The organism is Virgibacillus dokdonensis (assembly GCF_900166595.1).
GTDB classification, from domain to species: domain Bacteria; phylum Bacillota; class Bacilli; order Bacillales; family Amphibacillaceae; genus Virgibacillus; species Virgibacillus dokdonensis.
On the sequence record NZ_LT745751.1, the window covers coordinates 1 to 57671 of the forward strand.

The 57671-nt window shown below is 37.9% G+C and carries 55 protein-coding genes and 1 tRNA gene (1 of these 56 running past the window's edge); 53 read left to right on the forward strand and 3 right to left on the reverse strand.

Annotation, left to right across the window (positions count from 1 at the left end):
• Positions 1-899: ISL3 family transposase (locus B2C77_RS00070; protein ID WP_077701766.1), on the forward strand; the 899-nt coding region annotated here is incomplete at its 5' end.
• A gap of 317 nt (positions 900-1216) precedes the next feature.
• On the opposite strand, the gene B2C77_RS00075 is transcribed toward B2C77_RS00070, so the two are convergent.
• Positions 1217-1798, reverse strand: coding sequence for a beta-class carbonic anhydrase (locus tag B2C77_RS00075; RefSeq protein ID WP_077701767.1), 582 nt, complete (start codon positions 1796-1798; stop codon positions 1217-1219).
• Positions 1799-2367: 569 nt separating this feature from the next.
• Here B2C77_RS00075 and dnaX point away from each other — a divergent pair.
• The 16 genes from dnaX to rsmI all read left to right on the forward strand — a co-directional run bounded on the left by dnaX (position 2368) and on the right by rsmI (position 13972).
• Positions 2368-4056 (forward strand): DNA polymerase III subunit gamma/tau, encoded by a 1689-nt coding sequence (dnaX, locus tag B2C77_RS00080; RefSeq protein ID WP_077701768.1) that lies wholly within the window; start codon positions 2368-2370, stop codon positions 4054-4056.
• Positions 4057-4088: 32 nt separating this feature from the next.
• The gene (locus tag B2C77_RS00085; protein ID WP_050350515.1) at positions 4089-4403 is read left to right on the forward strand and encodes a YbaB/EbfC family nucleoid-associated protein; all 315 of its coding nucleotides are present in this window, start codon (positions 4089-4091) and stop codon (positions 4401-4403) included.
• A gap of 17 nt (positions 4404-4420) precedes the next feature.
• On the forward strand, positions 4421-5017 hold the full coding sequence (recR, locus tag B2C77_RS00090) for a recombination mediator RecR (protein ID WP_073011599.1): 597 nt from the start codon (positions 4421-4423) through the stop codon (positions 5015-5017).
• Between the two features lie 15 nt (positions 5018-5032).
• Complete coding sequence (locus B2C77_RS00095) at positions 5033-5245, forward strand: DUF2508 family protein (RefSeq protein WP_077701769.1); 213 nt, start codon at positions 5033-5035, stop codon at positions 5243-5245.
• Between the two features lie 414 nt (positions 5246-5659).
• A complete protein-coding gene (locus B2C77_RS00100; protein WP_077701770.1) occupies positions 5660-5926 on the forward strand; it encodes a pro-sigmaK processing inhibitor BofA family protein in 267 nt (88 codons plus the stop codon).
• 92 nt (positions 5927-6018) lie between these two features.
• The gene (locus B2C77_RS00105; RefSeq protein WP_073011588.1) at positions 6019-6210 is read left to right on the forward strand and encodes a sigma factor G inhibitor Gin; all 192 of its coding nucleotides are present in this window, start codon (positions 6019-6021) and stop codon (positions 6208-6210) included.
• Positions 6211-6742: 532 nt separating this feature from the next.
• Positions 6743-8173: an aminotransferase class I/II-fold pyridoxal phosphate-dependent enzyme gene (locus tag B2C77_RS00110; RefSeq protein WP_077701771.1), complete on the forward strand. Its 1431-nt coding sequence runs from the start codon at positions 6743-6745 to the stop codon at positions 8171-8173.
• A 2-nt stretch (positions 8174-8175) separates the two neighbouring features.
• Positions 8176-8805, forward strand: coding sequence for a dTMP kinase (gene tmk / locus B2C77_RS00115; protein ID WP_077701772.1), 630 nt, complete (start codon positions 8176-8178; stop codon positions 8803-8805).
• A gap of 16 nt (positions 8806-8821) precedes the next feature.
• Positions 8822-9151, forward strand: a complete 330-nt coding sequence (darA, locus tag B2C77_RS00120; protein WP_073011581.1) for a cyclic di-AMP receptor DarA — start codon at positions 8822-8824, stop codon at positions 9149-9151.
• A gap of 21 nt (positions 9152-9172) precedes the next feature.
• A complete protein-coding gene (locus B2C77_RS00125; protein WP_077701773.1) occupies positions 9173-9607 on the forward strand; it encodes a YaaR family protein in 435 nt (144 codons plus the stop codon).
• Positions 9608-9629: 22 nt separating this feature from the next.
• Positions 9630-10619, forward strand: a complete 990-nt coding sequence (holB, locus tag B2C77_RS00130; protein WP_077701774.1) for a DNA polymerase III subunit delta' — start codon at positions 9630-9632, stop codon at positions 10617-10619.
• A gap of 6 nt (positions 10620-10625) precedes the next feature.
• On the forward strand, positions 10626-11450 hold the full coding sequence (locus B2C77_RS00135; protein WP_077701775.1) for a PSP1 domain-containing protein: 825 nt from the start codon (positions 10626-10628) through the stop codon (positions 11448-11450).
• A 13-nt stretch (positions 11451-11463) separates the two neighbouring features.
• Entirely contained in the window at positions 11464-11811 is a 348-nt protein-coding gene (gene yabA, locus B2C77_RS00140) for a DNA replication initiation control protein YabA (protein WP_073011568.1), read from the forward strand.
• A 287-nt stretch (positions 11812-12098) separates the two neighbouring features.
• Complete coding sequence (locus B2C77_RS00145; protein ID WP_077701776.1) at positions 12099-12842, forward strand: tRNA1(Val) (adenine(37)-N6)-methyltransferase; 744 nt, start codon at positions 12099-12101, stop codon at positions 12840-12842.
• Positions 12832-13128, forward strand: a complete 297-nt coding sequence (locus B2C77_RS00150; RefSeq protein ID WP_077701777.1) for a GIY-YIG nuclease family protein — start codon at positions 12832-12834, stop codon at positions 13126-13128. Before B2C77_RS00145 ends, B2C77_RS00150 begins: the two co-directional genes overlap by 11 nt.
• Positions 13106-13972 (forward strand): 16S rRNA (cytidine(1402)-2'-O)-methyltransferase, encoded by an 867-nt coding sequence (rsmI, locus tag B2C77_RS00155; RefSeq protein ID WP_077701778.1) that lies wholly within the window; start codon positions 13106-13108, stop codon positions 13970-13972. The genes B2C77_RS00150 and rsmI overlap by 23 nt, the downstream gene beginning before the upstream one ends.
• 222 nt (positions 13973-14194) lie before the next feature.
• Here the strand turns inward: rsmI and abrB are convergent, their stop codons facing one another.
• Positions 14195-14473, reverse strand: a complete 279-nt coding sequence (abrB, locus tag B2C77_RS00160; RefSeq protein WP_073011557.1) for a transition state genes transcriptional regulator AbrB — start codon at positions 14471-14473, stop codon at positions 14195-14197.
• A 790-nt stretch (positions 14474-15263) separates the two neighbouring features.
• Between abrB and metG the strand changes: the two genes are divergently transcribed.
• The 25 genes from metG (at position 15264) to B2C77_RS00285 (ending at position 42690) form a co-directional block, all read left to right on the forward strand.
• Entirely contained in the window at positions 15264-17219 is a 1956-nt protein-coding gene (metG, locus tag B2C77_RS00165; RefSeq protein WP_077701779.1) for a methionine--tRNA ligase, read from the forward strand.
• Positions 17220-17375: 156 nt separating this feature from the next.
• On the forward strand, positions 17376-18143 hold the full coding sequence (locus B2C77_RS00170) for a TatD family hydrolase (protein WP_077701780.1): 768 nt from the start codon (positions 17376-17378) through the stop codon (positions 18141-18143).
• A 387-nt stretch (positions 18144-18530) separates the two neighbouring features.
• The gene (locus B2C77_RS00175; protein WP_077701781.1) at positions 18531-19787 is read left to right on the forward strand and encodes a resuscitation-promoting factor; all 1257 of its coding nucleotides are present in this window, start codon (positions 18531-18533) and stop codon (positions 19785-19787) included.
• A gap of 377 nt (positions 19788-20164) precedes the next feature.
• Positions 20165-20743, forward strand: coding sequence for a ribonuclease M5 (rnmV, locus tag B2C77_RS00180; protein ID WP_077701782.1), 579 nt, complete (start codon positions 20165-20167; stop codon positions 20741-20743).
• Positions 20730-21614, forward strand: coding sequence for a 16S rRNA (adenine(1518)-N(6)/adenine(1519)-N(6))-dimethyltransferase RsmA (gene rsmA, locus B2C77_RS00185; RefSeq protein ID WP_077701783.1), 885 nt, complete (start codon positions 20730-20732; stop codon positions 21612-21614). Before rnmV ends, rsmA begins: the two co-directional genes overlap by 14 nt.
• A gap of 368 nt (positions 21615-21982) precedes the next feature.
• The gene (gene yabG, locus B2C77_RS00190; RefSeq protein ID WP_077701784.1) at positions 21983-22843 is read left to right on the forward strand and encodes a sporulation peptidase YabG; all 861 of its coding nucleotides are present in this window, start codon (positions 21983-21985) and stop codon (positions 22841-22843) included.
• Positions 22844-23166: 323 nt separating this feature from the next.
• Entirely contained in the window at positions 23167-23433 is a 267-nt protein-coding gene (gene veg, locus B2C77_RS00195) for a biofilm formation stimulator Veg (protein ID WP_073011537.1), read from the forward strand.
• Positions 23434-23600: 167 nt separating this feature from the next.
• Entirely contained in the window at positions 23601-23780 is a 180-nt protein-coding gene (locus tag B2C77_RS00200; RefSeq protein ID WP_077701785.1) for a small, acid-soluble spore protein, alpha/beta type, read from the forward strand.
• 394 nt (positions 23781-24174) lie between these two features.
• Complete coding sequence (gene ispE / locus B2C77_RS00205; RefSeq protein ID WP_077701786.1) at positions 24175-25026, forward strand: 4-(cytidine 5'-diphospho)-2-C-methyl-D-erythritol kinase; 852 nt, start codon at positions 24175-24177, stop codon at positions 25024-25026.
• A gap of 67 nt (positions 25027-25093) precedes the next feature.
• Entirely contained in the window at positions 25094-25906 is an 813-nt protein-coding gene (gene purR, locus B2C77_RS00210; RefSeq protein ID WP_077701787.1) for a pur operon repressor, read from the forward strand.
• 512 nt (positions 25907-26418) lie between these two features.
• Positions 26419-26709, forward strand: coding sequence for a septation regulator SpoVG (gene spoVG / locus B2C77_RS00215; RefSeq protein WP_077701788.1), 291 nt, complete (start codon positions 26419-26421; stop codon positions 26707-26709).
• A 452-nt stretch (positions 26710-27161) separates the two neighbouring features.
• On the forward strand, positions 27162-28541 hold the full coding sequence (gene glmU, locus B2C77_RS00220; RefSeq protein ID WP_077701789.1) for a bifunctional UDP-N-acetylglucosamine diphosphorylase/glucosamine-1-phosphate N-acetyltransferase GlmU: 1380 nt from the start codon (positions 27162-27164) through the stop codon (positions 28539-28541).
• Positions 28542-28557: 16 nt separating this feature from the next.
• Positions 28558-29511: a ribose-phosphate diphosphokinase gene (locus B2C77_RS00225; protein ID WP_077701790.1), complete on the forward strand. Its 954-nt coding sequence runs from the start codon at positions 28558-28560 to the stop codon at positions 29509-29511.
• A gap of 166 nt (positions 29512-29677) precedes the next feature.
• Complete coding sequence (locus B2C77_RS00230) at positions 29678-30301, forward strand: 50S ribosomal protein L25/general stress protein Ctc (RefSeq protein WP_077701791.1); 624 nt, start codon at positions 29678-29680, stop codon at positions 30299-30301.
• A 360-nt stretch (positions 30302-30661) separates the two neighbouring features.
• The gene (gene pth, locus B2C77_RS00235; protein ID WP_077701792.1) at positions 30662-31222 is read left to right on the forward strand and encodes an aminoacyl-tRNA hydrolase; all 561 of its coding nucleotides are present in this window, start codon (positions 30662-30664) and stop codon (positions 31220-31222) included.
• Positions 31223-31533: 311 nt separating this feature from the next.
• Positions 31534-31758 (forward strand): anti-sigma-F factor Fin, encoded by a 225-nt coding sequence (gene fin, locus B2C77_RS00240; protein ID WP_309545276.1) that lies wholly within the window; start codon positions 31534-31536, stop codon positions 31756-31758.
• A 611-nt stretch (positions 31759-32369) separates the two neighbouring features.
• Entirely contained in the window at positions 32370-35894 is a 3525-nt protein-coding gene (mfd, locus tag B2C77_RS00245; protein WP_077701794.1) for a transcription-repair coupling factor, read from the forward strand.
• 127 nt (positions 35895-36021) lie between these two features.
• On the forward strand, positions 36022-36558 hold the full coding sequence (gene spoVT / locus B2C77_RS00250) for a stage V sporulation protein T (protein ID WP_077701795.1): 537 nt from the start codon (positions 36022-36024) through the stop codon (positions 36556-36558).
• Between the two features lie 465 nt (positions 36559-37023).
• The gene (locus B2C77_RS00255) at positions 37024-38610 is read left to right on the forward strand and encodes a putative polysaccharide biosynthesis protein (protein ID WP_077701796.1); all 1587 of its coding nucleotides are present in this window, start codon (positions 37024-37026) and stop codon (positions 38608-38610) included.
• A 533-nt stretch (positions 38611-39143) separates the two neighbouring features.
• Positions 39144-40586 carry a bifunctional methyltransferase/pyrophosphohydrolase YabN gene (yabN, locus tag B2C77_RS00260; protein WP_077701797.1) on the forward strand — a complete coding sequence of 481 codons (1443 nt, stop codon included), beginning with the start codon at positions 39144-39146 and terminating at the stop codon, positions 40584-40586.
• 4 nt (positions 40587-40590) lie between these two features.
• On the forward strand, positions 40591-40851 hold the full coding sequence (locus B2C77_RS00265; RefSeq protein WP_073011480.1) for an RNA-binding S4 domain-containing protein: 261 nt from the start codon (positions 40591-40593) through the stop codon (positions 40849-40851).
• 61 nt (positions 40852-40912) lie between these two features.
• The gene (yabP, locus tag B2C77_RS00270; RefSeq protein ID WP_073011477.1) at positions 40913-41212 is read left to right on the forward strand and encodes a sporulation protein YabP; all 300 of its coding nucleotides are present in this window, start codon (positions 40913-40915) and stop codon (positions 41210-41212) included.
• Positions 41209-41808, forward strand: coding sequence for a spore cortex biosynthesis protein YabQ (yabQ, locus tag B2C77_RS00275; RefSeq protein ID WP_077701798.1), 600 nt, complete (start codon positions 41209-41211; stop codon positions 41806-41808). Before yabP ends, yabQ begins: the two co-directional genes overlap by 4 nt.
• Positions 41809-41814: 6 nt before the next feature.
• Positions 41815-42195, forward strand: a complete 381-nt coding sequence (locus B2C77_RS00280) for an FtsB family cell division protein (RefSeq protein ID WP_101933058.1) — start codon at positions 41815-41817, stop codon at positions 42193-42195.
• A 105-nt stretch (positions 42196-42300) separates the two neighbouring features.
• On the forward strand, positions 42301-42690 hold the full coding sequence (locus tag B2C77_RS00285; protein WP_077701799.1) for a S1 domain-containing RNA-binding protein: 390 nt from the start codon (positions 42301-42303) through the stop codon (positions 42688-42690).
• A 210-nt stretch (positions 42691-42900) separates the two neighbouring features.
• On the opposite strand, the gene B2C77_RS00290 is transcribed toward B2C77_RS00285, so the two are convergent.
• A tRNA-Met gene (locus tag B2C77_RS00290) sits at positions 42901-42974 on the reverse strand.
• 632 nt (positions 42975-43606) lie between these two features.
• Here B2C77_RS00290 and spoIIE point away from each other — a divergent pair.
• From spoIIE to folP, 11 genes are all read left to right on the forward strand, one after another.
• Positions 43607-46057, forward strand: a complete 2451-nt coding sequence (spoIIE, locus tag B2C77_RS00295; RefSeq protein ID WP_077701800.1) for a stage II sporulation protein E — start codon at positions 43607-43609, stop codon at positions 46055-46057.
• Between the two features lie 161 nt (positions 46058-46218).
• The gene (locus B2C77_RS00300) at positions 46219-46956 is read left to right on the forward strand and encodes a VWA domain-containing protein (protein WP_077701801.1); all 738 of its coding nucleotides are present in this window, start codon (positions 46219-46221) and stop codon (positions 46954-46956) included.
• Positions 46922-47866, forward strand: coding sequence for a serine/threonine protein kinase PrkT (gene prkT / locus B2C77_RS00305; protein WP_077701802.1), 945 nt, complete (start codon positions 46922-46924; stop codon positions 47864-47866). The genes B2C77_RS00300 and prkT overlap by 35 nt, the downstream gene beginning before the upstream one ends.
• Positions 47867-47931: 65 nt before the next feature.
• Positions 47932-49326, forward strand: coding sequence for a tRNA lysidine(34) synthetase TilS (gene tilS / locus B2C77_RS00310; RefSeq protein ID WP_077701803.1), 1395 nt, complete (start codon positions 47932-47934; stop codon positions 49324-49326).
• Positions 49327-49340: 14 nt separating this feature from the next.
• Entirely contained in the window at positions 49341-49883 is a 543-nt protein-coding gene (gene hpt, locus B2C77_RS00315) for a hypoxanthine phosphoribosyltransferase (protein ID WP_073011461.1), read from the forward strand.
• A 409-nt stretch (positions 49884-50292) separates the two neighbouring features.
• Entirely contained in the window at positions 50293-52356 is a 2064-nt protein-coding gene (ftsH, locus tag B2C77_RS00320; protein ID WP_077701804.1) for an ATP-dependent zinc metalloprotease FtsH, read from the forward strand.
• 371 nt (positions 52357-52727) lie between these two features.
• Positions 52728-53513 (forward strand): type III pantothenate kinase, encoded by a 786-nt coding sequence (locus B2C77_RS00325; protein WP_077701805.1) that lies wholly within the window; start codon positions 52728-52730, stop codon positions 53511-53513.
• A gap of 219 nt (positions 53514-53732) precedes the next feature.
• Positions 53733-54617 carry an Hsp33 family molecular chaperone HslO gene (hslO, locus tag B2C77_RS00330; RefSeq protein WP_077701806.1) on the forward strand — a complete coding sequence of 295 codons (885 nt, stop codon included), beginning with the start codon at positions 53733-53735 and terminating at the stop codon, positions 54615-54617.
• Between the two features lie 602 nt (positions 54618-55219).
• Positions 55220-56119 (forward strand): peptidylprolyl isomerase, encoded by a 900-nt coding sequence (locus B2C77_RS00335; RefSeq protein ID WP_077701807.1) that lies wholly within the window; start codon positions 55220-55222, stop codon positions 56117-56119.
• Positions 56120-56253: 134 nt separating this feature from the next.
• Positions 56254-57183: a cysteine synthase A gene (gene cysK, locus B2C77_RS00340; RefSeq protein WP_077701808.1), complete on the forward strand. Its 930-nt coding sequence runs from the start codon at positions 56254-56256 to the stop codon at positions 57181-57183.
• Between the two features lie 270 nt (positions 57184-57453).
• Positions 57454-57671, forward strand: the beginning of a protein-coding gene (folP, locus tag B2C77_RS00345; RefSeq protein WP_077701814.1) for a dihydropteroate synthase. The gene runs 604 nt beyond the window's last position; the window shows 218 of its 822 coding nt (coding positions 1-218); the start codon lies at positions 57454-57456; its stop codon lies off the right edge, out of view.

Here is a 57671-nt window from a genome sequence, read left to right on the forward strand (position 1 = left end):
TTCGGATAGTGCAAGCGAAGACTTTTAAGGAAACAGCCAAGCAGTTTGGCGTCTCCGTATCGACCGTCATGCGCAGATTTGACCGTTTGGCCGTAAAGGAAATGTCAGAGGTTCAAGAATTGCCAAAGGTGATTGCCATCGATGAATACAAGGGAGATACAAAGGCAGGAAAATATCAATTGATTATTGCTGATGGAGAGACCAAGGAACCGATTGATATTTTGCCAAACCGAAAAAAGAAGACCCTCAAGGATTATCTCCAAAAACATGGAACCAATGTGGATGTAGTCATTATGGACATGAGTCCTTCTTTTAAGGCAGCTGTCCAAAAGGCATTGGGGAAACCGGTTATTGTAGCCGATCGTTTTCATTTTTGTCGTTATATCTATTGGGCTCTTGACGGAGTCAGAAGAAGAATCCAATCTGAATGGAATGATTATGACCGTAAAAAATGTAAAAGGATGCGCTATGTGTTTTATAAAGACAGTGCAAAGCTAACCGAAAAGGAACGCTGGTATTTGGACAGGTATCTTGGGATGGATGAAGAACTTCGCAGGGCTTACGAATTGAAAGAGTCCTACTGCTTTTGGTTCAAGCAAGCCAAGGAAAATGGACAGGTTAAGATCAAAGAAACGAAACAAGGATTATTGGATTTTTACAGGAAGGTAGAACAAGAGGGTCTCCCTGAATTTGAGAAGGCTATCCGTACATTCAAGAACTGGCAGACAGAGGTATTAAACAGCTTTTTATTTGATTACTCAAATGGTTTTTTGGAGGGAATTAATAACCTAACGAAAGTCATGAAGAGGAACGCCTTTGGATTCAGGAACTTCCTAAGGGCAAGAGCAAGAATACTTCTTTTACATAAGTATAAAAAAATTGGAAGTCATGTTGGGTAGGGTGAGATTGCATCTCACTCCACCCCAACATTTGACATAGAACCAGAAAGACTTGGCTAGAGCCAAGTTCTTTCTATGCGAGATAAGAAAGTATAAAATGAGTGACTCGTGTATAATAACACAACGGAATAAGTCACGTCTGGCTCCAGCGCCCAGCAACTAGGCAACTTCACGAATCGCCCTACGATAAGTCATCATTGGTTCGTACTAAATAGGAAGGCCGACTAAAGACGGGCTTGCCGGAGGGCGCCGGCATACTCCTGTTGCAGGAGCATGATTCCTAAAACTTCCGTTGATTCGTTCCAGTCGCTAGGTTGCTAAACGGGCGCTTGCGCCTTTGTTCCGTAGCCGTCTACAACAAGATCAAGCTTTCCTGTTTCAGGGTCCATTACTAGGCCGTGAACAGGCACTGAATCAGGCATTAGCGGGTGGTTTCCAATTGTGGATACACTATGTCTTACACTATCTTCCACACTATCAAACCCTCGAAAGAAACGGTTGAAATCAACACCTGAATATTGTAATGTATCCAATGTTTCTTGAGAGATGCCGCGATGCTTTACTTTTTCTAACGTTTGCTCTGCTTTTACACTGGCCATGCCACAATCATGATGCCCAACAACATAAATTTCATCTACTTCAAGCTCATAGACACCGACTAAAATACTGCGCATAATACTTCCGAACGGGTGGGAAACAAGCGCTCCTGCAGTTTTAAGTATTTTTGCATCGCCATTAGAGATGTTCATTGCTTTTGGTAGTAGTTCTACAAGCCTTGTATCCATGCAAGAGAGAATAAGGACATGCTTATTAGGAAACTTACTGCTTTGATAGCTTTCATACTCCTTTTTCTCTACAAAATCTTTATTATGCGTTAAGATTTCTCCTAAAAGATTCATATACAAAACCCCTTTTTAGTAAATATAAAAGCTGTTAGCTTGCTGTTTAATATTTAGCTTTTAAAGAAAACTCTATCAACCTTTAAAAGCTAAATTGTTTCAATATATTTATTATATCGGAAAAATTGGCATTTCGCATATTCATTTGTAAAAAAGTCTGTCTTAAGTTTCTCCCGATATAGATATAGCCTCTATATTCTCAGCACGCTATTTATGTACATTTTTATTGGTTTATAGTGCAATAATTGTTTAAAAAACGTACAGGCGTAAGTGATCGCGGCGGAAAAACACTACGCTTTCCAGAGGATTGCGCCATAGCCTCCTCGTTAGAAAAGCTTGGCTTGTCACGACGAAAGCTTTTGTTTTACATAAACGAAAAAACCTTATACTTTCCTATAGTGGAAAAAGCAGTTCGCTTTTTTTCTGCGGGCCTCCCCACTGCATATTCGCTCTTATTTAGCCATTAGCAAATAATTCAATGTTTGCTTTCACTTTATGTAACGCTATGGTTCACATTTCCCCCTTAAATAGAGTATAATTAGAAAGAGATTTTAAAGGAGAATCATATCATGAGCTATCAAGCTTTATATCGCGTTTGGCGTCCAACGGTTTTTGCAGATGTCGTTGGGCAAGCCCATATTACCCGCACATTGCAAAATGCGATTGTACAGGAGAAATTCTCTCATGCTTATTTATTCTCTGGACCAAGAGGGACAGGAAAAACAAGTGCTGCGAAGATTTTTGCCAAAACAATCAACTGTGAGCATTCTCCTGTAAAGGAGCCATGTAACGAATGTGCAGCTTGTAAAGGAATTCAAAATGGATCGATTTCCGATGTGATTGAAATTGATGCGGCTTCCAATACAAGTGTTGAGGATATAAGAGAGATTAGAGAAAATGTAAAATATGCTTCTAGCCAAGTGCCGTACAAAGTATATATCATTGATGAGGTACACATGATATCGGTAAGTGCTTTTAACGCCTTACTGAAAACGCTGGAAGAACCACCAAGTCATGTCGTCTTTATCTTAGCAACGACCGAGCCACATAAAATCCCCCTTACGATTTTATCCAGATGTCAGCGGTTTGATTTTAAACCGATCTCCAATCCTTCTATCGTAGAGCGATTGCAAACGATTGTGGAAGCTGAGAGAGTGACAGTTTCTAAAGAAGCTTTGGACACGGTGGCACTAGCTGCTGAAGGTGGAATGCGTGATGCGTTAAGTATTCTTGATCAAGCTATTTCTTACAGTGATGATGCGGTAGAATTAGAAGACGTCTTAGCAGTTACAGGTGGTGTCTCGCAACATACTTTAACAAATATTATTAGCCATATGCATGAAAAAAATGTGCAACAAGCGGTAATGGATTTAAATGAATTAATTCAAAAAGGAAAAGATCCTGCTCGCTTCGTTTATGATATGATTTATTTTTTACGTGACCTGCTGTTATACAAAAGTGCTCCGACATTAGAAAAATTATTAGAACGGGCGCGCGTTGATGAAGCTTTTCAATCATTAGCAGATACGATATCCGACCATTGGATTCAAGAGGCAATGGCACAGTTAAATCAATGTCAGCAAGAAATAAAATGGACGAATAGCCCAAAAGTTTATATCGAAATTGCTATATTGACAATAGCAAATGGTATACAGGAACAAGGCGCGACTGATTCGATAGCAAGCTCTGATACGATAATGAAGCTTACATCAAAACTTGGAAAACTGGAGAAGGAAGTAAAGCAATTAAAGGATAATCCTGTCGTACCAATGCAAACAACACCACAACGTGAAAACAGAAGGACTCCAAATCGAACCGCAAAAAATACGTACAAAGTGCCTTTTGAACGGATTCGACATGTACTAGGTGAAGCTGAAAAAACAGCTTTAAAACAAGTTCACGCTCAATGGGGAACATTTTTAGGACAATTGAAAAAAGCAAGTGCTCCTGCACACGCTACTATCCAGGATAGTAAACCTGCAGCGGCGTCTGACCAAGCACTTGTCGTAGCGTTTAAGTATGAAATTCATTGTTCTTTGTTCTTAGATAATCAGGAAATGGTGGAATCTGTTTTAACTTCTGTGTTAGGAAAAAACTTGACCATCATACCGATTCCAGAGAAAGATTGGGTAGAATTGCGCAATGAATATGTTGCCAAACAAGAAAAAACATCATCCAAAGAGGAAGCTGTTGAGGATCCAGTAGTTACGGAAGCGCAGAAGCTATTTGGTGATGATATAATAGAAATTCATGATTAATACGATTACATTTTCTAAAGGAGGTATTTTCCATGAAGGGAAATATGAATAACATGATGAAGCAAATGCAAAAAATGCAAAAGAAAATGATGAAAGCACAGGATGAATTGCATGAAATGACGTTCGAAGCATCTGCTGGCGGTGGCATGGTTACAGTAGTTGCTAATGGAAAAAAAGAAATAACCGATGTACAAATAAAAGAAGAGGTTATTGATCCTGATGACGCTGAAATGCTTCAAGACCTTATTTTAGCAGCAACAAATGATGTATTAAAGCAAATAGATGATAAGACAAATGATACAATGGGACAATTCACGAAAGGTTTAAATATGCCTGGGATGTTCTAATTCTAGGAGGCACATAAATGTATTATCCAGAACCGATTTCTAAACTGATCGATAGTTTTACTAAATTGCCAGGTATCGGCCCGAAAACGGCCGCCCGTCTGGCTTTCTTTGTACTAAATATGCAAGAAGATGACGTCTTGGATTTTGCAAATTCATTGGTAAATGCAAAACGCGAGTTGACACATTGTTCTGTTTGCGGACATATTACCGATCAGGACCCTTGTGCGATCTGTCAAGACACATCGAGAGATCAATCTGTTATTTGTGTCGTTCAAGATCCGAAAGACGTCATCGCTATGGAAAAAATGAAAGAATTTCATGGAAAATACCATGTATTAAATGGTGTTATTTCGCCAATGGACGGTATTGGACCAGAAGATATTAATGTTCCTGGTTTAATTCAACGCTTAAAGGATGAAGAAGTAGAAGAGTTAATTCTTGCTACAAATCCCAATATTGAAGGGGAAGCAACCGCGATGTATATTTCTAGGCTTGTAAAACCGTCAGGCATTCGTACTACACGTATTGCTCATGGCTTACCAGTAGGCGGTGATTTGGAATATGCAGATGAAGTTACACTTTCCAAAGCATTGGAAGGCAGAAGAGATGTGTAGGAATTAGGTGGATACATGGCTAAGAAAATAAAGAAAAGAGATGTAGATAGGGAGTTATTAAATACACTAAAAGAATTGGAACTAGAATGGAAGCAAATAGAATCCATCGTCTCTAGAAGTGTGGAGTTCACGCTAGAAGGAAATTATTGGGAGAGAGTTGCTCGAGCTAAATATATGTATTTGCTCAAAGAAGCACGACACCGTAAATTACGTGCAGACTTCCATTAGCGCTTTTTAGAGAAAACCTTGGTGATAAGTTGCATTTTTCTAAAACAAAACAATAGCAGTTTTTCAAAGACAAGACGAAGAAGAGCTTGTCTTTTTTATACAAAAATTTGTAAAGTTGCTGCAGTTTATTATAATTTCGCTTGAGTTTCATGAAAAGTCGCTGAAGTTTACAAATATCCACGAATTGCTACTGTTTTTTTATTAATTTGGCTTGCACTATATATGAAAGCATAAGATTTTTTTGGTTTATAGTAGAAGTAAAACGAAGACTTTTTGCCATAAATAGTTGGTGATAAGCCTTCGTTTTTCTCATCAAGCTTCCATCGGACAGGTTCTTTTTTCTTTTGTATATACATACATAATAGGGAGGGTGCAGAAAATTTGTGAACGTTTAAGAAAAAAGAGGTGATGAATTTGAGTTCGACAGTAGTCATATCTATTATGGTGGGGCTAATCATCCTGTTGCTACTAGTAGGTACACCTGTAAAATTCATGCGTGTGATTGGACAAACGACTGTGAAATTAGGGATTGGTGTTTTGCTGTTATTCTTTATTAATGTATTCGGTGGCGCAATAGGTTTACACATTCCGATCAATTTATTTACGGCTGTCGTATCCGGTTTTCTCGGTATATTTGGAATAGCATCTTTATCAGCTATTCACTTATTTATTATTTCTTAAAAAACTAGTTACAACCCCATGCAAAAAGTTTCAAAGATTCTCGTATATAATTCATTAGATTAGGAGATGCTAATGAATATGGAGGTGGGGTTATGAAACAGCGAACTATATATGAGCGTTGTGGCATTTGTGAAGAGGAAAAGAAGGATGGCATTCATTTATATACCATGTTTATTTGTTGTGAGTGTGAGCATAATATGATTTACACAGAACCGAGAGAAGAAAAATATAACTATTATGTACGTAAATTAAAAAATATTACGAAACCAAAACTATATTCCTAGTTTAAAAAGTCTTTGCATGCAAAGGCTTTTTTTCACGATAGGAAAGTATAAAATGAGGTGCTAGGGGATAGCGAAATAACGGAATAGCGACGACCGGCTCCATCGCCCAGCAACGAGGCGACTTCACTCCATTGCCCTAAGCTAAGTAATCATCGGTTCGTCCCTAAGAGGAAGGCCGACTAAAAACGGGCTTGCCGCCCGACGTCGGCATACGCCTGTTTAGTGGCATGATTCCTACATCTTTAGTTGATGCGTTCCACTCGCTATGTTGCTAAACAGGCGCCTTGAGCCTTTGTTCCTATAGGAAAGCGTAGGGTGGTTCCGCAGCATTCTATTTATTTGTTTTCGTAAAATTATATTCAAATTCCTGTTGAATATATAGTGATTATAGCAATGTTAAAAAACTTTCCATATACTTTCTAAGAAACTTGCTATGCTCTATGAATATGTTAAGCTATATAAAAGCAATTTAGCTATAGTTAATATGCTTGACGGCCAAAAATGACATACATAAACATTAGGAGTTACTATAATGAAACAGCAACATGTACCTTTATATGATGCATTAGAACAATTCAAAGGAAAGCAACCGACATCGTTTCATGTACCTGGGCATAAAAATGGACATATATTTCCTAATGAAGCAAGAGAAGTTTTTCAATCTATTTTACAAATAGATATGACAGAATTAACGGAATTAGATGATTTACATGCGCCAACAGGGGTCATTGCTGATGCAGAAAAATTGGCAGCCGATTTCTTTCAAACGGAAAAGACTTTTTTTCTAGTTGGCGGTAGTACAGTAGGTAATTTAGCGATGATTTTAGCTGTCTGTAAACAAGGCGATACGGTTATCGTACAACGCAACTGCCATAAATCGATTATGAATGGCTTAGAATTAAGCGGAGCAAAGCCTGTGTTCATCGCACCACAATATGATGAAAACGTCCGTCGATATACACAGCCTTCGTTTTCTGTGCTCCAGGAAGCTTTAAATCAATACCCACATGCGAAGGCGGTTATTCTCACTTACCCAGATTATTTTGGTAAAGCGTACGACCTTCGACAATTCATTGAACAAATTCATGCTTTTGATATCCCTGTATTAGTAGATGAAGCGCATGGGGTGCACTTTTCCCTTGGAGAAAACTTCCCCCCTTCTGCTCTACATCAAGGCGCTGATGTCGTCGTCCAATCTGCGCATAAAATGGCACCGGCAATGACGATGAGTTCCTACTTACATTATAATTCAAGAAGGATTTCAAAAGAACGAATAGCCCACTTTTTACAAATGCTCCAGTCAAGTAGTCCGTCATACCCGTTATTAGCTTCCTTGGATTTGGCCCGTTATTATTTGGCAACGATGCAACGGAAAACGATGGCAGAGGTGCTTGCAAGTGCACAAGAAGTGAAGTGTATTTTTGCGCAGTCCCCTTACTGGGAGCTTATAGCAAGTGATGACCCGTTAAAAATAACGCTTCATGTAAAAGCAGGGATTGTTGCAAAAGAAGTAGCCAACCTGTTAGAGAAACAGCAAATATACCCAGAGCTTGTAACAGAAAATCAAATTTTATTGATACATGGGTTAGCTCCTTTTAAAGGTGTAGCAAATGTAAGAAAAGCACTGAAAACCGTGAATGACCAATTAAAAAATCAAAGAAAGCATGATACAATAGACGTAGAATATGATATCCCTGCTCTTATTCAAGAATTGCAGTTATCTTATGAAGTGATGAATCGCTCGACTGTCACGTGTATACCCCTGTCAGATGCAGCGGATTATATTGCGGCAGAAGCAATTATTCCGTATCCTCCAGGAATTGCTTTTATTCTAAAAGGAGAAAGAATAACCAAAGCACATATTAAAAAGATACAGCAAATGAAAGAGCTGGGGATACGAATACAACAACGACATACGAATAGCATCTATGTTTTTGCAGAAATAGAAGAAGGGGAAGAATAACATTGGGCGGATATTTTATCACATTTGAAGGTGGCGAGGGAGCTGGAAAGACTACCGTTTTGCACACCGTTACAGAAAAGTTAAGGCAAAATGGGTATGATGTACTTGCCACTCGTGAGCCAGGCGGAATTAAAATTTCCGAGAAGATAAGACAAATCATATTAGATCCGCTCCACACAGAGATGGAAGAGCATACGGAAGCTTTACTTTATGCGGCTGCAAGAAGCCAGCATTTTGCAGAAAAAATTGTACCGGCTTTAAAAAAAGGCAAAATCGTGCTATGCGATCGGTTTATAGATTCCAGCCTTGTTTATCAAGGCTATGCTCGAGGACTAGGAATGGATGAAGTATTAAAAATTAACCAGTTTGCGGTTGGCGATTGTATGCCAGATCTAACATTATTTTTTGACATGGAGCCAAAAAAAGGATTAGAACGGATAGCGGCGAATAAAGATAGAGAACAAAACCGGCTAGATTTAGAAAACCTAGCATTTCACGAACAGGTGCATCAAGCTTATCATATACTTACAGAAAGATTTTCAGAAAGAATTCAAACCATTGATGCTGCTCAGAAGCTGGAAACTGTGGAACAGGAATCCTTGGATCGTATTCTATCTTTATTAAAGAAATAAAAAGGAGCTGGTAAGGGTGAAATTACTTATCGCAGTGGTTCAGGATAAAGACGCTAACCGTCTGGTGGATGCATTGGGAGAAGAAAACTTTAAAACGACCAAACTTGCTACTACTGGCGGATTTTTGAAAGAAGGAAATACGACATTAATGATCGGTTGTGAGGATGATTATGTCGATGATGCATTAAAGATCATTAAAGATAATTGCTCTCATCGCGAACAAATGGTTGCTCCTATTTCTCCAATGGGTGGTAATGCCGATTCGTATATTCCAAAACCTGTAAAAGTAGAAGTTGGCGGAGCAACTGTGTTTATTTTACCAATTGAATCATTTTTTCAATTTTAGAAAAGAAAAGGGGCTGAAAGTATGAAAATAAGTCAAGAAGTTAGAACACAACCAGAAATGCATATTCCGCAATCGAATAGTGAGGGGAATCGTGGATTTCAAAAATTGCTTCAGTCCCAATCTACATCTATCAATCAGCAAGAGTTGCAAGTAATTGTAAAAAATATTTCTTTACAAGGAGAAAGGTTGGCTCGCTTCCGTTCGTTTCAGGACCTTGCCAAATTCAAACGGCTTGTAAAGGGATTTTTACGAGAAACGGTAGGTAGTGGTCTCCGTTTACAAAAGTCCCAGAGCTTTAGTATTCATGGCAACAATCGGCAGTTAGCCATTGTAAAGCAAATTGACGATAAGCTCATGCAATTAACGGAAGATATGATGAATCAAGAGAAGAAATCTGTAGACTTACTTGGCTTAATTGGCGAGATAAAAGGTCTATTAGTTAACCTATATACGTAATCGCAAGGCGAAGGGGATACATATGGAAACATGGTCAGAGGTTGCTCATGTACAACCGTTAGCAAGCAAAATTATTATAAACAGTATGAAAAAAGACCGGATTTCTCATGCGTATTTACTTCAAGGAGAACGAGGGACTGGTAAAAGAGCAATTGCTACACTGATAGCAAAAGGGTTATTTTGTGAGAAAAACGAAATAGCTGACCCGTGTTTAGAATGTAATACATGTAAGCGTATTGCATCTGGCAATCATCCAGATGTGCACTGGATTGAACCAGATGATAAATCAATTAAAATAGAGCAAATTCGAAACTTACAAAAGGAATTCACGTATTCGGGCATGGAGTCTGATCAAAAAGTATATATTATAGATGGCGCGGAAACATTGACAGTGAATGCGGCGAATCGAATTTTGAAATTTTTGGAAGAACCAAATAAAAAAACAACCGCTATTATGCTCACAGAGAATAGCCAAGCTATTCTTCCGACCATTCGCTCTAGATGTCAAGTAATTGATTTACGCCCCCTTCATCCAGGTGAATTTCAACAGCAATTAATCGAAAAGGGGTTAGATCAGCGCAGTGCGATATTGATAAGTGCCATGACGAATAATTTACAAGAAGCGATTGATAAAAGTCATGACGAGTCGTTTGCCACAGCACGGCGGATAGTGATACAATTAGTTGAAATACTTTTAACCAATCCTCAAGATGTTTACTTATTTATTCATCAGCATTGGGTGACTCATTTCAAAGAACGAAATGAACAGGAAGAAGGATTGGATCTCTTGCTTTTTGCCATAAAAGATATTCTTTATTACCAAATAGAACACGAAGCTGGGATGGTATTTTTCGCCCCTTCTGATGAATTGCTGAAAAAAGCAGCTATGTATTTTTCGCAAGAGAAGTTATTAGCAAGTTTACAGGCTGTCTTACAAGCAAAGCGAAAATTGAAGCAAAATGTTCATCCTACCTTAGTGATTGAACAGCTTACACTTCAAATGCAGAGGTGATAGGGAATGATAGAAGTCATTGGCGTCCGCTTTAAAAAAGCGGGTAAAATATATTATTTTGATCCAGGAGGAGAGTCGATTTCACTAGATAGTTATGTTATTGTAGAGACGATACGTGGCATAGAGTTTGGTAAAGTGGTAATTACAAATAAACGTGTCGATGAAGAGGATATCGTCCTACCTTTAAAGAAGGTTCTTCGTGTAGCGACGGATAAGGATAAATTAACCGTTTTAGAAAATCAAGAGCAATCGCAAAAAGCTTTAGACGCATGCACGGAAAAAATTCAACAACATGACTTAGATATGAATTTAGTGGAAGTGGAATATACATTTGATCGTAACAAAATCATATTTTATTTTACAGCAGATGGCCGAGTAGATTTTAGAAATTTAGTAAAAGATCTTGCGGCCATGTTTAAAACGCGTATTGAATTGCGCCAAATCGGGGTTCGTGACGAGGCGAAAATGCTAGGTGGAATAGGCCCTTGTGGTAGGATGCTCTGTTGCTCTACTTTTTTAGGTGATTTTGAACCAGTATCTATTAAAATGGCGAAAGATCAAAATCTATCATTGAACCCGGCTAAAATTTCTGGATTATGTGGTAGGTTAATGTGCTGTTTGAAATATGAGAATGACGATTATGAGACAGCCAAACGTGAATTACCAGACATAGGAGAAAGAATGGATACACCCTTTGGAAGCGGTAAAGTAGTTGGCTTAAACATCCTAGAACGACTCATCCAAATTGAGATCCCTGGGAAAGAAAGGGTTATCGAATATACGTTAGACGAACTAATTAATGAAGGAATTTTAGCGCAAGCCACAGAATAACGGGGTGAGTAGCGTGAAGAATAGGCAAATATTTGATCAGGTTTTAGATATGGAAAAACAAATAGGCGAGTTGTACGAGCAGTTAGGTGATTTGAAAGGAAAGTTAAGTGATTTATTAGAAGAAAATCATCGGCTATCTATGGAAAATCATCATTTACGCAGTCATTTAGATCATACGAATCATGATGCTGAAGCGACAAATAGTGCCAAGCAAAAGGAAAAGAGTTTCCCTGGCGAAGGTTATGATAATTTAGCACGCTTATATGAAGAAGGATTTCATATTTGTAATCTGGAGTTTGGCAGTCCACGACGAAATGAAGATTGCATTTTTTGCTTAGACTTTCTTAATAAGACGAAATAACATAAACAAATGATATTCCTCGATAGACAGAGGAAACCTACTTTTGCTGCCTGTATTTTAGGCAGCTTTTCTTCTTTAGTATCAACTATTGCTGCAAGACCCAACGCTGACCTTGGTAGAATAACGTGATTGTCATTTGTTTATGCGCTAAATCTGCCATTATTTTAGAGGTATGAATCATTCAGGTTTAGGTCTATGATGTTTGTAAAGACATCACCTAAGGGGCAATACTGAATCATTCGTGAATGAAAAAAATCCACTTTAGAAGTTGAAGAGAGGATAGATTGATGGTTGAACTATATCATAATGAAAGATTGGATTATTTATTAGCAGAGCAAGGGATGCAAATCATCCAAAGCCCTGAGGTGTTTTCATTTTCTTTAGATGCTGTTTTATTAGCTTATTTTGCATATGTGCCAATCAAACGAGGAAAAATCCTTGACTTATGTACTGGAAATGGCGTTATTCCATTATTATTATCAAGAAAAACGGGAGCAGAAATTACTGGGGTAGAACTTCAAGAAAGAATATTCCAAATGGCTGAAAGAAGTGTGACTTTGAATGGGTTAACGGAACAAATAAACATACTTCATGCGGATTTAAATCATTTGCAGCCATTGCTTCAACAGAGTAGTTTTGATGTAATTACTTGTAATCCACCCTATTTTCCAACACCACTTTCTTCAGAACACAATGAAAATCCGCATTTAACGATCGCAAGGCATGAAGTTTATTGTACGTTGGAAGATGTGGTAAAAGCTTGTAAATTATATGTTCGTCCTGGTGGAAAGGTAGCCATGGTACATCGACCGGGAAGGATAGTGGATATTATTCATTTATTTCGTCAATATAAACTAGAGCCAAAGCGTTTACAATTTGTTTATCCTAAACAAGGTCGTGAAGCAAATATGTTATTAGTGGAAGGAACTAGAGATGGTAAGCCAGATCTGAAAATTTTGCCTCCACTTTATATTTATGATGAAAATGGTGATTATACAAAAGAAGCAAAGGATATTATTTATGGAAAATAAACATACTGTCTATATCTTAAGTTGTAAAGATCGCTCGCTTTATACGGGATATACAAATAATTTAGAACGCAGACTGAAATTGCATTTAGAGGGCAAAGGCGCAAAATATACACGAGGGCGAGGTCCATTTCAAGTCGTCTATGTGGAACATTTTGAGACCAAAGAGGAAGCAATGAAGAAAGAGTATGCCATTAAGCAGTTACCGAGAAAAGAAAAATGGAAATTAATTAGGGGAAATGGCAATCTGAAAGAAGTGATAAAATATGAACCTACAGAACAGTTTTGACAAAGAAGGCGCAGCTGTTTACGTTGTACCTACACCAATTGGTAATTTAGAAGATATTACGTATCGCGCATTAACGACACTTCAGTCTGTATCTGTCATTGCTGCGGAGGATACGAGAAATACAAAAAATTTACTACGTCATTTTGAAATAACGACGCCGTTAATTAGCTATCATGAACATAATAAATTAGCTCGAGAAGAGCAGTTGTTATCTGAGCTAGAGCAAGGGGAATCCATTGCACTAGTAAGTGATGCTGGTATGCCAGCTATTTCTGACCCAGGACAAGAAATCATACAAGCTGCTATTAAGCAAGATATACCTGTTATTGTTTTACCAGGTGCGAATGCAGCACTATGTGCATTAGTTGGCTCTGGATTGCCTACGAGTGAATTTTATTTTTATGGATTTTTACCACGTAAGAAAAAAGAGAAAGTATTGGAGTTAGAGCGACTTGCCCCGCTGCAGGCTACGTTGCTGTTTTATGAATCACCTTATCGCTTGCGGGAATCGTTACAAGCAATGCGAAATGTATTTGGTAATCGACAAGTTGCATTTGCGAGAGAATTGACCAAGCGTTTTGAATCTTACTTACGTGGAACGCTTGATGAAGTGATTGCCCATGTAGATAAAGCTACAGTAAAAGGGGAATGCTGCATTGTATTAGAAGGAGCCACTGAAATAGAACAGCAAGATACTTTATGGTGGAGCAATTTAACGATCATAGAGCATGTGGAACATTATTTACAGGAAGAAGCTTTATCGAGCAAGGATGCCATTAAGCGTGTTGCGCAGGACAGGCAATTACCAAAGCGAGAAGTATATCAAAATTATCATGTAAGATAACAAAAATCTTCAAGCTGTAGGGGGGGAGAAAGTGCCTCTACGGTTTGAAGATTTTCTTGTACGATAGGAAATTGGATCTATTGTATAAGCCTAACGAAGTTTTCATGGTAAGGAGCAGGTAAAAAAGCGAGTTTTGTAATGAAAAGCAATAGCTATTACCTAAAAAATATGTAATAAAAAAAAGACCTGCCGTGCAATGCAAGCGTCAGGCCTTTTTAAGACTTATTTATTCAGTCTAGATTCTATTTCTTGTAAAAGTTGTTGTGCGCCTTCTTGGCTTAGCACAATTTTGCCATTTGCTAGTGAAAGATTATCATCGGATACCTCGCCAGTAAGATGACATGTCATGTTTGGTTTATACTTCTTTAGTATGATTTTGTCGTTTTCCACGTAGATTTCCATTGCATCTTTTTCTTGGATTTCCAGCGTTCGCCGAAGTTCCATCGGGATTACTACACGGCCAAGCTCATCAACTTTGCGTACAATTCCGGTAGATTTCAAATTACTTCCCCCCTATGCTTTCGAAAAACGGGACTGCCTTTGTAACGAACATGTCAACGTTCTTCAAAATTAATAAACTACTAAAAAAATCGCCATAATTCGACATCGTTCTAAGCAATAGAATACCAGTGTTTCTTTTTTCTGTCAATAATTATTTACCAGAAAATTAAATAATTTGGTTGCTTTTAAAAAAACTGTCATGACAGCTTTCTACATGATAGGAAAGTATAACATTTCGAGCTTACGGTATAAGCCCGATTTTACTAGTTAGATAAGAAAGTATAAAGTGAGGTGCTAGTAGATAACGAAAAAACCGAATAGCTACGTCCGTATCCATTGCGCAGCAACGAGGTGACTTTACTCCATTACCCTAAGCTAAGTCACCATCGGTTCGTCCCTAAGAGGAAGGCCGACTGAAAACGGGCTTGCCGTCCGACGTCCGCATACGCCTGTTTTAGTGGCATGATTCCTAAATCTTTCGTTGATTCGTTCCATTCATTATTGTAAACGGCGCCTAGGGTACAATAGATGTTTCTTATATTGTGTTGATACGCTCTTTATACGCTAAGAAGTATATTATTTTACCTTTTGCCCAATAAAGAAGGAGATAAGTCAAGTAATTGAAGATTCCCTTTATCTTAATTTCAAAATATAATTTATATAATTCGACTTTACATTCTCTTTTTAAATATGTAAAGTAATTAACACTCTATTTGGCAAATAAGCTTATAAAAGCTACAATAGTAATAGCTTAGAAAGGGTGTTAGGCAATGCATAAGGAGGAAAGAAGATGTCAAATAATGAAAACACATTTTATATAACTACACCAATTTATTACCCTAGTGGTAATTTGCATATTGGGCATGCATATTCAACAGTTGCCGGAGATGCAATGGCTCGATATAAACGGTTACGTGGTTTTGATGTGATGTATTTAACAGGAACAGATGAGCACGGACAAAAAATACAGAAGAAAGCTACTGAAAATGGCGTCTCACCACAGGAATATGTCGATCACATTGTGGATGGAATTCAAAAGCTATGGAAAAAACTAAAAATATCTAATGATGATTTTATCCGTACGACAGAAGAGCGTCATAAAAAAATTGTCGCTCAAATCTTTGATCAACTTGTTAAACAAGGTGACATTTATTTAGATGAATATGAAGGCTGGTACTGTACGTCTTGTGAATCTTTTTTTACGGAACGTCAACTAGATGATAGTCGTTGCCCAGATTGCGGTGGTCCAGTTGAGAAAGTGAAGGAAGAATCCTACTTCTTTAAAATGAGCAAGTATGTCGACCGTCTTGTTCAGTTTTATGAGGACAATCCAACTTTTATTCAACCTGAAAGTCGTAAAAATGAAATGCTAAATAATTTCATTAAACCAGGACTAGAGGATTTAGCTGTTTCTCGGACGACCTTTGATTGGGGGATTAAAGTTCCTGGTGATCCAAAACATGTTATTTATGTATGGATTGATGCCTTAACGAACTACATAACGGCATTAGGATATGGAACAGAGGATGACACAAAATATCAAAAATATTGGCCGGCAGATGTGCATTTAATGAGTAAAGAAATTGTACGTTTCCATACTATTTATTGGCCAATTATGTTAATGGCGCTAGATCTTCCGTTACCGAAAAAGGTGTTTGCACATGGTTGGATTTTAATGAAGGATGGAAAAATGTCGAAATCAAAAGGCAATGTGATTGACCCAGTTCAATTAATTGATCGTTATGGTTTAGATGCGCTTCGTTATTATTTGTTACGGGAAGTTCCTTTTGGATCAGATGGTGTATTTACGCCAGAAGGATTCGTAGAGCGGACGAATTATGATCTTGCAAATGATTTAGGTAACTTGTTAAATCGTACCGTTGCCATGATTAATAAGTATTTTGCCGGTAAAATGCCAGCATATCGAGCCTCAGAAACAGAATTCGATAGCGCATTAGAAGCGTTTGGCAAACAAACGATAGAAAAAGTGGAAGCAGCAATGGAGGAGATGCAGTTTTCTGTAGCATTAGGAGCTATATGGCAACTAATTAGTCGTACAAATAAATATATTGATGAGACAGAGCCGTGGATGTTGGCAAAGGATGATGCTAACAAAGAACGACTAGGAAATGTCATGGCGCATTTGGCTGAGTATTTACGTAAGGCAGCTGTTATGCTACAGCCATTTCTGACAGAGGCTCCAGCTGAGATTTTCCGTCAGCTTGGTATAACAGAGGACAAGCTAAAAGAATGGAATAGTCTTTATGAAGAAGGGCATATTACAGCAGAACGTATGGTTGTAAGTAAAGGCAAGCCAATTTTCCCACGTTTAGATGCAAAAGATGAAATACAAGCTATTAAAGCAATGATGAATCCACCTAAAACAAAGGAAGAAAAGGTGGAAGATAAGGCAGAAAAAGAACAAATTGTGTTTGATGATTTTATGAAAATTGATATGCGTGTCGCAGAAATATTACAAGCTGAGCCCGTAAAGAAAGCAGATAAGTTATTGAAACTACAGTTAGATTTAGGAACAGAGAAGCGCCAAGTTATCTCAGGCATTGCTGAACATTACAAATCTGAAGAATTAGTTGGCAAAAAGGTCATCTGTGTAACGAATTTGAAGCCTGTTACATTACGTGGAGAAAAATCTGAAGGAATGATTCTCTCTGGAGAGGATGCGACCGGGAAGCTATCTTTAGCTTCTGTGGAGAACTCTCTTCCGAATGGTTCCGTTGTAAAATAGAGGATATAAAAAGACCAATCTCAGGTAGAGTTTGGTCTTTTCCTCACATAAGAAAGTATAACATTTTGGTTTATATTTAAAAAAAACGACGGCGTTTTCCGCATAAGTTTTGATGAAAATCCAAATTTGTCTAAAGTCGTTAAGGAGATGAAAGAATTGTTATTTGATACCCATGTTCATTTAAATGCAAGAAATTTTTTTGAAGATCGTGACGAAATCATTCAACGAGCTTTTGATGCTGAAGTAACACATATGGTGGTCGTCGGTTTTGATCGCGCTACTATTCCACTAGCAATCGAAATTGCAGAACAGTATGAAACCATATATGCAGCTGTAGGTTGGCACCCTGTAGATGCGGTGGATATGACAGAGCAGGAGTTGGAATGGATAGAAGAGTTATCATCTCATCCGAAAGTAGTAGCACTTGGAGAAATGGGATTGGATTATCATTGGGATAAGTCACCGAAAGATGTGCAAAAAGAAGTGTTCCGTAAACAAATTCGGCTAGCAAAGAAACTCCAAATGCCGATTATTATTCATAATCGTGAAGCAACGGAAGATATTATTGCGATTTTACAGGAAGAGCAGGCGGCATCAGTAGGCGGGATCATGCATTGCTATAATGATTCGGTAGATTATATACAGGATTGCCTGGATATGAATTTTTACATTTCTTTAGGAGGACCTGTAACATTTAAAAATGCGACATTACCAAAAGAAGTTGCCGTTAAAGTTCCGTTAGATCGATTATTAATTGAGACCGATGCGCCGTTTTTGGCTCCACATCCATATCGAGGGAAAAGGAATGAACCTGCATATGTAACATTAGTTGCTGAAAAAATTGCAGCGTTACGTGGGATGAGTTTGGAAGAAGTCGGGGAAATAACTACAAAAAATGCACATACGCTCTTCCGTTTATCATAAATATATTATGCTGAACAAGTCTAAACAGAAGGTACCAGCAGCTAGAAAATAATTGGATATAACTGGTAATTAAAGGGCGGCGTGCCACCGATTAAAGCTGCTTTGATTTTAGTGGGGGTTGTCATAAAATTGAATTAATTTGTTAAAAAATAGGAAAAACAAGGCAAAAAGAGAAGCGGCTAAGTAAAGCTCCGTCTCTCTTTTTGCCTTGTTTTATTAGTAGATTAATCCCATATACATCAAGGCTTTTAGGCTTCTGTAGGTTATCTATAAACGCGCACTAATCATTGTGTAATGGAATTGTAATGCAAACGTAATCGGAATGGCTTTGACTTTACATAGTCCTGTTAATATAATCATAGTTGCATGAAAAAGGGAGGCAAAAGCATGCGAAAGGTATCAAAGTTAATGCCTGCATCGACAATGAAACTGGTTTTATCTTTTATTGGGATTTTAGCACTTATTACTTTTTCCGGATTCATTGTATTTGATGCGACAAAGGCAGAAATCGTCATTCATAAAGATGGCGAAGAACAAACGGTAAAGACACATCAAAACACCGTAGAAGAAGCGCTAGCAGAAGCAGGCATTCAGGTTGGCGAGCATGATTACTTGTCCCACAGCATGGACGATTCCATTAAAGACGGAATGGAAATCAGCTATAAGCAAGCGAAGCAAGTGTTCGTGACAGTGAATGGGAAACAGACAGACTATTATACAACAGCAAATACGATAGATAAATTTTTGCAAGAGAATGACCTGTCGTACCATGAGCGTGACAATGTATCTTTTGCTAAAGGTGATAAAATTACAGATGGATTACACTTAGAAATTGACCAAGCATATGAGATTACAATAAACGACGGTACAGATGAAAAGCACGTGTGGACGACTGGTGGAACAGTAGCAGAAGTGCTTAAAGAATCCAATGTAAAAGTGGATAAAGATAGCGATGATAAAGTGAAGCCTAGTTTAAGTAAACAAGTTACAAAAGATACTGTTATTTCAGTTGTTCGTGTTGATAAAGAAAGAGACGAGGTAACGGAAGCGCTCGCATTTGACACAGAGGAAAGAGAAGACAGTGATCTCGCAAAAGGCGAGGAAAAGGTTGTAACTAAAGGTAAAGCTGGTAAAGTAAAGAAGATTTACGAAATAGTAACAGAAAACGGAAAAGAAATAGATAGAAAATTAATTAGTAAAGAGATTATTGAAGAAAGTGAAAATCAAGTTGTTGCAATTGGAACGAAAGAACCGCAACAGAAACAAAATTTAGTTACATTATCCAACAAACAACCAAAATCAAAACATAAAACAAACGGTTCACCTGTTCCTGGTAAAAAGCAAAAAGGTTCAGGAAAAACGTTTACAATGTCAGCAAGCGCGTATACTGCTAGCTGTAACGGATGTTCTGGATTCACTACTACAGGGATTGATTTAAACGCTAATCCCAATCGAAAAGTAATTGCTGTTGATCCAAGCGTTATTCCTTTAGGCTCAAGAGTTTGGGTGCAAGGATACGGAGAAGCAATTGCTGGAGATACGGGTGGTCATATTGTTGGAAATCGAATTGATGTACACGTTCCTTCCAAAAAGGCTGCTTATCGTTGGGGTGTGAAAACCGTAACTGTGAAAGTGCTTAATTAGTAATGTTTATACCTATTTGAAGACACGATGAAAATGGTTTCGATTATCAAGGATGATAATCGAAACCATTTTTTTGTTAGAAGATAAGAAAATAAAATGAGGTGCTTGGCGATAAGCCAAGTTTTCTAAGGTGATTTTATTTTATCTTCTTTTTCCGTTTCCATCACGTCTATAACAGTCTTATAATGACATATGTTAAAATAAATGAAGTGTTCTATGTGTATCTTAAATACAGAGAAGTTCCATCTATGCTATCTTTATTGTCATATTGTTGACGCCTAAGAAATCATCTAAGAAAAATATAGCTTATGCCAGTAATACCAGGTAATAATCCGATTTTTTTCTAAAAATGAAAGATAAAGGAAGAGGGAAGACTTGTGAAGGTGAAGGAAGTAATTGTAGTAGAAGGAAAAGATGATACAGCTAAAATTAACCAGGCTGTTGATGCAGATACAATTGAGACGAATGGATCGGCCATTCATACATCTATTATAAAACAGATTCAGCATGCAAAAGATAAACGAGGAGTTATTATTTTTACAGATCCTGACTATCCTGGTGAGCGCATTCGTCATATTGTTGATCAAGCTGTACCAGGTTGTAAGCATGCTTTTTTAACACGTAATGAAGCTCGTGCTAAAAATTCGACAACAAAGAATTTAGGGGTGGAGCATGCGTCTATCGAGGATATAAAAAAGGCATTAGAATCTGTTTATGAGCTGCAACCGGTACGAGAGAGTGAAATAACGAAAGCGGAGTTAATGCATCATGGATTCATTGGAGGTCAGGAAGCGAACAAAAGACGAGAGCAGCTTGGTGAGTTATTGCAAATTGGGCATACGAATGGCAAGCAGTTATTAAAACGCTTAACGATGTTTGGTATTGGAAAAGCTGAGTTTGAAAGAGCAGTATTGCAAATGGATCAAGAGAGGAAAGAGAAAAATGACCAATCATAAATTTATTGCTACGCCATCACGAACGAAAGAAATTTTAAAGAAATATCATTTTTCTTTTAAAAAAAGCTTAGGGCAGAACTTTTTAATTGACAGTAATATTTTAAGTAATATTATTCGCCAAGCAGGAATTGATAAGGAGTCTGGTGTGATTGAAATAGGTCCTGGTATTGGAGCGTTGACAGAACATTTAGCTATTCATAGTCAAAAGGTATTCGCATTTGAAATTGACCAACGTCTAATACCAGTATTAGAGGATACGCTTGCACCCTATGATAATGTCGAGGTTGTACATGAGGATATTTTAAAAGCAAACGTTCGTGACATGATAGCGACGCATTTTCATCCAGAACAGCCTGTTCATCTTGTAGCTAACTTGCCTTACTATATAACTACTCCGATCTTAATGAAATTATTACGAGATCAATTGCCAATTGATAGCTTCACGGTAATGATTCAAAAGGAAGTTGCTGAACGAATGGCAGCTAAACCGAATACCAAAAGTTATGGTTCGCTAACATTAGCTGTCCAATATTACACAGAAGCAGAAGTTGTTATGCAAGTTCCAAAACGTGTATTTATGCCCCAACCTAATGTCGATTCCAGTATCTTGCGTTTAGTTAGACGGACGAAAGCTCCTGTAAATGTTGTAGATGAAGATTTCTTTTTCACACTGATACAAGCAAGTTTTGCCCAGCGTCGGAAAACATTGCGTAATAATCTATCCAATCATTTTAAAGATAAGTTGACGAAAGAGGAAGTTGGTCTTATTTTACAACAAAGTGGCATTGATGGAGGAAGACGTGGAGAGTCTCTAACGATGGAGGAGTTTGCGTTATTGGCTAACACGTTTATCGCTTCTTCTAAGGCGTGATAGGTGTCATCTGTAGAAAAACTTGGCAAAGAGCCAAGTTTTTTAATGGTGTAGGAAATTATAAAATTTTGCAGCTGTGGATAAACTTACTAATTTATTTAGCCACGTCCGGCTCCAGCGCCCAGCAACTAGGCGACTTCACGAATCGCCCTACGATAAGTCATCATTGGTACGTGTAACACCGTCTCACCATGATTCCTAAAACTTTAGTTGCTTCGTTCCACTCGCTACGTTGCTAACCGGGCGCTTGCGCCTTTGTTCTTAAAAAGCCTGTACAATAGAGAACACAGGGATAAACGCACAGTTTTTTATTTATAATCATACGATATAGCATAAGTTTTAAGCTCAGGAAGGCTGTGAGATATAGTATGAGTTATTCGAAGGGTGATTTAGTCACAAGGTACTCTTATCAGCATGATATATTATTTCGGGTTTCTTCTGTGAAAAAAGAGCTTGTCGATTTAGTAGGAGAGGAAGTGCGTTTGAAAGCGGATTCTCCAATAGATGATTTGAAATTGGTGGAAGAAAGAGAGCTACAAAAACGGAGGCAACAAGGGAAAGAGAGTGAAGAATTTTCCTATCGGCTATTTCGTCAAGATTATCAATTGTTAAAAGAAAAAAGACAATACCAAGCTACGGACGGTTTTATACACGAAGCCTCCTATTTTCAATTGCCTGCAAAAGTGTTGCACATTGATGGGGATGCAATGTATTTAAAAAAATGTATTGAATTATATCAGCGAATCGGATTGCAAGTACATGGAGTACATTTATATGAACGCGATATGCCTGTAAGGATTACAGAACTCATAGAAAAAATTCAGCCAAATATCATTGTTATTACTGGGCATGACGCTTTTTCTAAAAATAAAGGAGAAAAGCAAGATCTACGTGCTTATCGTAATTCAAGGTATTTTATTGAAGCTGTACGAGAGGCGAGGCGGACAAATCCGAATTTGGATCAGCTCGTCATTTTTGCAGGAGCGTGTCAATCGCATTTTGAGCTGTTAGTTCGGGCAGGGGCTAATTTTGCTAGTTCACCATTTCGAGTCAATATTCATGCGTTAGACCCTGTCTATATTGCTGCTAAAGTTGCATATACACCTTTTATGGAAAAAGTGAGCGTATGGGATGCTATTCGAACTACACTGACAGGAGACAAAGGGATGGGCGGTGTTGAAACGAGAGGATTATTACGTACAGGTTTACCATATATGGAAGAGACTTAAAGAAAGGAGGTACGATTGATTAAGTTCATTCAAATACTTTACAAAAAAAGCATAGAGAATAACGTTAAGCGATGTGGCAAATAAGTTTGAAAGTTGTCAACCTTTTTTCTACTCAATCACTGTAAAATAGCATTTAATTACCAATGTAAAAATAAAGTCAAGTTTTTCTAAAAAAATGTGCATAAAAAGTAATTAAAAACAAATAATAAACGAAAATACGAAAAAATATATTGACATCAAAAAAGTAATATTGGTATAATATAAAGTTTTGCTTGACGTTTGTACAAGTTCGTGGTATGATAATTACAGTGAGGTGGAGTATAGTGGCGAAAACATTAATCGAAATTAAGCAAGGTCTTGAAGGTCATGTTGGAAAACGGTTAAAGCTTACAGCAAATGGTGGAAGAAGAAAGACCATTGAGCGTTCCGGCATCTTAGCAGAAACATATCCTTCTGTATTTATTGTTGAGCTTGACCAAGAAGAAAATGCATTCGAACGTGTTTCATACAGCTATGCAGATGTTTTAACAGAAACAGTAGAGCTTCGCTTTGCAGATGATAAAAACATTGCGTCAGTGCTTGAGCAGTAGCCTAAGGTTTACTGCTTTTATTTTTATGCTAAATTAACAAAATAATCAAAAAACATAGTTGTTATTTCCTTTTTTGCTGTTTAATAACAGTTGTATATGGAATGAAAAAGCATATACTAAGTTTGTCGTATCATAACCAATACGCATTTAAAAGGGGGACTGTCTTCGTGGCTAGAAGACGTGGAATGATGTCGGATCATTTAAAAGAAGAAATTGCAAAAGAGTTAGGGTTTTACGACACGGTGCAAAGGGAAGGATGGGGCGGCATTAAAGCGCGCGATGCTGGAAATATGGTGAAACGTGCCATTGAAAGAGCGGAAGCTAGTATGAGACAAGACAAATCCTAATCGGGTTTGTCTTGTTTTTTCACCCTATAGGAAAGCGAAGAAAGAGTTTTCAATAGTCCCCTGCTTTTGCAGGTAAAAAAACCCCTCTTAGGTAGAAGTTAGACTGTGTAAAACAGTTGATAATGTTAAGCTAACGGAGGAAAACCCGGAGACTCCTTGTTGTACAATGTTTCACTGACGTAGCTTTCCTTGTCCCGTGGCAAAGTGTAGTGCAATATCTCGCAGTAAAAAGCGAACTATTTTTACAGTAGGCGGGAAGCAGTTTTTCAGAAACAGTAATCACCTAGATTTCGCTTGCAAGAAAAACTCGACACATACGCATTTATTTGCGTTTCACGCAGTTGAATGGAATGTGTTACAATTTTAATATCTTTAAACAAGAGGGTGACGGGTGATGGTAATTTTTGAAAAAGCACCTGCAAAAATAAATTTATCATTGGACGTACGAAGTAAAAGAAGCGACGGGTACCATAACATTGAAATGATTATGACAACCATTGATTTAGCTGATCGTATTTGTTTATATGAATTACCTGAGGACCGGATCGAAATATCATTGGAAAGTAGATTTGTTCCAAGTGATAAACGCAATTTAGCTTACCAAGCTGCCTTAGCTTTGAAGCAAGCGTATGGTATCCATAGAGGTGTACATATAACAATTGAAAAAAACATCCCCGTCTCTGCAGGACTAGCAGGTGGTAGTGCCGACGCTGCTGCCGTATTAAAAGGTTTAAATTGTTTGTGGTCACTTGGCCTTTCAGAAACTGAATTAGCAAGTGTAGGTGCGTTATTAGGTACAGATGTGCCGTTTTGTATATATGGAAAAACGGCAATAGCTAAAGGTAGGGGAGAAATTGTCCAACGGCTCCTCTCACCGCCGCCATGTTGGGTCGTTTTAGCTAAACCGGATATTGGTATTTCTTCAGGAACTATTTTTCAACGCATAGTGGTGGAAGATATTGTTCATCCTAACACAAAAGCTGTTAGGGAAGCGTTAGCGGAAGGAAATTTTAATAAGCTATGTTTAAGCTTAGGTAATGCATTAGAACCGATAACGATAAAACAACACCCAGAAGTGCAGCGTATTAAAACGGCTTTACAACAAGCAGGCGCTTCTGGCGTACTTATGAGTGGAAGTGGTCCGACAGTCTATGGTCTCGTAGAGCATGAAAGTAAAGCGAGAAAAATCTATAATGGGATGAGAGGTTTTTGTGAAGAAGTTTATTATGTACGATTATTAGGTTGAAAACCTTTGTAAAAAACGTATATTGATGGTATATTTAGAGGAAAATATTCGGTTTTGAGGTGTGGAAATGAAAAGAAGTAACCGTTTAGTTGCTCTAACCAATTTTTTTCTTGAAAATCCTCGGACGCACACACAATTTCCTTATTTTGTTTCACAATTAGCTACTACGAAAGCTTCTATTAGTGAAGATATGGATATTATTGATGCGGTGTTTCGGAGTGAAGGGATTGGCTATTTGCAACGGACGACAGGTGCAGGAGGCGGGGTGAAGTTTATACCTGCATGCGTTGACGAAAAAAATAAATGCTTTGTTGAAGCATTACGACAAAAGTTAAAAGATCCTGTTCGTATCCTTCCAGGCGGGTATCTATATATGAGCGATCTGTTAGGCGATCCGAAGACGGTACGAGAAATTGGGCGTGTATTTGCTTCAACATTTGCTAAAAAAAATATTGATGTTGTTGTTACCGTTGCTACAAAAGGGATTCCATTGGCATACGCTGTTGCCTCTTTTTTGAATGTACCGGTAGTTATTGTACGCAGAGATCCAAAGGTAACAGAAGGGTCCTCTGTAAGCATTAATTATGTATCTGGATCATCTAGAAAAATTCAGACCATGGTGTTGCCGAAACGCAGTTTATCGGAAGGAGCAAAAGTCTGTATTATTGATGATTTTATGAAAGCAGGTGGAACCATTACTGGCATGATTAATTTACTAGAGGAATTTCATGCAACGGTACAAGCAATAGGTGTCTTAGCTGAAGCAGATGATGAGGAAGAAGAGCGCGTCATTAATGACTATACATCTCTAATAAAAATATCAAATGTCGATATGAAAAAGAAGGCAATCGATGTTCATTTTGGTAATTTTATCCAATAAAAGTTTATTTCTATCGTTTTGTTTAACTACATTGGAAACAAACTAAAATTTTTTTGAAACAGCCTTTAGAAGTAATTCACTAGTCTTTTGTATAGGACACGGTAGTATGTATACTAAGCGGTGGAGATGTTTCCACTAACGAGTTGTTACTAATAATAATTTAAAAATATACTAAAATTGACACAATTGATATTTGTTCGTTTCTCCGTTTCCTTGGTAAAAACGATTGATAGTTCGGGATGTAAGGTGCTGTAAGGATTCCACTTCTAGAGATGGAAGAAGCCAAAAGTAACAGCACCTAAGTCTCCTTTTCGTAATAGGCTTCTAGGTTTCCTCCTCTAGGTACTAACGACCAGTGTGAAGAAGGAAAAAGATATACTTTGTGAAGACAAGCTGTCATTTTTTAACTGTTGATATAAATGTTTTATTTTTTTTAATATTTTAGCAGGAGTTTTAATAGTTTTGTTGAACTAGTTTATATAGATTCCTATTTGAAAAGGTGGTGACACATCATGGAAGTAACTGACGTTAGGTTACGCCGCGTTAATACGGAAGGCAGAATGAGAGCGATTGCATCTATTACGTTGGATCAGGAATTTGTTGTCCATGATATCCGAGTGATTGACGGTAACAATGGGCTATTTGTTGCGATGCCATCCAAGCGAACGCCGGATGGAGAATTTAGGGATATCGCTCATCCTATTAATTCTGGTACAAGAGCGAAAATTCAGGACGCTGTATTAGAAGAGTATCGCAAAGCAGGAGATGAGGAAGTAAAATACGAAGAAGCTGGGGCTTCCTAATTCATCTAAATAATATTGTTTACGAAAACAACTAGAGGTCTAATCTACATAAGGTTAGCCTTCTTTTTTTATTGTAAACGTTTACTTAATTCTGGGAATTATTTGTAAAATGATAGGATTGCGCCTTAGGATTCCCTTTTTTCCAGTCCATATATAGGGAAGGAAAGAAAAGCCTTTACTTTTGTTGTTTTCCTTTCATAGTTTATCTATTGAAATGAGCAGGTATTTAAGATATATTCATAATGGATAAAGTGAAATTTCATTTAATAGAAGTTTTTCCTTCGTCTTCTACGGAATAGTTCCTACCTAGAGGGTATAGCCCAAAAACCCTTGGACAGAGCAGGCATTTGGGTGCTGTCATCTTTCACTTACACTATGAACTCATGAAGAGAGAGTTTTTTCAGCACATAATATGCGTATGCGAGAAATTTGAAATGTTGGAGGTCCTTTATATGACAAATCGATATGCTGTCATACTGGCAGCTGGGCAAGGTACCAGGATGAAATCGAAGCTTTACAAAGTACTCCATCCTGTAGCGGGTCGCCCCATGGTTCAACACGTCATCGAACAAGTTGGTGGCGTAAATGTCGATAAAATCATTACTATTGTCGGTTTTGGTGCGGAAGATGTAAAGAAACAACTCGGACCAAAAAGTGAGTACGTTCTTCAAGAAGAGCAGTTGGGGACTGGGCATGCAGTTGTTCAAGCTAAAGCGCTTTTAGAAGATAAGGAAGGTACAACGATAGTGGTGTGTGGTGATACACCTTTAATAACCAAGGAGACGTATCAAGCGTTGATTGAACATCATGAACATTCAGAGGCAAAAGCTACGATACTAACAGCAAAAGCTTCTAATCCGTACGGGTATGGTCGCGTACTTAGAAATAAGCAAAATGATGTGGAACGGATTGTGGAACATAAAGATGCGAATGAGGTCGAGCTACTTGTAGATGAAATAAATACGGGTACATACTGTTTTGATAATCAAGCTTTGTTTCAGGCGCTAGAACATGTTTCCAATGATAACGCACAAGGGGAGTATTACTTGCCGGATGTAATTGAAATTCTCCAAACAAAAGGGGAGACTGTGAGCGCGTATCGAACAGCGCACTTTGAGGAAACATTAGGGATAAATGATCGTGTTGCTTTAGCGCAAGCAGAGAAAATCATGAAGCAACGTGTGAATGAAAGACATATGCGTAACGGTGTAGCTATCATTGATCCGGATCAAACCTATATTGAACCGAGTGTAACGATTGGTGCTGACACAATCATTCATCCTGGTACAATGATTAAAGGCGATACCGTCATTGAGGAAAATGCAGAAATCGGCCCGTATTCCGAGCTAACCAATTGTCATGTTGGAAATGGCACGATAATTAAACAAAGTGTGGTAAATGATAGCAAGATAGGTAATGATGTGAAGGTTGGTCCATATGCACATATAAGACCTGATAGTGCAATTGGTAACCACGTGAAAATTGGAAACTTTGTAGAAATAAAAAAGACAAGCTTAGGTGAAGATAGTAAAGTTTCTCATTTAAGTTATATTGGTGATGCACAAGTCGGAAGCAATGTAAACGTAGGTTGTGGTACAATAACAGTGAACTATGATGGCAAGCACAAATATGTAACAACCATTGAAGATGAATCATTTATAGGCTGCAATTCAAATTTAGTTGCGCCTGTGACAATTGGAAAAGGTTCTTATATTGCTGCTGGTTCTACAATTAATAAGGACGTGCCAGAGGGTTCTTTATCGATTGCTCGTGCAAGGCAAACGAATAAAGAAGGATATGCGGAAAAAATTAAAAATCGGAAAAAAGACTAACGGAGGGTTCTAACAAATGGCAGCTAGTTACAAGGATTCATCCTTGAAAGTTTTTACATTAAATTCCAACCCACAATTGGCTGAGGAGATTGCTAGTCATATTGGTACGACACTAGGGAAATGTGCTGTATCTCGATTTAGTGATGGAGAAATTCAAATTAATATTGAAGAAAGCATCCGTGGTTGTGATGTTTATGTCGTTCAGTCCACATGCTCACCGGTGAATGAGCATTTGATGGAATTATTAATTATGATTGATGCTTTGAAACGTGCATCTGCAAAGTCAATTAATATTGTTATGCCTTATTATGGGTACGCTAGACAAGATCGAAAAGCAAGATCAAGAGAACCGATCGCAGCAAAACTAGTAGCCGACCTATTAGAAACAGCTGGATCTGATCGGGTGATAACACTTGATTTACACGCACCGCAAATTCAAGGCTTTTTTGATAGCCCGATCGATCATTTACAAGGTGTGCCAATTCTTTCCGATTATTTTGAAGCAAAGAACTTGGAAGATATTATTATTATGTCACCAGACCATGGCGGGGTGACACGCGCCAGAAAGATGGCTGATCGCTTGAAGGCGCCAATTGGAATAATTGATAAGCGCAGACCGCGACCTAATGTGGCTGAAGTAATGAATATTGTCGGGAATATTGAAGGGAAGACAGCCATTTTAATTGATGATATCATTGATACTGCAGGTACAATTACTTTAGCAGCAAATGCATTAATTGAAAATGGTGCCAAGGAAGTATATGCTTGTTGTACACATCCCGTATTATCTGGCCCAGCAATGCAACGAATTAATGATTCAAAAATTAAAGAATTGGTTGTAACCAATTCGATTCCTTTACCAGATGATAAGCGAATCGATAAAATTACACCACTTTCTGTCGCTCCTTTAATTGGTGAAGCGATTGTTCGTGTGCATGAATTGCAATCCGTTAGTATTTTGTTTGATTAATGTTTAGGTTTTAGCCGAAACGGGTAATATTTGTGATGGAGGTTTATTTGTGCAGAGTAAATGAGTGCGAGTCTGAAGGCTCTTATATACGAAAGCGAATAAATAATGTAAGATTGAAATATTGGCAACAAACGAAGGTTTTTAACTAATTTGGAGGGTGATTAACGTGGCAGTAAAACTAGCAGCGCAACGAAGAGAAGATCATACGAAATCAGCAACAAAAGAAATTAGAAATAGCGGACGTGTTCCAGCTGTAATCTATGGAAAAGCAAAAGAATCGAAGTCGATTGCTGTAGATAGTGTTGAATTGATCAAAACAGTTCGTGACGAGGGTAGAAATGCGATTATCTCACTTCACATTGAAGATGAAAAACCTGTAGATGTGATGCTACATGAATATCAAATTGATCCATTAAAAGATGAACTTGTCCATGCTGACTTTTATATTGTAGATATGGCTGAAGAGATGGATGTGGAAGTGAATATCCACATAGAGGGAGAAGCAAAAGGTACGAAAGATGGCGGTGTCTTGCAGCAACCATTATATGCGTTGCAAGTGCGTGCGAAACCAGCTGACATTCCTGAAGAAATCGTTGTTGATGTTTCTGATTTAGATATTGGAGATAGTATTGCAGTGTCTGATATTGACATTCAAGGAAAATACGAACTCTTAGATGATCCAGTTACCACGGTTGTAACGGTATCAGCGCCAGATACGTTAGAGGACATTGAAAAGGCACCAGCTGAGAATGCAGAGCCAGAATTAGTAGATGGAGAAAAGGAAGCATAAGTTTTGACTACTATAAAACTAAGTAAGAGGTAGTTGCGGTAAAAGCAAGCGTGTTGCAATATGTCAAAGGAAGGATCATTATTTTATCCTTTTGGAAAGCCATATGGCTAGCAACTCATCATGTCCTATTGACTATTGGGTGGGGTCGCTCATTTCGAACACGGTAAGTGAAGATAAGTGAACGCAACTCTCCCTCCTAATTAGGAGGGAGAGTTGCGTTGTATGATTTTTATCAGGTTGTAAAGGCCTGCTATTATAAGGGAAAAGCTTAGCTTTTGCCCATAAAGACATGCAGATAGTTAAATTTTTTAATAACCCCATTCATAGGTTTAAAATGAAAAAGATAAAGGAAGTACGTTTATGAAATGTATTATAGGTTTAGGAAACCCAGGGAAAAAATATCATCAGACGAGACATAACATTGGTTTTATGGTAATTGATGAATTATTGCAACGTCATCAGCTAACATTGGATAAATCAAAATTTAAAGCAGATTACACGATGGTGCAGATGGGACAGGAAAAAGTGATGTTTGTAAAACCACAAACATTTATGAACCTTTCTGGTGATGCTATAAGGCCAATAATTGACTATTACAACATTGATTTATCGAATATTTTGATTATTTTTGATGATTTGGATTTGCCAGTCGGTAAAATTAGGCTTCGTCAAAAAGGTGGTCATGGAGGTCATAATGGCATTAGATCAATTATCGACCATGTTGGGACGAAGGATTTTAAACGGATTCGAATTGGTATCGGTAGGCCTGATGTCTCACAATCCATTATTCATTATGTGCTACAAAGATTTCCAAAACATGAAACATCTGAGGTAAAGCTTAGTGTGCAAAAAGCAGCCGATGCATGTGACGCGTGGATAGAACGTCCATTTCCTGAAGTTATGAATGAATATAATCAATAATTACCACATATAAAAAACAAACAGCGTTTTTTGCTCTATAACTCTTTTTAGGGTCTATAGTATAAGGAAACTACAGTTTTTGCTTATCAAGATTTAGCATGAAGTCAAGTTTTGCTAGCGCTTGGATGCGGTTGTTAATACACATAAACGAAAGTATATTTTTAACGGGAACTACTTGAATAGCTGGTGTGCATTTAGGTTAAACTAGTTACTAACAATTGAAGTAAAATGATTTTTTACTTGGCGGGTGCTATAAGTATAGTAGCTGCTATAAGGTTTTTAAATCGTATTGGAGGCGGTTCCCGTTGACAATGATATACTTGTGTAAGCATTGTGGACAAAAACTAGGAAGTATACAACAACACATGATTGATTTATCCATATTAGGATTTGACCAATTATCAGTGAAGGATAAAGAAGAAATGATTGTTTATAAACCAAATGGGGATATGCATATCAAGGTGATTTGCGAAGACTGCCAAGATACACTAGGTCAACATCCTCACTATCATGAATTAGATTTCTTTATACAATAGAACATGTGGTTAGCCTTTGGTGCAGCGTAGCCAAGGCATTTTTGCACTTGTAAAAGAATGGAAAGAAGCACGCAATATTTTAAAAAGATAAGAAAGTATAAAACTGAGGTGCCAGTGGATATGGAGATAACTGAATAGCCACACCCTGCTCAACTGGGTGACTTCACGAAATCGCCCTAAGCTAAGTCATCATCGGTTCGTGGCTAAGAGGAAGGCCGACTAAAAACGGACTTGCCGCCCGACGTCGGCATACCACTGCTTTAGTAGCATGATTCCTTTATCTCGTTGTATCCGGTTCATTCGCTACGTTGCTAAACAAGCACTTGCACCTTTGTTCCGTTATAGCAAAGTATCAAATTTCCATGGTTAATAGTATAAGCAAAAAGACGGCACTCTTCCGCTATCCGATTTGGCGGTAAGCTAAGTTTTTCTAACACTATAGGAAAGTATAAAAGTTTAAAGGTTTATAGTATAAGAAAAACTATGCCATTCGCCATAAGACTTGGCGACAAGCCAAGTTTTTCTAAAAATGAAGGGCAAGCATACGAACTAGAAAAATCTTCGGAGTACGAGATTCGTTGCATAGCTCCTATGTAAGTGGAGGTTTAGGAATGAAAGGAATACAAAAATATTTATACAATAAAGAAGATATACACTCCATTATTAATGGAGTGCAAGCAGGAATGGATGAACAGCTTGTAGCAGGGCTATCTGGTTCAGTTAGAGGCTTACTTGTATCTGTTATTCGAGGCGAGATGAAGAAGCCGATTTTGTTAGTCACCCACCAACTTGTGCAAGCACAGCAACTATACGATGATTTGGTTGGTATTGTGGGAGAGGAAGATGTTCATCTATATCCTGTTAATGAACTGATTGCTTCAGAAATCGCTATTGCAAGTCCAGAGTTACGCAGCCAGCGAATTGATTCATTAACTGCTTGGTCTCAAAATAAATCGGGGATTTTAATAGCTCCAGTATCTGCCTTAAAACGAATACTTCCTCCTCCAGCGTATTGGCAAACATATCAACTAGCATTTAAATATGGAGAAGAAATTGATGTAAATCATTATTTAACAAATTTAATAGATATGGGATATGATCGCGCTTCCATGGTTACAACACCAGGTGAGTTTAGTAAACGTGGAGGAATTATTGATATATATCCTATTACCGAAAAGCATCCGATTCGAATTGAGCTATTTGATGAGGAAATTGACTCTATTCGTTATTTTGATGCTGAAACCCAACGTTCATTAGATAAGCTGGAGGAAGTTACGATTGGGCCAGCAACAGAATTGCTATTAACAGAGTCCGATCTTCATACGGCTGGGGAGCGTTTGGAGGAAGCGCTTGCCGATACATTGAAAACGTTAAAGACACAAGAAGCAAAAGCAACATTGACAGAGGTAGTGCAACGAGATGTAGATCGATTAAAAAACCTCGAGCGCTTTCCTGAGATGTATAAATACATTGGTTATTTATATACAAATCCTGCTAGCTTACTAGATTACTTGCCAGGTGATGGCCAAATAATTATTGATGAAATGAGCCGAATACAAGAGACTGCATTACATTTGGATATAGAAGAGGGTGATTGGTACAGTAATTTACTAGCCAATAATCAAATGGTTAGAAATAGTTCATTTTCATTTGATTGGCATGCTATATGGGAGCGTATGAAGCAGCCGCGTATCTATATGTCTGTGTTTTTACGCCATATCCCTAATACACAACCACAAAATATTGTTAATTTATCTTCACGACCGATGCAAGAATTCCATGGTCAAATGCATTTATTTAAAAATGAATTACTCCGCTGGGAAAAGGGGGACTATTCTGTTATCGTTTTAGCTCCAGATAAAGAAAGAGCGGAAAGAATCCACTCTATATTTATGGATTATGATATCGATTTTGGGATTACAGAAGATTTACGGCTCCCTGTTGATAAACCAACGATTGCGGTAGGGAATATTTCAAGTGGCGTAGAGTTGCCGATGCACAAGCTTGTGTTAGTGACTGAGCAAGAACTATTTAAAAAACGTACAAAACGACCGAGAAAGCAACAAAAAATCTCAAATGCCGAACGAATTAAGGATTATCAAGAATTAAAAGTAGGCGATTATGTTGTACATACAAATCATGGTGTCGGAAAATACCTCGGTATAGAAACTTTAAAAGTGAATGATCTGCATAAGGATTATTTGCTAATTAAATATTCTGGCGATGATAAGCTGTTTGTACCTATTGATCAAATTGACCAAGTACAAAAATTTGTAGGATCAGAAGGAAAAGAACCGAAGCTCTATAAGCTAGGCGGAAGTGAATGGAAAAAAGTAAAACGGAAAGTGCAATCATCTGTAGAGGATATTGCAGATGATCTCATTAAGCTCTATGCTGAAAGAGAAGCAAGAAAAGGGTACGCGTTTTCTGAAGATACAGAAATGCAACGCGAATTTGAAGCATTGTTTCCTTATCAAGAAACAGAGGATCAATTACGTTGTATTCAAGAAATTAAACAAGATATGGAAAGAGAACGTCCAATGGATCGTCTTCTTTGTGGGGATGTTGGCTACGGAAAAACAGAAGTAGCTATTCGCGCAGCCTTTAAGGCAATTGCTGATGGAAAACAAGTTGCGTTATTAGTTCCGACGACGATTCTAGCACAGCAACATTTTGAAACAATACGAGAGCGTTTTCAAGATTATCCAATTACTATCGGTTTATTAAGTAGATTTAGAACGAGAAAGCAGCAAAAGGAAACGTTAGATGGATTAAGAAAAGGAACTGTTGATATCGTTATTGGTACACATCGTATTTTATCTAAAGATGTTCAGTATCATGATTTAGGTTTATTAATTGTTGACGAAGAGCAACGCTTCGGAGTAAAGCATAAGGAAAAAATTAAGCAGTTAAAATCGAATGTAGATGTACTTACGTTAACGGCAACACCTATTCCACGAACATTGCATATGTCTATGCTTGGTGTGCGGGATCTTTCTGTAATTGAAACGCCACCAGAAAATCGTTTTCCAATTCAAACCTATGTGATGGAATATAATCCAATATTTGTTCGAGAGGCAATAGAGCGTGAAATGGCTCGAGGAGGTCAAGTGTTTTTTCTACATAACCGTGTAGAAAATATTGAAGAGATAGCTAGAGAGCTAAGTTCACATATTGATGCTAGGATAGCGGTTGCGCATGGTCAAATGAATGAATCGGAATTGGAGAATGTTATTTTTTCCTTTTTAGAAGGAGAATTTGATGTCCTTGTAAGTACGACGATTATTGAAACGGGTGTTGATATTCCAAATGTAAATACCTTAATTGTAAACAATGCCGACCGAATGGGACTAAGTCAATTGTATCAATTGCGTGGTCGTGTAGGGCGTTCAAATCGAGTTGCTTATGCGTACTTTACGTATAGAAAAGATAAAGTGCTTACCGAAGTTGCAGAAAAACGTCTACAAGCAATTAAAGAATTTACAGAATTGGGTTCTGGATTTAAAATCGCTATGCGCGATTTATCCATTCGAGGAGCGGGCAACCTGCTTGGTGCTCAACAGCATGGATTTATCGATTCGGTCGGTTTTGACATGTATTCACAAATGCTCAAAGAGGCGATTGATGCTCGCAAAGAAGGTAAAGATATAAGTGATGTAAAGCCATTTGATCCAGAATTGACATTAGTAATTGATGCGTATATTCCAGATGAATATATCCCAGATGAAAAGCAAAAAGTAGACATCTATAAACAATTCCAATCCATGGAGACGACAGAAGATAAACAAGATTTACATGACGAATTAATTGATCGATTTGGGGACTATCCAGAAGAGGTAACCAATTTATTTACCGTATCTACGTTGAAAATGCTAGCGAAGCGAGAGCGAGTCCGTTCTATAAGTGAAAGTGAGAAAAACAAAAAAATCGAAGTGCTCGTTGATGAAGAGCGTAGTCAACAAATTGATGGCGCAAAAGTATTCGAAATGGCGAATGCGTATGGACGAGATATCCAACTTGGAACCGAAAGCAGTAAATTAAAAATTGTATTTAAATATACCAATACGACGAAGCAGCAATGCTATAAAAATGTGGAAACGTTTATCGATAATTTAAAATTTGCCAATCGTAGTTAGTAAAAATTAGTATTGTATGTATAGTTATCCTGTTTTGCCTCATACTAAAACCACAGAAGATGATTTTTACACGGATTTTTGTGTGAAAAGCAGAGTCAATCACCATAAGAAAGTGAGGCAACAAAGTATGAAAGCAACAGGAATTGTGCGACGTATTGATGATCTTGGGAGAGTTGTTATACCTAAAGAAATAAGGAGAACGTTACGCATTAGAGAGGGCGATCCACTAGAAATATACGTGGACCGTGAAGGAGAAGTTATTTTAAAGAAATATTCTCCTATTAGTGAGCTAGGTCAATTTGCTAAAGAATATGCAGAAGCGTTGTTTGATTCTTTGCATACCCCTGTTATCATATCCGATCGAGATGAGGTTATTGCAGTAGCAGGAGAATCAAAAAAAGAGTACTTAAACAAAAACATCGGATCCCCTCTAACTAGTATTATTGAAGGTAGACAACAAGTCATGGAAAAAGAAACAAAATCATTAGAAATTGTCGATGGGCATGAAGAAGACTTGATATCCTATTGTATTAGTCCAATTATTGCAAATGGTGATGCAATTGGATCCGTAGTGATTTTTGCTAAAGAAGGGGAAAGCTTTTCAGCTGTTCAACAAAAAGCAGCAGAGACAGCGGCAAGCTTTCTAGCCAAGCAAATGGAATAATGTAATCTACTCCATAAGTGTGTCTGTTCAAAACAGAAGTAAAAAGGACTGAATTCAGCTAAGATCGCACCATCTATGCTTAAAAACTTCCTTTTTTCAAGGAACTGGAAAACGAACCAACGAAGAAATTGGATGTGTCATTAGTACTGAACTTTTTTGAACAACCGCTATAAGACGATAAACCAAAGTCCGAACTATATTTGATATTCTCTCCATAGAATTTCGAATTAGTTCGGCTTTTTCTGATATTATAGGAGAATATAAAGCTTTGACGTTTATCGTATAAGAAAACTGCAGCTTTCACCATAAAGATTTGGTGTTTCTTATACGGCAAAAAATATCCCTCTTGCTATGTAAGACTATGATATAATGAACCATATATTGTAGTATCAAAAAATCAAATTCGCGCTCGCGCAATTATTATGAAGGTTCCTTTAAGAACCATGTTGCAAAAGGAAGTTCTACATGAATAGAAATGAAACAAATCAGCTTGTAAAAGGGGCGTTATTGTTAACAATTGTTGGCGTAATCAGTAAGCTATTAAGTGCTGGCTATCGTATCCCTTTGCAAAATGTAACAGGAGACATGGGGATTTATGTCTATCAACAGATCTACCCTGTCCTAGGAATTGGACTAATGTTAGCTTTATACGGATTTCCGTCGGCGATAGCAAAGCTAGCAGCGGAAGAACAATCTCAATCTCAAAGATTGTCTTTAACAAGTTTTTATTTCCCCATTTTCCTAATACTCTGTATGCTTAACGGCAGTTTAGCACTATTTATTTACATGAATGCACCATATATTGCAGGTTGGATTGGTGATGAACGTCTTACAGAAATATACTATTTAGGTGCGTTAACATTTTTATTTATACCAGTAACGGCATTGTTACGTGGTACTTTTCAAGGGAATTTTGTGATGAAACCTACTGCTTTTTCTCAACTAGCTGAACAGTTGTTTCGAGTAACGATTATCATTACTTCAGCAATAGTCATTGCCGAAAGTGGAAAGCCTATTTATACGATAGGAAGGGCTGCTGTTTTTGCCTCCATAATCGGGTTAATTGTTGCGACTATTGTTTTAGCTTGGTTTTTTTGGCGTGATAAGCCATTTCATATAGAAAAGCGACCTTATTCCATGCGTCATTATGTACATACGATTATTACTATTGGTATTGTTGCTACGTTAAACCATATGGTGTTACTTTTATTACAGTTTGCAGATACATTTACGTTATTTCCGAGTCTTTTAAAGGGTGGTTATTCTCAGCTCATGGCAATGGAGGCTAAAGGTGTGTTTGATCGAGGGCAACCGCTTATTCAGATTGGTACGGTACTTGGATCATCGTTTGCATTGGCTCTAATGCCATCTATTTCGACGAGAAAATTAACGGAACAGCCGCAAATCTTTTACCCTTATATTCGTGGGGCGATGCTATTTAGCATTTATTTAGCAACAGGTGCGACGGTCGGGCTAATAGCTATTTTTCCTGAAGTAAATCAAGCTCTGTTTCAAGATCAACAAGGCCACGCTGCGTTACGTCTGTTAATGGTTGCGGTTTTATTGAGCTCACTTGCCATTACAGCTGCATCTATTTTACAAGGATTAGGATATATAAAACGTGTTGCTTTACTTATATTACTAGCATTTTTCATGAAATGGATTGGCAATCTATGGCTTGTCCCATCAATAGGGATATTTGGCAGCTCCTTTGCTACAGTGCTCGCTTTACTCGTGTTTAGTGTGATTGCTTTAACAGAGCTACGGCGAAAGCTACCATTATTACAACTTTTAAGAAACGTACAATGGAAGGCGTTGCTACTTGCTACTTTCGTTATGGTTAGTTATTTATGGATAGTGAAATGGGTAGCGCATCCTTGGCTTGCACCTACAAGAGTGGCATCGTTTCTATTTGTTGTTTTCCTATCTATTACAGGCGCTACTGTATACGGGTATTGCTTAATAAGACTAAAAGCTTTTACGGAACAACAATTGCAAATGCTCCCATCGCGACTTTCTTTACGATTCATTCGCAAGCAGCGTTATCGATAAAGGTAGCGAAATGAGGAAGCTTACACCAATGAGGTTTTTATCAATTACCGCTTTAAAATTAGAAAAGACGAGCTGGACAAGTCTACATGGGAGGTAACTGCATCCACAACATTTCAGGATTTACTCGTCTAAGCAAAACTACGTCCATAAAAGGATGGTGATAAGCCAAGTTTTTCTAAGACGATAAGAAAGTATAAAAATTAGATGCTTTGAGGTAAGAAAATAACAGAGTAAGCCACGTCCGGCTCCAGCGCCCAGCAACTAGGCGACTTCACGAAGTCTCCCTACGATAAGCCACCATCGGTTCGTGCTAAATAGGAAGGCCGACTAAAGACGGGCTTGCCGGAGGGCGCCGGCATACTCCTGTTTCAGGAGCATGGTTCCTAAAAATTTAGTGGATTCGTTCCACTCGCTACGTTGCTAAACGGGCACCCCCGAGCATTTGTTCGCTAAGGCTACGAACTAGTTTCATGGGGGAAGAAACAACCCTCATTCAATAAAAATTCACTTTATAACTCAGGAAGGAGCTAGCTATGAACAAAATCGAAATTATTGGTCTTGGTGCAGGAGACTTGGATCAGTTACCTTTAGGTATTTATAAAAAGCTTTGTAATTTAGACAAGTCCGTGTACGTCCGCACGCTGGATCATCCTGTTGTTCAAGCATTGCAAGCAGAAGGTGTGAGCTTCCATTCCTTTGATACAATTTATGAGGAAGAAGAACAGTTTACTAATGTATACCATCGTATTGTTGCAATTATTTTAGAAAAAGCGAAAATAGAACAGGTTATCTATGCTGTGCCTGGACATCCCATGCTTGCGGAAAAGACCGTACAAATCTTGCTGGATTCCGAATGTGAGGTAGAAATCATCGGTGGAAGCAGTTATTTAGATGATCTATTTACCGCATTAAAAATAGATCCTATTGATGGATTTCAATTTCTTGATGCAACATCTTTCAAGCGTCAAGATATAAGCTATCACAATCACCTCGTGTTTTCGCAAGTGTATGACCAAATAATTGCTTCTGAAGTAAAACTGACATTGTTAGAGGACTTACCTGCAGACTATCCAATTACCATTATTGATGCAGTAGGAAGCGCTCGGGAAAAAATAGTAGAAGTTCCTTTAGAAGAATTAGATCGCACGGTTGACGTTAGTAATTTAACAAGTGTCTATGTCCCACCCGCACCGGAGCATTTATTACATCATACGTTTGCAAATTTACGCCAAGTGATCCATACGTTAAGAGGGCCTGATGGATGCCCGTGGGATCAGAAGCAGACACATGAAAGTCTGCGAGAATATGCTATTGAAGAAGTGTATGAGCTCATTGACGCGATTGACCAACAAGATGACGAAGGGATTATTGAAGAATTAGGTGACGTACTGCTACAAGTTATGCTACACAGTCAAATTGGGGAAGATGAAGGTTATTTTACGATAGATGATGTCATTCGAAACCTTACGGAAAAAATGATTCATCGTCATCCACATGTCTTTCAAAATGAATCTGTTTACAATGCAGATGAAGTCGTAAAGAATTGGGAGCAATTAAAAAAGGATGAAAAAGGAGAGACAAGAGCATCTGCGTTAGATGGTATTGCAAAGCATTTACCATCACTTGCACGGGCGTATCAATTACAAAAAAGAGCAGCAAAAGTAGGGTTTGATTGGCATTCTCTACAAGGTGCCTATGATAAATTACAAGAGGAGCTAGAAGAATTTAAGGTAGCTATAAAAAAAGGAAATGCACATGAACAAGAGAAGGAGTTTGGCGATATATTATTTGTTCTAGCGAATATAGCAAGGTATTATAAAATAAACCCAGAAGTAGCCTTACATCATACGAATGAAAAATTTATTTTGCGTTTTTCCTATATGGAACAAGCATTAAAAGATCGTCAGCGTTCCATTCAAGAAGTAACTTTAGAAGAGATGAATGAATTATGGGAAGAGGCGAAAGAAAAGGAGTAAAACAATGCGTCTAGACAAATTTTTAAAAGTATCTCGTTTAATTAAGCGTCGTACGTTAGCCAAGGAAGTAGCTGATCAAGGTAGAATTACGGTAAATGGTAATCAATCTAAAGCGGCTACGACATTAACGGTAGGCGATGAGCTTGTTATTCGCTTTGGGCAAAAGGTAGTTACACTGCGTATTGATAATTTACGAGAAACAGTGAAAAAAGAGGAAGCCCAATCCATGTATACCATTATAAAAGAAGAAAAAATTACGAATTAAAAAGTTCTATACTTGTCCCTCCTATCATAAACTACTATGGATAAGGAGGGTGTTTTTTGCGATGAACTATTATGAGAATAAAGAGCATATACCACGTGTTACTACAGATCATACGGTAAAAATGAATAATCGTAAAAATTTGGAAATTACAGGTGTGAAAGAAGTGGATAGCTTTGATAATGAAGAATTTTTACTGGAAACAGTAATGGGTTATTTAATTATACGTGGGCAAAATTTACAGCTGAAAAATCTAGATGTTAATGATGGTTCTGTTGTTATCAAAGGGAAAATTTACGAGCTTTCTTATATTGATGAACAGCAGGAGAAGGCTAAAGGGTTCTTTAGCAAGTTATTTAAATGAGTTTAAGTACGCAGCTTGTAACAATGTTATCTATGATTGCAGGTGGCTTGTCTACGGGTGTCATGCTAGACACCTTTCGTAGGTTCTCTCCTTATTGGAGAAATAGGAAGATCATGATTTATGTAATGGAAGTAGGGTTTTGGACCTCACAAACATTATTGCTTTTTTATATTTTATTTTTGGTTAATGGTGGAGAGATAAGGTTATATATTGTACTAGCATGTCTACTAGGTTTTTCAATGTATCAAGCGATACTCTCCAATTATTATAAGAAGTTACTGGAGCATTTCATACGAATTGCGCTCTCTATCTATCGTTTTTTTTCACGACTTATACAAGTCTTCATTATTTCACCGATAAAAGGAATTGTAATGGTTATTTATACAGTATTTATATGGGTTTTAAAACTGATTCTCTCTCTGCTACTTTTCGTTTTAACGGTGATTGTAACGCCAATCCAATGGTTACTAAGAGGAGTCTACCAGTTGCTACCTAAAAAAGTTCAAGGAATTCTATTACAAATAGCAGGATTTTATAGTACAATAAAGAATAACTTAAGTAAGGTTTGGGAGAAAATTCGCTGGAAGAGGAGGTAATAGGTATTGACTACAAGTAAACAAAGTGTAAGAAAACTGGATTCGAATTACATGCAACAATACGATGCCTATGTAGAAAGGCAAAATCGAAAAAAGCGACGTTTAATTCGACGTTTGGTGTTATTTGGAGTTATTACTCTCGTTATTCTTGGCGGTATGACTACATATCATATCCAGCAGCGCTCTCTTTATGCGGAAAAGACAGACGAATATGAAAATCTACAAGCAGAATTGACGGATTTGAGAAAAGAACAAAAAAATCTGAAACAAGAAGCAGAGCGTTTAAAAAATGAGGATTATGTACTAGAAATAGCGAGAACAAACTATTTCTTATCTAAAGAGGGCGAATTAATTTTTAAAGTTCCTGATAAAGAACCATCTTATTGACACACTTTCGTCAGCTTGGCTATAATATAATAGTAAGCTGATGATACATCATCGGTGGTTACTATTATTAGTTTCCTAAAAATTCTAAGGAGGAGCATTTTTTTTATGTCAATTGAAGTAGGCAGCAAGCTGCAGGGTAAGGTAACTGGTATCACTAATTTTGGAGCCTTTGTAGAAATCGAAAGAGGAACAACCGGACTTGTTCATATTAGTGAGGTTGCCGACAACTATGTGAAAGACATTAATGAACATCTTTCTGTTGGCGATGAAGTAAAGGTGAAAGTCATTAACGTAGAGAAGGACGGAAAAATTGGTCTATCGATTAAAAAAGCGGTAGATAAGCCAAAACCAAAACGTCAACGAGATAACCGTGAACGGGTTGAATCTTTTGAGTCAAAAATGAATCGTTTTTTAAAAGACTCTGAAGATCGCCTTGCCTCTTTGAAGAAGCACACGGAATCCAAACGCGGGGGTCGAGGTGCTAAAAGGGGATAGCAGTTGCTGTCTAAAAAAGATAATGCTCTATAAATAAAATTTATTCTGAATGCGTACCTTAAATGCAAAGTGGAATACACGGCGCCTTTTGTTACCTGTTATTAGTTGTCGAAAAAGGCGCTTTTGCTATACGAAAAAAACAGAGATTAACGTTGAGTTAATCTCTGTTTTTTTATCGTTTTGATATTTGTTACATCATTATTATTTTAATGGCGGTGGAGGGGATCGAACCCCCGACCTCACGGGTATGAACCGTACGCTCTCGCCAGCTGAGCTACACCGCCAAATAAGTCAACATGGAATATAATACAGCAGGTTCGTCTCTCTGTCAACTCCTTTTTTAAAAAGATAAGAAAGGATAAAAATTAGATGCTTTGGTATAAGGAAATAACAGAATAAGCCACGTCCGGCTTAAGCGCCCAGAAACTAGGCGATTTCACGAAGTCTCCCTACGATAAGCCACCATCGGTTCGTGCTAAATAGGAAGGCCGACTAAAAACGGGCTTGCCAGAGGGCGCCGGCATACGCCTGTTTTAGTGGCATGATTCCTAAAACTTTAGTTGATTCGTTCCACTGCTACGTTGCTAAACGAGCGCCCTGAGCCTTTGTTCTTTGTTTTTACCCATTCTTTTGTGTAACCATCTTATCTCCTATATTTTCGCAAATATTTTTCAAATTGTTACAAGAAGGGATATGTTGTGAATGATTGCTCTTGTCTTGTCAAAAAGGGTGTCTCCTCCATCAATCATGAATAAAAGCGAACGAAACAGTTGCATTCTTCCTAACGCTTGTTCGTGTTGAATCCTGTTTAAACCGTAAAAAGTAGTCGAACGATTTTTTTACAAGCTCTGAAGTTTTGACAAAAACAGTTCGCATATTGTGGTTAAATATGATTTACAGAGAGGGAGTGGTGGTTATGATGGAATCAATGTCAAGGTTACAGCCTAAAGCACTAATAGCTCAACAGGCAAGTCAGTGGGACAAGCTGAGGAGTCTACTTTACGCAAAGCTGAAAATGGTTTTAGTGGATAGAGGCTGGTTATTTTACATGATTGGGTTTTTATTAGGCCGGGCAGTTATTTTATCAGCTGTTTCGCCATTTGCGGTAGCTTTCTTAGCGACGATGTGGCTTGTCTATAAGGAAAAAGCGGCTAAAGCTATGATAGCCGTACTAATAGGTGCTTTGAGCTATTCTGTAGACCATGGAATTTTTACAGCTTTAGGGTTATTTGTTTTTCTGTTTTTAGCAGGACTATTTAAACAAGCAAAAAATCAACAGTTACTCATACCGTTTTTTGTATTTCTTGCTTCTGTAAGTACACGAATTTTTCAATATTCGATAGAACAGCAGTTGGCAGCATATGAATGGATGCTTGTGTTCGTAGAAGGGGTGTTAGGGACGGTTCTCGTTTTAATATTTATGCAGAGTATGCCGTTATTATCACCAAAAAGGTATAATCCAGCGTTAAAAAACGAAGAAATTGTCTGTATGATTATTCTCCTTGCTTCCATTCTTACAGGAACGATTGGTTGGACGCTTTATGGAGCAGCTGTGGAGCAGGTACTCGCTCGTTATTTTGTACTTATTCTTGCTTTTGTTGGTGGAGCAGCTGTAGGATCGACGGTTGGAGTGGTAACAGGATTGATTTTGTCACTTGCCAATGTTGCCAATTTATATCAAATGAGTCTATTAGCATTTTCAGGACTTTTAGGAGGATTATTAAAAGAGGGAAAAAAACCTGGTGTAGCCATTGGGTTATTTGTTGGAACGTTCTTAATTGGTATTTATGGGAATATGACAGCGCTTATCCCTTCCATCATAGAGACGTCGATGGCAGTTGTCCTCTTTCTACTTACACCAGCAGGCTGGTTTAAAAAGCTGTCTCGGCTTATTCCAGGGACGGAGGAGTATACAAATGAACAAGAACAATATTTACAAAAAGTTCGCAACGTAACAGCCCAACGGGTGGAGCAGTTTTCTGGTGTTTTTCAAGCGTTATCGAATAGTTTTGCAAGTGCCGATTCGCATTTAGAAGATGAGCAGGAGATAAGGCGAGAAACGGACTATTTTCTAAGTCAAGTTACGGAAAAATCATGTCAGAATTGTTTTATGAAAGAAAGGTGCTGGCAAAAGGAGTTTGATAAAACGTACAGCTTAATGGAATTGCTAAAGGAAGGGTTACAAGAAGGAGGGAAACCGCCAAAAACAACCATAAGGGAATTTGAAAATTTTTGCGTAAAGCCACAAAAAGTATTGGATGCCATGAAGGAAGAGGTATCGTATTTTGAAGCAAACCAAAAGTTAAAACAACAAGTATTAGAAAGCAAGAAGTTAGTCGCTGATCAATTGCAAGGGGTCTCGGAGGTGATGGAAGATTTTGCGAAAGAAATTTTAAAAGAACGCGAGCACCATGAGCAACAGGAAATGCAAATTATACATGCATTAAAGCAATTAGGAATGGAATTAGAGAAACTGGAGATTTACAGTTTGGAAAAAGGCAATGTAGACATTGAAATGACATTAACATTTTATGAATATCGTGGGGAAGGTGCCAAACTAATAGCACCTGTTTTATCGGATATTTTATCTGAAGTAATCGTTGTGAAGCAAGAAGAAATTGCGCCATTTCCAAATGGTTATAGTTACTTGGCGTTTGGAACAGCGCGAGAGTTTGTAGTAGAAACAGGTGCTGCTAATGCGGCAAAAGGAGGTGGACTTATATCTGGGGATAGTTACACTACGATAGAATTAGGCGCTGGAAAGTATGCGATGGCAATTAGTGATGGCATGGGAAATGGTGCTCGTGCGCAGGAAGAAAGTGTGGAAACGTTAAGGCTTCTGCAACAAATATTGCAGACAGGTATACCTGAAAAAGTAGCCATTAAATCCATTAATTCAATTTTATCTTTACGTTCGACCGAAGAAATGTTTGCAACGCTGGATTTAGCCGTCATAGATTTGCACAATGCATATGTACAATTTTTAAAAATTGGTTCTTCACCAAGCTTCGTGAAGCGAGGAAATGAATTATTAAAAATTGAAGCAAGCAATTTACCGATGGGGATTATCCAGGAATTTGATGTTGATATCGTTGGTGAGCAGTTGCTTCCTAATGATCTGTTAATTATGATGAGTGACGGTATTTTTGAAGGTCCTAAACATATTGAAAATACGGATATATGGCTAAAGCGTAAAATTCGTGACATGCGCACAAACGATCCACAGGAAATAGCTGACTTGATTTTAGAAGAGGTGATTCGTACAAGAGGTGGAGAAATTGAGGATGATATGACGGTCGTTGTTGCTAAGGTAAAGAAGAATACACCTAGGTGGGCTGGAGCACCTCTCTATTCTGTATCCTCCTAGTGCCAATATGACACAAATCTGGGGGGGAGGAAAGAAAATGCGCTTACGGCTTGCTGCTGCTTCCTAACATTGCCTTCCATCTATCATAATCGCTAGCCATTTATGTATAGAGAAGCGGAAAGATGGCGATGATGGTACTGAAAAGTTGGGAGGTAGTTGGATTGAAAAAAGGCACTTTAAAACAAATATTACTTATTACAGATGGTTGTTCCAACAAAGGGGAGGATCCGGTTGCAGTAGCTTCAATCGCGCAACAACAAGGGATTACTGTTAATGTAATTGGCATATTAGATGATGGACATGCAGAACAAGATGAAAGTTTGCAAGAAGTAGAAGATATAGCTTTGTCTGGTGGGGGTGTTAGTCAGCTTGTTTACAAGCAATCTCTGTCGCAAACTGTGCAATCTGTTACCAAGCAAGCAATGACGCAAACAATGCAAGGATTTGTTAATAAAGAATTGGAGCAAATATTAGGTAAGGGCCAATCCATGGAAGATCTTGAACCAGAAAAACGTGGAGAAATTATGGAAGTAGTAGAGGATATGGGTGAGACTTGTGATCTAGAAGTGCTTGTTTTAGTAGATACAAGTGCAAGTATGTATGATAAGCTACCTACTGTAAAAGAAGCATTAATGGATTTATCCATCAGTTTAAATGCACGAATAGGACGAAATCGGTTTGCCATTTACCGCTTCCCTGGAAAACGAAAACAAATGGAAAGGATATTAGATTGGTCTCCAGCATTAGATAGCATTTCTTCTATCTTTCCTAAATTAACAAGTGGCGGAGTCACTCCGACTGGACCTGCTATTCGAGAAGCAATGTATCAATTTGGTAAGAAGAGCTTACGGAGGGGCTTTAAGTATGAAGATGAACAGCCAGGAATGGAAGAAGCTTGATAATGACATTCGTCCAGGGATAAAGCTGCGCGGCAAATGGCATGGAAAAACATATCTTATTCAAAGAAAGCTTGGCGCTGGAGCCATTGGCGTTGTATATCTTTGTGTTTCTAATGGGAAGCAGGCCGCATTAAAAATTAGTGATAAACGTTCATCTATGACGGTAGAAGTAAATGTACTTCGGTCATTGGCAAAGGTCCAAGGAAATCGGCTTGGGCCTTCTTTATTAGATGTAGATGATTGGGCGTCACCACAAGGAATATGCTATTCTTTTTATGTGATGGAATATTTGCACGGAGAGCCACTAATTAGCTACGTTCAGCGAAGGGGACAAGCATGGATTGGTGTTTTTATGCTACAACTTTTAGATGCTTTACAAGAATTGCATCAAAGCGGTTGGGTGTTTGGGGATTTAAAAGCTGATAACTTGCTTGTTGTCTCCTCTCCTCCAAAAGTTCGTTGGGTTGATGTTGGTGGAACAACCCAAATAGGGAGATCCATTAAGGAGTACACAGAATTTTATGATCGTGGCTATTGGGGCTTAGGGACTAGAAAAGCAGAGGCAAGCTATGACTTATTTGCGTTTACAATGGTTTTTTTACATGTATATTATCCAAATCAATTTGCAAAAGAATCCTCTCCACAAAAACAGTTGTTTCGCAAAATTGATAGTGTAAAAGAGCTAGCACCGTATCGTATGGTTTTAAAGAAAGCGCTTGTTGGAAACTATCATACGAGTAAGCAGATGAAAAATGACTTATTAAAAATAATTTATACTACAGAACGAAAAAATATGCGTGCTCATCAACAACATGGACAGCAAACAAATTCATCCTCCTTATTTATCGATATAGGAGGCATATCCGCACTGGCAATCATTTATTATGCAGTTTCTTTGCTTTTTCAGTAACAAGTATTGTGATAGGATTACATTATACGTTAAAAAAAGAATCCGCGTTTGTTGGAGATGGACAAATGGAAGAAAAAGTGCGACAGTTTATGAAGCGACATCAGTTATTCACGAAAGGAGCAACGATTTTAGTCGGTGTCTCTGGAGGGCCAGACTCTATGGCATTATTGCATTATTTAAACACGATGAAGGAAAGTTGGGGGTTCCGAGTTGTTGCCATAACCGTTGATCATCAGCTTCGAGGGGAAGAATCATTAGCAGATGTATCTTATGTCAAACATATCTGTGAACAATGGCAAATTGAATGTGTTTCTACGTCTGTCAATGTTCCTGCTTGGAAACAAAAAAATAAACAAGGAACACAAATAGCCGCAAGAACGTTACGCTATACTGTATTTAAGGAGCAAATGGAGAAGTTTAAGGCAGATTATTTAGCGTTAGGCCACCACGGCGATGATCAAATTGAAACGATGGTGATGCGCCTTGTTCGTTCGGCTGATGTTCAAAGTTTTAAAGGGATACCTGTTAAACGTTCCTTTTCTAATGGTTGGATTGTGCGACCGCTTCTTTGTGTAACAAAAGGTGACATATGGGACTATTGTCAAGCGCATCAGATTGTACCGCGACTAGATCCTTCTAACGAAGAAACGGTATACACACGTAATTATGTCAGGCAGCATATTGTACCAATGTTAAAACAAAAAAATAGCAACTTACATACAACTGTGCAACATTTAAGTGAAACATTAGCTATTGACGGCGCTTATATTTTGCAAGAAGCAAAAAAAATGGTAGACGCTGTTGTATGTTTTGATTCAGCAAGGCTACAATTATCATTTGAAATTCATGCGTTTAAAACGTATGCATTTGCTTTACAAAGACGTGCCTATCATCTAATATTAAACTATCTGTATGTGGATGTTCCTGACAGTTTGTCTTATGTACATGAAGAGCAATTTTTGGCATTGATTTACCATCAAACGGGCAATGCACAGATCGATTTCCCCGCTGGACTAAAAGTAGAGAAGTCCTACGATCAAATAAGGTGTTACTTTCGTGATGACCTTTCTAGCTCATCATCATATCATAAGTTAATAAGTATCCCAGGGCAAACAATTTTACCTGATGGCTCCGTGATGTATGCTGAATGCGGTGAAGCGGTAACGGAACAAACGAAGTATAGCCTTACCATTCCCGTTAATCAGGTAGCACTTCCATTACATATAAGAACCCGAAAACAAGGCGATAAAATGCGTGTAGCCGGGTTAAACGGAAGGAAGAAACTAAAGGATATTTTCATTGATGCAAAAGTGCCTCGTCATCAACGAGCAACATGGCCGTTAGTGACAGATAATGACGGGGAAATTCTATGGTTAGTCGGTTTGCGAAAAGCAGCCGTTGCAAAACCTCAGATGAATACCTCACAAATACAATTATATTTTCAAGATGGCAACAGGTAGGAGGAGCAGGATATATGCATAATGATATTAAAGAAGTGTTAATATCACAGGAGGAAATTGCAAATAAGTGTAAAGAATTAGGGGAACAATTAACGAGGGAGTATGATGGCAAGTTTCCACTAGCTATCGGTGTGTTAAAAGGTGCTATGCCGTTTATGTCCGATATTTTACGCTATACAGAGACGTATTTAGAGATGGATTTTATGGATGTCTCTAGCTATGGCAAAGAAATGCGTTCTTCTGGTGAAGTAAAGATTGTTAAAGACCTTGATACAAAGGTGGAAGGACGCGATTTGCTTATCATCGAAGACATTATCGATAGCGGTTTAACTTTACGTTATTTAGTGGATTTATTTAAATATCGCAAGGCTAATTCTGTTAAAATTGTTACATTATTAGATAAGCCGACAGGAAGAACTGCGGACATCAAAGCGGACATGATTGGTTTTGAAGTGCCTAATGAATTTGTTGTAGGCTATGGGTTAGACTACCAAGAGAAATATAGAAACTTGCCTTATATTGGTGTGTTAAAGCCAGAAGTATATGGTGGGGAATAAAAATTTACCACCAAAGTAGTTGTAGCATAGGAAGATTTAGACAAGGTTACGTAGTGTACAACAATACCAAATGCTTGAATGGATCTACGAATAGGAAACCATGATGGTTTGTAGTTAGTTAGCTGTTAAGTTTTTGAAAAATTTGCAGACAAATGTCTTTCTTTTCTAATCAAACGAATGAAAGAAGTTTATCGTATAAGAAACTACAAATTTTATCTTCATAAGGGCTTGGCGACAAACCGTGTTTTCTAAATATCTTTATAGTATAAGCAACCAATACAAGGTGACGGTAAACTCCGACAAAATGAAGTTTCCGTTTATCCTATTTTTAAGGTAAATTAGTTGTATTCCAACTTTTTAGTATGGTACGATGTAATATAGTTTTTCCCCGCTTGGGAGGAGGTAAGCAATGAGCCGGATATTTCGGAATGCAGTTTTCTGGATAGTGATTGTCCTTGTGATTATTTCGGTTATTTCACTGTTCAGTGGGCAAAATGAAGAAGCAAAAGAATATAATGTTAAGCAATTTATGGATGCTTTAAATAATGGTGAGATTAAAGAAATGACCATGCAACCAGCTAACGGTATTATTCGTTACGAAGGTGTATTAGAAGACGAAGAAAAGCCGTTTGTTGCGCAAGTTCCAGATAATACAGATATTATTTCTTCCATTACGGAACAAGCAAATGAACAAAGTGACCTTTTTGTAGAAGAAGAAGAGCAACCGAGTATGTGGGTAACGCTTTTAACTACAATGATTCCGTTTTTAATCATTGGACTTCTCTTTTTCTTTATACTTAGTCAAGCCCAAGGTGGAGGCGGCGGCGGTCGCGTTATGAACTTTGGGAAGAGTAAGGCAAAAATGTATAGTGAAGATAAAAAGAAAGTTCGCTTTAAAGATGTAGCGGGTGCTGATGAAGAGAAACAAGAACTAGTAGAGGTAGTTGACTTTCTAAAAGATCCAAGAAAATTCTCTGCTGTTGGTGCTAGAATTCCGAAAGGTGTACTTTTAGTGGGACCTCCAGGAACTGGTAAAACATTATTAGCACGTGCCGTAGCAGGAGAAGCTGGTACACCCTTTTTCTCTATAAGTGGTTCAGACTTTGTGGAGATGTTTGTTGGTGTTGGTGCTTCGCGTGTACGTGATTTGTTTGAAAACGCAAAAAAGAATGCTCCTTGTATCATTTTTATAGACGAAATAGACGCAGTTGGTAGACAGCGTGGAGCGGGCCTTGGCGGTGGTCATGATGAGCGTGAACAAACTTTAAACCAATTGCTTGTAGAGATGGATGGTTTTGGTGCTAACGAAGGGATTATCATTATGGCAGCAACGAACCGTGCTGACATTTTAGATCCTGCTTTATTACGACCAGGCCGTTTTGATCGACAAATTATGGTAGACCGTCCAGATGTGAAGGGACGTAAAGAGGTTTTAGAAGTACATGCTAGAAACAAGCCGCTAGCGGAGGATGTTGATTTAAAAACAATTGCTATGCGTACGCCTGGTTTTTCAGGTGCTGATTTGGAGAACTTACTAAATGAAGCAGCATTAGTAGCAGCAAGACGAGACAGTAATAAAATTGAAATGCTTGATGTGGATGAAGCAATAGACCGCGTTATTGCGGGACCTGCTAAGAAAAGCAGAGTGATTTCTGAAAAAGAGCGAGACATTGTAGCGTATCATGAAAGTGGGCATACCGTTATCGGAATGGTTTTAGATGATGCGGATATCGTTCATAAGGTTACCATTGTACCACGTGGCCAAGCGGGCGGTTATGCGGTCATGTTACCTAAGGAAGACCGTTACTTTATGACGAAACCAGAGCTTTTTGACAAAATAACAGGTCTTTTGGGTGGTCGTGTAGCGGAAGAAGTTATCTTCGGAGAAGTAAGTACTGGAGCTCATAACGACTTTCAGCGAGCAACAGCTATCGCTCGTAAGATGATTACCGAGTACGGTATGAGTGATCGGATTGGACCTTTACAGTTTACTTCTGGCGGTGGTCAAGTATTTTTAGGTCGCGATCTTAGCAATGATCAACAGTATAGTGATGCAATAGCGCACGAGATTGATCAAGAAATGCAAAACTTTATTAATTACTGTTATGATCGTGCGAAAGCAATTCTTACCGAGCATAAAGATAAGCTTGAATTGATTGCTAAAACTTTACTTGAAGTGGAAACACTAGATGCAAAACAAATAAAATCATTATTTGAAAAAGGCGTCCTTCCTGAACCGGAAGAAGATGATATGAAAGTGAATATTAAACCAAAAGATGAAGCGCCAGAGACGTATGAACAGGCAAAGGAAAAAGCACTAAATAAACAACAAGAGAAAAAAGAAGATATCACAACGGATAATAAGCCACCTACACGTCCTAATGATGATACAACATCAAAAGAGCAAAAACCTTCATCTTTGGATGAAATAACAACGGACAATAAACCTTCATCAGAAGATGATGAAAAGTAACCGGAACAACTCCCTGCTATAACTTTGGTTAAAGTGGGGAGTTGTTTTATGCTATGAGGGAGTATGAGATTTGAAGTATTCAAGCTGGCATGTGGGATACTATCTAAACAAACATGCTAATTAATTAATAAACGCTAGCACTTGTAAACGGACAATGGAGCATTTTTAAATATTTTAAGTTATAGAACCTCTACATATTCATAGCAAAATAAATGTGGTATATTAAAAATCAGTTAGAAAAAGTTGGCTTGCCAACAAGTCTTTTTGGCGAAGCTATTGTTTTTCTTATACTACAAACAATAAAGTTTTATACTTTCCTATAGGAACAAAGGAACTAGGAAGAGTTTGAACAAAGAGAGGTTTGGAACCATATGTTACTTGTACTAGATGTTGGGAATACAAATACCGTATTGGGGGTCTTTGAAGGAGAAAATTTAAAGCACCAATGGAGAATTAAAACGGATCGACATAAAACAGAGGATGAATACGGCATGTTAATGCAATCCCTGTTTGCTTACAAAGGCATTTCTAATTCCGATATATCCGGAGTCATTATTTCTTCTGTCGTACCGCCAATTATGTACGCGTTAGAAAAGATGTGCAAGGACTATTTTCAAATAGAACCGATGATTATTGGGAAGGAACCTGTACATAATTATTTAAAAATGCAGTATCCCAATCCGAAAGAAATTGGGGCAGATCGAATTGTTAATGCAGTAGGCGCTATAGAAGAATATGGCGCACCACTTATCATTATTGATTTTGGGACAGCAACTACTTACTGCTATATAAATGAAAAAAAAGAATATTATGGCGGCGTCATTACTCCTGGCTTAAATGTGGCAATGGAAGCCTTGTACAATAGAGCTTCAAAATTACCAAAAATTGAAATACAAGCACCGCCCCATGTTATTGGAACATCTACTGTAGAAGCTATGCAATCTGGGGTTGTTTATGGATATGTAGGACAAGTAGATGGAATCGTTCGCCGTATGGAAATAGAAATGAATACGAGTACAACAGTTATTGCAACTGGCGGTTTAGCAGCTTTGATAGCTAATGAATCAGAAGTCATTCATCAAGTTGATCCATATTTAACCTTAAAAGGTTTGCGAATAATTTATGATAGGAATAAAGATTCTAATAATAATTTCTAAATCGTCTACGATAGGTGTCTATAAAGCCTTAACTTGATGAGATGGGTTATACATTTTTGCTGTTCACTAAGATGGTTGATTTACTAATGTATCCTGAATATAGGTTGCTGTAAGACTACTACTTCAAATATAGGGAAATGGAAATAACAGCATGGCAACTGGGGTATAAACGGACCGTCTACTGATCTTATTATTTACACAAGAAGGGAGAAAAGACTTGTGAAAGACTTTATTATAAAAGCAACGGCTTATAATGGAATGGTGCGTGCTTATGCAGCGCTTTCTACAAATACAGTGGAAGAGGCACGTCAACGGCATGATACATGGGCAACTGCCTCGGCTGCTCTAGGAAGAACACTTACAATTACTGGTATGATGGGTGCTATGTTAAAAGGGGAGGATTCTATTACTACAAAGGTGATGGGAACGGGCCCTTTAGGAGCAATCATTGCTGATGCAGATGCAAAAGGACATGTTCGTGGCTATGTAATGAATCCGCATGTAGATTTTGAACTAAATGAAAAAGGGAAACTAGATGTTGCTAGAGCAGTTGGGAAAGAAGGAAGCATTAGTGTTATAAAAGATTTAGGCTTAAAAGATTATTTTACAGGAGAAGTTCCAATTATTTCCGGGGAAATAAGCGAGGATTTTACCTATTATTTTGCAAATTCCGAGCAAAATCCTTCAGCTGTTGGGGCTGGTGTTTTAGTTAATCCTGATCATAGTATTTTAGCAGCTGGAGGATTTATTGTACAGCTTATGCCTGGAGCTAGTGATGAAGTTATTCAACAGCTAGAAGAGCAAATTCAATCTTTTCCACCGATTTCTTCCCTTATCCGCGAAGGAAATACACCAGAGCAAATTTTGCAACGTTTATTTAGAGGTCAGGAAATTAAAATACATGAATCATTACCGATGGAATTTCACTGTAGATGTTCTAAAGAACGTGTTGAGCGAGCTATTCAAGGTCTTGGGGAAGCGGAAATCCAAAGTATGATAGAAGAAGATCATGGAGCTGAAGCAAGCTGCCATTTTTGCAATAAGACGTATCAGTTTGCAGAAGAAGATTTGCGTCTTTTAAAGCAAAGCTTGAGTGAAAATTAAGTTTTTATAATAAAATAAGAAAGTATAAAATGAGGTGCTTGGGGATAAGGAAACACCGAATAGCCACGTCCGGCTTCATCGCCCAGCAACTGGGCAACTTCACGAAATCACCCTACGATAAGCACCTTCGCTTACATTGTCTGCTTCGTGACTAAAATGAATGTGGGAGGAATAATCCCCTCCCATAGTCATTGGGTAGATTCATCTTAGCTTACATATGAAGTGCTTCTAAATCTAACTTTTTAGAATTAGGAATGTATGCTAGATATGTCTAAGTGGGAGATAATAGTACATAGGAGAAGAATCACAGTTAATGGAAGATGTACGTAACTATCACATTTTGGAAGTATTAGAGAAAAACACAACTTTTTAGCTGTACATTGACGGATTATTACTATAAACCATGCAAAAACCCTCACTAGTCATGTTCCGCGTTATTCCAATGAGGTCAAGAACTTTCTCTTCAACATGAAAATATCATTATGTACAAATAAATTCCGTTTATATTCTATAGATTGTACGCTTTCGTTGCTAAGCAAAAATTGGTAGTGAAGCAAGTCCTATTTAATTGAATATTCAGTTTATAATAGGGGGAATAACGCATGTCAAAGAAGTTAATGTTAGGTATAATTGTCCTATTGTTAGTAACAAATATCGCCACTTTGTTCGTATGGAACCAAGAAGAAGTAGATATTGAAACAGGTAATGGCAAGAAGTATAAAAATAACGAAGCTGCAGCCACCGTTAATGGAGAAGAAATAAGCATTGAGGAGTGGCGAAAGGCTTTACGTGATACATATGGTGAAGAACATTTAAAAGCGATGATTGATCGGGAAATTGTAAGCCAATTAGCGAACGAAAGAGACATTTCCATAAGTGATAAAGTGATTGAAAGAGAGATATCTCTGTTGCTTGCTATGCAAGGTGTTCTAACCGAATCAGAATATGAAGATTTGGAAGCGAAGTGGGAAAAGGATATTCGACATCGCTATCAGCTGGAGAGGTTATTAACAGAAGATGTTTCGGTATCGGATGATACGATGAAAGAGCATTATGAAACATATGGCGAGCAATATAATTTTACAGCTTCGATGCAACTGTCCCATATTATTGTAAAAGAAATGAAAACTGCTGAGAAGGTATACAATGAATTAGAACAGGGGGCGTCTTTTAATTTACTAGCCCAAGAGTATTCTGTCGATGAAGAAACGCGTGGGGTTGGAGGATATTTAGGGTATCTATCTACAGAAAGCCAATACTTTCCAGATAGTTACGAAGTGATTGTCAATAATTTGCAGGAGTTCTCTTATAGTGAACCTTTTGAGGTGGGAGGAGAGGTTGCGCTCATCTACCTTCATCGAAAACTGCCTTCAATAACCTTTACGTATGAAGAAATGAAACCGTATATAATGAGTGAATTAGCTTTACAGGAGAAGAAACAAACCTTAGAAGCTGATCCGCTGTGGGAAAGTCAGGATATTGAATGGATTTATTCTGAATAGAGTAGCTTAAGAAAAGCAAGGTATTTTTTAAGCCCAAATATCTATAGATTCAATTTGATTCGTTGACATTTTTTAAGGAACAGCGTAAATTAGTATTAAACTTATCGATTAACTAGGGATTAGGAGGCTGAAAAATGAAAGTTGCTCAAAGTGTAGCAGAATTAATTGGTGAGACTCCGATTGTGAAATTAAAAGGTATTGTAGATGAAAATAGTGCAGATATTTATGTGAAGTTGGAATTTATGAATCCAGGTAGCTCCGTAAAGGATCGAATTGCTTTAGCCATGGTGGAAGCTGCGGAACGAGAGGGCAAGTTAAAGCCAGGAGATACGATTATAGAGCCAACAAGTGGTAATACAGGGATAGGCTTAGCGATGGTTGCAGCTGCAAAAGATTATAAAGCAATCCTAGTTATGCCTGATACGATGAGTTTAGAACGTCGTAATCTTTTACGAGCTTATGGAGCAGAGCTTGTGCTAACTCCAGGAGCAGAAGGAATGAAGGGTGCTATTCATAAAGCAGAAGAGTTACAAAAAGCACATGGCTACTTTATGCCACAGCAATTTAATAATTTTGCAAACCCTGATATTCATGAAAGTACAACGGGTAAAGAGATCATCGCCCAAATGAGTGATGGATTAGATGCTTTTATTGCTGGTATTGGCACAGGAGGAACCATCACTGGAGCAGGAAAAGTTTTAAAAGAACATTTCGATCGTCTGCAAGTTTTTGCTGTTGAACCAGCGTCTTCAGCAGTTCTGTCTGGGGAAAAGCCTGGTCCCCATAAGATACAAGGAATAGGTGCAGGGTTTGTGCCAAGTATTTTAAATACAGAAATATATGATGATATATACCAAATTAAAAATGATGAAGCATATGAAGTTGCCCGCGAAGTTGCCACGAATAACGGCATTCTTGGAGGCGTTTCTGCAGGTGCAGCTATAGCCGCAGCAAAGAAAGTAGCCAAAAAGCTAGGAAAAGGAAAAAAAATATTGGCCATTTTTCCAGATAATGGGGAAAGGTATTTATCAACACCACTTTATCAATTTGGAGATGAAGATTAAGTAGTAGCGATCTCTGCCCAAGAAAAACCGGTACCAATGCTAGGTACTGGTTTTTTCGATTGCAATGAAGGACCAGAATAAGAAAAATTTATACCATGGTGATAAGGTAAGTTTTTTAATTGTAAATAACTAACATGTGTTTACATAACAATACGTTCAAACATAACGAAAATACGAACGTCAATCTTGCTTACGTAATATAAACAGGTCGCTTGCCAAAACATAGTATGATACGATAAGAGAAAAGGTAGAAAGAAGGACTGAAGAATGATGCGATTAATAACGAAAAAACAATCGTATGATTTAACGGATCGCACACTCATTATGGGTATAATAAACGTCACGCCGGATTCTTTTTCAGATGGCGGAAATTATAATACGGTTAAAAGTGCTATTGAACAAGCCGTAAAGCTGGAGAAAGATGGTGCACATATACTTGATATTGGCGGTGAATCTACACGACCTAATCACGAGCCGGTTTCTCAGGA

Bases quoted from the DNA above. Each gene is read 5' to 3' on its own strand.
- B2C77_RS00110 (WP_077701771.1), top strand. From the start codon at position 6,743: ATGAAACAGCAACATGTACCTTTATATGATGCATTAGAACAATTCAAA.
- spoVT (WP_077701795.1), top strand. From the start codon at position 36,022: ATGAAAGCAACAGGAATTGTGCGACGTATTGATGATCTTGGGAGAGTT.
- mfd (WP_077701794.1), top strand. From the start codon at position 32,370: ATGAAAGGAATACAAAAATATTTATACAATAAAGAAGATATACACTCC.
- B2C77_RS00255 (WP_077701796.1), top strand. From the start codon at position 37,024: ATGAATAGAAATGAAACAAATCAGCTTGTAAAAGGGGCGTTATTGTTA.
- dnaX (WP_077701768.1), top strand. From the start codon at position 2,368: ATGAGCTATCAAGCTTTATATCGCGTTTGGCGTCCAACGGTTTTTGCA.
- yabP (WP_073011477.1), top strand. From the start codon at position 40,913: ATGAACTATTATGAGAATAAAGAGCATATACCACGTGTTACTACAGAT.
- B2C77_RS00095 (WP_077701769.1), top strand. From the start codon at position 5,033: ATGGCTAAGAAAATAAAGAAAAGAGATGTAGATAGGGAGTTATTAAAT.
- B2C77_RS00105 (WP_073011588.1), top strand. From the start codon at position 6,019: ATGAAACAGCGAACTATATATGAGCGTTGTGGCATTTGTGAAGAGGAA.
- B2C77_RS00285 (WP_077701799.1), top strand. From the start codon at position 42,301: ATGTCAATTGAAGTAGGCAGCAAGCTGCAGGGTAAGGTAACTGGTATC.
- yabQ (WP_077701798.1), top strand. From the start codon at position 41,209: ATGAGTTTAAGTACGCAGCTTGTAACAATGTTATCTATGATTGCAGGT.
- yabG (WP_077701784.1), top strand. From the start codon at position 21,983: ATGAGTTATTCGAAGGGTGATTTAGTCACAAGGTACTCTTATCAGCAT.
- tilS (WP_077701803.1), top strand. From the start codon at position 47,932: ATGGAAGAAAAAGTGCGACAGTTTATGAAGCGACATCAGTTATTCACG.
- B2C77_RS00085 (WP_050350515.1), top strand. From the start codon at position 4,089: ATGAAGGGAAATATGAATAACATGATGAAGCAAATGCAAAAAATGCAA.
- spoVG (WP_077701788.1), top strand. From the start codon at position 26,419: ATGGAAGTAACTGACGTTAGGTTACGCCGCGTTAATACGGAAGGCAGA.
- ftsH (WP_077701804.1), top strand. From the start codon at position 50,293: ATGAGCCGGATATTTCGGAATGCAGTTTTCTGGATAGTGATTGTCCTT.
- B2C77_RS00150 (WP_077701777.1), top strand. From the start codon at position 12,832: ATGGAAAATAAACATACTGTCTATATCTTAAGTTGTAAAGATCGCTCG.
- prkT (WP_077701802.1), top strand. From the start codon at position 46,922: ATGAAGATGAACAGCCAGGAATGGAAGAAGCTTGATAATGACATTCGT.
- B2C77_RS00225 (WP_077701790.1), top strand. From the start codon at position 28,558: ATGGCAGCTAGTTACAAGGATTCATCCTTGAAAGTTTTTACATTAAAT.
- B2C77_RS00325 (WP_077701805.1), top strand. From the start codon at position 52,728: ATGTTACTTGTACTAGATGTTGGGAATACAAATACCGTATTGGGGGTC.
- B2C77_RS00265 (WP_073011480.1), top strand. From the start codon at position 40,591: ATGCGTCTAGACAAATTTTTAAAAGTATCTCGTTTAATTAAGCGTCGT.
- B2C77_RS00075 (WP_077701767.1), bottom strand. From the start codon at position 1,798: ATGAATCTTTTAGGAGAAATCTTAACGCATAATAAAGATTTTGTAGAG.
- recR (WP_073011599.1), top strand. From the start codon at position 4,421: ATGTATTATCCAGAACCGATTTCTAAACTGATCGATAGTTTTACTAAA.
- B2C77_RS00125 (WP_077701773.1), top strand. From the start codon at position 9,173: ATGAAAATAAGTCAAGAAGTTAGAACACAACCAGAAATGCATATTCCG.
- spoIIE (WP_077701800.1), top strand. From the start codon at position 43,607: ATGATGGAATCAATGTCAAGGTTACAGCCTAAAGCACTAATAGCTCAA.
- B2C77_RS00175 (WP_077701781.1), top strand. From the start codon at position 18,531: ATGCGAAAGGTATCAAAGTTAATGCCTGCATCGACAATGAAACTGGTT.
- metG (WP_077701779.1), top strand. From the start codon at position 15,264: ATGTCAAATAATGAAAACACATTTTATATAACTACACCAATTTATTAC.
- glmU (WP_077701789.1), top strand. From the start codon at position 27,162: ATGACAAATCGATATGCTGTCATACTGGCAGCTGGGCAAGGTACCAGG.
- pth (WP_077701792.1), top strand. From the start codon at position 30,662: ATGAAATGTATTATAGGTTTAGGAAACCCAGGGAAAAAATATCATCAG.
- purR (WP_077701787.1), top strand. From the start codon at position 25,094: ATGAAAAGAAGTAACCGTTTAGTTGCTCTAACCAATTTTTTTCTTGAA.
- ispE (WP_077701786.1), top strand. From the start codon at position 24,175: ATGGTAATTTTTGAAAAAGCACCTGCAAAAATAAATTTATCATTGGAC.
- B2C77_RS00335 (WP_077701807.1), top strand. From the start codon at position 55,220: ATGTCAAAGAAGTTAATGTTAGGTATAATTGTCCTATTGTTAGTAACA.
- cysK (WP_077701808.1), top strand. From the start codon at position 56,254: ATGAAAGTTGCTCAAAGTGTAGCAGAATTAATTGGTGAGACTCCGATT.
- B2C77_RS00135 (WP_077701775.1), top strand. From the start codon at position 10,626: ATGATAGAAGTCATTGGCGTCCGCTTTAAAAAAGCGGGTAAAATATAT.
- rsmI (WP_077701778.1), top strand. From the start codon at position 13,106: ATGAACCTACAGAACAGTTTTGACAAAGAAGGCGCAGCTGTTTACGTT.
- fin (WP_309545276.1), top strand. From the start codon at position 31,534: ATGATATACTTGTGTAAGCATTGTGGACAAAAACTAGGAAGTATACAA.
- hpt (WP_073011461.1), top strand. From the start codon at position 49,341: ATGCATAATGATATTAAAGAAGTGTTAATATCACAGGAGGAAATTGCA.
- yabN (WP_077701797.1), top strand. From the start codon at position 39,144: ATGAACAAAATCGAAATTATTGGTCTTGGTGCAGGAGACTTGGATCAG.
- rsmA (WP_077701783.1), top strand. From the start codon at position 20,730: ATGACCAATCATAAATTTATTGCTACGCCATCACGAACGAAAGAAATT.
- B2C77_RS00145 (WP_077701776.1), top strand. From the start codon at position 12,099: ATGGTTGAACTATATCATAATGAAAGATTGGATTATTTATTAGCAGAG.
- holB (WP_077701774.1), top strand. From the start codon at position 9,630: ATGGAAACATGGTCAGAGGTTGCTCATGTACAACCGTTAGCAAGCAAA.